Below are 57,671 nucleotides of genomic sequence, written 5' to 3'. Positions count from 1 at the left end.
CGGTTACTTTTTGATTGTTCAAGATTTTATCAGAGCCGCACGTGAGATGGATGTTTCGGTTGGTCCCGGTCGTGGTTCGGCTGCCGGTTCAGTGGTAGCATATTGTTTGTGGATTACTAATATTGATCCCCTAGAATACGATTTGCTTTTTGAGCGTTTCCTAAATCCTGATAGGGTTTCGATGCCCGATATTGATATCGATTTTGATGATGAAGGTCGTGGTCGTGTGATGCAATATGTGATTGATAAATACGGTTCCAATCAGGTGGCACAGATTATTACGTATGGTAAAATGGCAACCAAATCTTCGTTGAGAGATACTGCTCGTGTGCTGGATTTACCTCTTTTTGAAGCCGATAAATTAGCCAAATTAATCCCGGGAATGATGCCTGGAAAATGGAGTTTAGCTCGATTTTTATCCGATTCAATCGAAGAAGTAAAAAAAGCAGTTCGTTCAGATGAATTTGATAGCATCAAAGAATTAATTGCGATTGCCAACGAAGGTGATTTGGCCGGCGAAACCATTCAACAAGCAAAAGTACTCGAAGGTTCGTTGCGAAATACAGGAATTCATGCGTGCGGAGTGATCATTACGCCGAGCGATATTACCAATTTTGTTCCCGTGGCAACAGCCAAAGATTCGGAGTTATATGTCACTCAATTTGATAACTCGGTGGTAGAAAGTGCCGGCTTGTTGAAGATGGACTTTTTGGGTTTGAAAACGCTTACTTTAATTAAAGACACGGTTAAATTAGTAAAATATAGAAACGGAATTGACCTCGATCCCGATACTTTTCCTATCGATGATGTAAAAACGTATGAACTTTTTCAGCGTGGAGAAACGGTAGGAATTTTCCAATACGAATCGGTTGGTATGCAAAAATACCTTCGTGATTTAAAGCCAACGGTTTTTGGTGATTTAATTGCGATGAATGCACTTTATCGTCCGGGACCATTAGAGTATATTCCCTCTTTTGTTCGACGAAAAAATGGCGAAGAAGAAATAAAATATGATTTAGATGCTTGTGCAGAATATTTAGGTGAAACCTACGGAATTACAGTATACCAAGAGCAAGTAATGCTTTTGTCTCAATCTTTGGCCGATTTTTCAAAAGGTGATGCCGACGTTTTGCGTAAAGCAATGGGTAAAAAAGATCGAGCAACCTTGGATAAAATGAAACCAAAATTCATAGAACAAGCAGCATCTAAAGGTCACGATGCAACTGTTTTAGAAAAAATTTGGAAAGATTGGGAAGCTTTTGCAAGTTATGCCTTCAACAAATCGCATTCCACTTGCTATGCTTGGATTGGTTATCAAACGGCTTATCTTAAAGCTCATTATCCTGCGGAATATATGGCAGCGGTGCTTTCTAACAACATGAACGACATCAAACAGGTTTCGTTTTTTATGGAAGAATGCAAGCGAATGGGAATGCGGGTTTTGAGTCCTGATGTGAATGAATCATTCTATAAATTTACCGTAAATGATGATGGTGCAATCCGTTTCGGGATGGGAGCTATCAAAGGAGTAGGAGCAGGTGCGGTGGAAACCATCGTGCAAAACCGATTGAAAGACGGAAAATATAAGTCTATTTTTGATTTAGCCAAACGAATTGATTTGCGTGCAGCGAACAAAAAAGCCTTTGAGAATTTAGCTTTAGCAGGTGGATTTGATGGTTTTTCGGCAACGCATCGTGCACAATATTTCCATCACGATGGTGACAACATTACGTTTTTGGAAAAAGCCATTCGCTACGGAGCAAAATTTCAGGAAAATGAAAATTCGGCTCAAGTGAGTTTGTTTGGTGAAGCCAGCGATGTGCAAATTGCAGAACCTCAAGTTCCGCCTTGCGACGAATGGAGTACGATGGAAAAATTAGCCAAAGAAAAAGAAGTGGTTGGTATTTATATTTCCGGCCATCCGTTGGATGATTTTCGTTTTGAGATGAAATATTTCTGTAATTCTAAATTAGAATTCCTTAAAAATTTGGATCAACATGTGAATAAAAATCTGACTTTTGGAGGAATTATAACTAACGTACAACATCGAGTTTCTCAAAACGGAAAAGGTTGGGCTTCGTTTATGTTGGAAGGCTACGATGAAAGCTATGAATTTAGAATTTATGGAGAGGAATATTTGAAATTCAGGCATTTTATCATTCAAAATAATTTTACGTTTATAAAAGTGATGGTGCGTGAAGGTTGGGCAAATAAAGAAACCGGTAAAAAAGGTGATCCGCGAATTACGTTTCAATTGATTCAATATTTGCAGGACGTGTTGCCTCAATTTGCAAAAAAACTCACGATTCAGATGGATATTATGGCATTGCAACAAAATTTGATTGCCGAATTAAGTACGATTTTCAAAACTTTTCAAGGAGATAACACAGTTACGTTTGAAGTAATGGAATTAGAAAAAGTAAAAAAAGAAGTTGAGATTAAACCAATTGCAATTGCTTCGGATGATGATTTAGACATTGAGAATTTAGAGGATATTGAGGTGGAAATTGAAGCTCCAACTGAAGAAATCAGAATGGTAACGAAGTTAAGCATGCCCAGCCGAAAACTAAAAGTTCAAATTTCGAATGAATTGTTGAGCGAGTTGGAGAAAAAGCAGGTTGATTTTAGGTTGAATTAGTTATCAATTCCACCAATACATTCATAATCAAAACTAATTTCCAATTAACATGACTTTAAGTTTTAAATTTTTAAATTTGCAGTGTTAAATAATAGAACATTAACCAATAAAAATATAAAAATGGCATTAGCAATAACAGATGCTACTTTTGATGAAGTAGTTTTAAAATCAGATAAACCGGTAGTAGTAGATTTTTGGGCAGCTTGGTGCGGACCTTGTAGAATGGTTGGACCGGTTATCGATGAAATAGCAACAGAATATGAAGGAAAAGCGGTTGTTGGAAAAGTAGACGTAGATGCAAACCAAGAATTTGCTGCAAAATACGGCGTTAGAAACATTCCAACGGTTTTGGTTTTCCAAAACGGAGAAGTGGTTGGAAGACAAGTTGGTGTTGCTCCAAAGAAAAATTATACCGATGCGATTGATGCATTGTTGTAATTTTCAATTTAAAAGAATTGTGAAGGTCTGATGAAAATCAGGCCTTTTTTTGTAATATGAAATGCATAATGTTTTAATGTCATGCAATTACCAGTTTATTTTTAGAAATATAATTTCAAAAGAATTAACTATCTTTATTTCAAATTACTGAAAGTTAATTGTTTAAACAAACTTACTTCCCATGACTTTTCAAAATCACATCGTTTGGATTACCGGTGCTTCCTCCGGAATAGGTAGAGCTGTGGCAATAGAATTTGCAAAACAAGGAGCCACAGTGGCAGTAACAGCCCGAAGAATAGATGAATTAGATAAATTAGTTTCTGAAATTAAAAATTTTGGTGGAAAAGCAAAAGCGTTTTATTGTGATATTTTAGAAGAAAAGAGCATTCAGAGTTGTACACAAAAAATCATACAAGAATTCAATAAACTTGATGTTGCAGTGGCCAATGCCGGTTTCGGAGTATTTGGCAAAATGGAGGATTTGACTCAAGAGGAGTGGCGAAGACAATTAGAAGGAAATGTCATCGGGCTTGCTTTAACAGCTAAATATGCATTACCTCATTTAAAACAAACCAAAGGAAGACTTGCTCTAGTGGGAAGTGTTGGAGCGTATCTTCCAAATCCTTATGTTGGAGCCTATGGAGCTTCCAAAGCAGCCGTAAATTCAATTGGCTTAACTTTTCAAGTTGAATTACAAGGCACCGGTGTAAGTTGCACTACATTACATCCCGGTTTTGTTAAATCGGAGATAGCCCGCATCGATAACCATGGAGTTTGGCATCCGGATCGGAAAGATCCCAGACCGGCAAAAATGATGTGGCCAACAGAAAAAGCGGCACAAGTTATGGTTAAAGCCATTTGGCAACGAAAGCGAAACTACATTTTTACGGCTCATGGTAAAATATTTATCTGGATTCAACGCTTATTCCCGAGTGTTATGCGAAAATTGATGGCGAAAGCACCTAAACCATCTTAACATAAAATTAGCGGAGTCTTGTGTTATTTTCTTTTGTAGCTCAACTGGGATTTGATATCTTTGAAAGATGAACATCGAATCTCAAAAACAGATCATATCCGGTTTCAAACACCTCGAACTACTTGCCAACCAAGTAGTAGAAGGTTTTATTTCCGGAATGCATAAATCGCCTTTTCACGGATTTTCAGCTGAATTTGCGGAACATAAAGTGTATAACAAAGGCGAAAGTACTAAGCATATCGATTGGAAGTTATTTGCAAAAACTGACCGTTTATACACCAAAAAATACGAAGAAGAAACCAATCTCCGTTGTCATTTGATTATTGATAATTCTTCGTCCATGCATTTTCCGAAGTTAAAAAAGGACGAACCTTTTTATGAAAGTAAAATAGGATTTTCGGTTTTGGCGTCGGCTGTTTTGATGAATTTGCTCAAAAAACAACGTGATGCAGTGGGTTTAAGTGTTTATTCAGATACGTATGAATACTATGCTCCCGAAAAAGGAAGTGATCGTCATCATCGAATGGTACTCAATAAACTAGAAGATTTGTTAGAAAATCCAAAAACATCAAAACCAACCGAAACCGTTACATTTTTACATCAAATTGCCGAAAAAATGCACCGTCGTTCCATGATTGTTCTGTTTACCGATATGTTTCAAACAGGCGAAGAAGAAGCTCTTTTTAATGCTCTTCAACACTTAAAACACAACAAACATAAAGTTGTTTTGTTTCATGTTATAGATGAAAAGCGAGAACTAAATTTTGATTTTGATAACGCTCCTCGCAAATTTATTGACGTAGAAACGGGTGAAACAGTCAATTTATTTGCCGAAAATATTAAAGAAGCCTATGAAAAAAGCGTGGATTCCTATTTCAAAAAAGTAGCGATGACCTGTGCTCAAAACAAAATAAAATATGTTCCGGTTAATGTAGGAGCCAATTTTGAAAAAATATTAACCACATATTTAGTTGAAAAACAAATGTTTGGATAGTAGCTTTCAGGATTGTCTAAAAAAAGTAAAAAAAATCCTTGCAGATATAGAAATACGTTGTATATTTGCAACCGCAATAAAGCGATGGTTTGGTAGTTCAGTTGGTTAGAATACATGCCTGTCACGCATGGGGTCGCGGGTTCGAGTCCCGTCCAGACCGCTAAAATTGGGAAAATTTTTAAAAGCACTTTGTTACCAAAGTGCTTTTTTGCCCAAAAAAGCAAATGCTATGCATTCGCTGAACACATATAAAAATAAAAGTTCAGTGAGGCATTTAAAATAGTTGTGTTGTTTTGGACGACCGAAAGGAAGTCCTGGTTTAGTAGTTAGACCAATGAAAAGCTTTTCACCTTTTGGTGAATGGCTTTTTTGCTTTATACGATTTTCGGTTTTCTCGCTAATTTAAATTTTGCGACTTAGCGTCTCCGGGTGAGGTACTATATTTCTCGCAAAGACGCAGAGACTTTTGAACAGAAATTTTTATTTTGTGAAATTGAAGCCAAAGTCGAGAAAATCAATGTTTTATCTCTAAATCTGCCAACTGTGACTGAACACTGCGACTGCCAACTGAACACGCATAAAAACATGACAAATCACCGCCACTTCTTAATTCACAAACCCTATGGCTACCTCAGTCAGTTTATCTATGAACTGAAGCGAACCAAAAAATTATTGGGAGAATTACACGATTTTCCTCCGGGAACAATGGCAATTGGTCGTTTAGATGAAGATTCTGAAGGGTTGCTCATTCTCACCACCGACGGAATGATGAGCGAAGTCGTAAGAAGCAAAAAAGTAGAAAAAGAATATTATGCTCAAGTGGACGGAATCATCACACAAGAAGCCGTTGAGCAACTTCAAAACGGTGTGTTAATTGGTTTTAAAGGAACCAAATACAAAACCAAAAAATGCCAAGCGAAATTGATTGACGACCCAAATTTTCCTCTTCGTTCGCAAAAAATTCGTGATGAACGGCACGGACCGACCTCTTGGGTTTCCATCACATTAACAGAAGGTAAGTTTCGTCAAGTGCGAAAAATGACTTCTGCTGTAGGTTTCCCAACTTTACGTTTAATTCGTGTGCGAATTGGAAACTATCACTTAGATAACTTACCCGTTGGTAAAGTTAAAGAAATTGAGAGTGTTTTAGGGGTTTGAAATTAAACACATCAGCGAATCAGCGGCTAACTAACAAAGTTTTCACCTATTCAACCACCAAATAGCTCCATTTAGAACCATCGCAAAACTCACCCATAGTAAATAGGGAATCAGTAATTTACTCGCCAACGCATCAATCGGTTTAAACAATTTAATCGTTTCAAAAATCATCAGCCAAAGTAAAAGAATTTCGGCTAGAGCTAAAAACGGATTCTGTAGTCCAAAAAACAAAAAACTCCACAATGCGTTTAAAATTAATTGAATCACAAAAACCCAAAGTGCCTTTTTGACCAGAAGAGGAACCGATTCCATCTTACTCCAGACTAAGCCGGCACTCACACCCATCATCACAAAAAGAATGGTCCAAACCGGAGCAAATACTTCGTTAGGAGGATTAAAAAATGGTTTATTTATGGTCGGGTACCAAGTGGTTATCGATGATTGAGTCACTAAACTCGAACCATAACCAACGCCTAAACAAATGGCAACAGCAATCGCAATTTTCACAATTTTTGACATGATGGTTTTTATTCAAATGTAACAAATCTGTTGCCAAAAAAGAGCAAATCACTCAAAAAATGTATCTTTGCCAAAAAAAATTGCATGCTGTCACCTTCAGATTTTATTCCGAAAAATTATTCTAAAACGGTCGAAAATGGAAGTTTTCAATGGTCGGCTCCCAGTAATATTGCCTTGGTGAAATATTGGGGAAAAAAGGAACATCAAATTCCTGCCAATCCATCGATAAGTTTTACGTTGAAAAATTGTAAGACCATCACAAATTTGTCTTTTTCTAAAATTGAAAAAACGGACAATTTTTCATTTGATTTATTGTTTGAAGGAAAACCGAAAGAAGCATTCAGACCAAAAATTCAAAAATTTCTGGAAAGAGTCGAGGTTTATTTGCCATTTTTAAAAGATTATCATTTTACGATTGATACTCAAAATACATTTCCGCATAGTTCAGGAATTGCATCTTCAGCTTCGGGAATGGCTGCGTTGGCGGTGAATTTTATGAGTTTGGAAAAGGAATTAAATCCCGAAATGACAAAGGATTATTTCAACCAAAAAGCTTCTTTTTTAGCCCGATTGGGTTCAGGAAGTGCCTGCAGAAGTATAAAAGGCGAAGTGGTTATTTGGGGAAATCATCAGCAAACTGAAAACAGTTCCGATTTATTTGGGATTGAATTTTCTGAACTTCATCCCAATTTTAAAAATTATCAAGACACGATTTTATTGGTAGATAAAGGCGAAAAACAAGTTTCTAGTACGTTAGGTCACGATTTAATGAATGGTCACCCGTATGCCGAAAAACGATTTGAACAAGCCCATCATAATTTATCAGAAATTAAATCCATTTTAACCAAAGGTGATGTTGTTGAATTTGTAAAACTCGTGGAAAGTGAGGCGTTAACACTGCACTCGATGATGATGACCTCAATGCCCTATTTTATTCTGATGAAACCTAATACATTGGAAATTATCAACAAAATTTGGAGATTTAGACAAGAAACAGCAATTCAAGTTTGCTTCACTTTAGATGCCGGTGCAAATGTTCACGTGCTTTATCCAGCAAACGTTTGCGAAGAAGTTTTGCAATTTATTAAGAATGAATTAGTTGTGCATTGTCAAAACGAACAGTATATTTGCGATGAAATTGGAAAAGGAGCTCAATTGATAATGGATAATTAACAATTGACAATTCTTGATATGGAGAAAAAAAATGTTATTAAAGAAAAATCTTTTGAATTCGCGGTAGAAATAGTTTACCTTTATAAGGTTTTAGTAGAGAAAAAAGAATTTGTTTTGTCTAGACAGCTACTTCGTTCAGGGACTTCAATAGGTGCTAATGTTAGAGAAGCAGAACAAGCGGAAAGTAAAGCAGATTTTATTCATAAATTAGCAATTTCTTTAAAAGAAGCTAACGAAACAGAATATTGGTTAGATTTGTTATATGAAACAAAGTTTATAAACGAAATGGAATTTCATACTATAAAAGCTAAAAATATTGAAATTTTAAAATTGCTAATCAGTATTATTAATACATCAAAGTCAAAATAATTATCAATTATTAATTGTCAATTATAAATTAAATATGAAAGGACCACTTTTTTACTCAAAAATTCTTCTATTCGGAGAATACGGAATCATTAAAGATTCAAAAGGACTTTCGATTCCGTATAATTTTTATAACGGAGCATTGAAAGTGAGTGAAAATCCGTCGCCGGAAGCTGTTAAATCAAACGAAAGTTTACGACGATTTACGGCCCATCTAGAGCAATTGCAAGCCGAGCAACCGGAGTTGGTAACTTTCAATTTAGCATTACTTCAACAAGATATTGATAGAGGAATGTACTTTGATTCATCTATTCCGCAAGGTTATGGTGTTGGAAGTAGCGGTGCTTTAGTGGCTGCTATTTATGATAAATATGCCAACAATAAAATCACGGTTTTAGAGAATTTAACACGAGAAAAATTATTACAATTAAAAGCAGTTTTTTCGCAAATGGAATCTTTTTTCCACGGAAAAAGTTCTGGTTTAGATCCTTTGAACAGCTATTTAAGTTTACCAATTTTAATCAATTCGAAAGACAACATCGAGCCTACGGGAATACCGTCTCAAGTAACCAATGGCAAAGGAGCTGTATTTTTGTTAGACTCAGGAATTATTGGCGAAACGGCTCCGATGGTCAATATTTTTATGGAGAATTTAAAAGACCAAGGTTTCAGAAGAATGCTCAAAAATCAGTTTGTTAAACATACTGATGCGTGTGTAGAAAACTTTTTGCAAGGTGACATCAAATCTCTTTTCAGCAATACTAAGAAATTATCTAAAGTAGTGCTAAATAACTTCAAACCAATGATTCCTGAACAGTTTCACAACGTTTGGCAAAACGGAATCGATACCAATGATTACTACTTAAAACTTTGTGGTTCAGGAGGTGGAGGATATATTCTTGGCTTTACACAAGATTTAGAAAAAGCAAAAGAATCATTAAAAGACTATAAACTAGAAGTGGTTTATCAATTTTAAAAAACCTAATAAAAATCAAGAATTTCTCTTGATTTTTTCTTTATACTTATGGCATTATCCAGAAAAAATAAATTGATTTTGATGAAAATAATCAGTTTGTTTTCGGTGGTTCGGGGGTATAATATTCCGATTATAATTTTAGCTCAATATCTTTCAGCAATATTTATTTTATCGCCAAAAACCAGAGCGATGGATGTAATTTTAGATTTTAATTTGTTTATTATCGTTTTAGCTTCTACTTTAACCATTGCATCGGGTTATATTATTAATAGTTTTTATGATAGTCAAAAAGACTTGATCAACAAACCCAACAAAACAATGCTAGACAGGTTGGTTTCACAAAAAACAAAATTGCACGTTTATTTCGGGTTTAATTTTTTTGTGTTTCTCATTGCAACATTGGTTTCTTGGCGAGCGGTTTTCTTTTTTTCCGCTTATATTTTTTTAATATGGTTTTATTCACATAAGATAAAAAAATACCCCATCATCGGGAATATCACAGCCGCTTTGTTGGCAATTTTGCCTTTTTTCGCCATTCTTTTATATTATCAAAAAATTGATGCAATAATTTTCAACCTAAATAATGACAAATATTATGTGATCTTTGCACATGCTTCTTTCCTTTTTTTATTGATTTTAATCAGAGAAATGATAAAAGACTTAGAAAATATTATTGGTGATTTAGCACAAAATTATCGAACTATTCCGGTGATTTTGGGCGAAGGTTTCTCAAAAAAAATCATCACTTTTTTGGTTTTATGCACAGTGATTCCGGTGTATGTTTTAATTGAAATTTATGATGTTGGTTACATGGATATCTATTTTTATTCAAGTTTTGTTATTTTGATTTTCTTCTTAGCCAAATTATGGAAATCAGATTCCAAAGAAAATTACCTTCTTTTACATAACATTATTAAGTTTATTATTGTTGCTGGCGTTTTTAGTATTGTTTTAATTAAACCGTCCGTTTTGATTCACGGAAGGGACGTTTTGGACATATAAAACCGAAAAGTAAAACAACTTCCGATTCCAATTTCCAATTCCGTATCTTTGCAAAAATTTTCAAGGATGAACAAGAAAGACGGAAGCAACAGAAAATCAACTTCCAACAGAACAACAAAGGGAAAAACAACGGGTTTTAGTAAGCCAAAACCAGCGATGGACAAGCGTTCGCAAAAACCTAAGAAAGCAACACCAACTGCGGCAAAAACTACTACAGCAACTCCTGCAGCTAAACCAAAAGTAAAATCGGATGATATTCGTTTGAATAAATATATTGCTAATTCGGGTGCTTGTTCGCGTCGTGATGCGGATATTTATATTCAATCTGGAAATGTAAAAGTGAATGGACTTGTAATCACTGAAATGGGATATCAAGTTAAGCCCGGCGATGTGGTTAATTTTGATGGAGCCACGATTATTCCTGAGAAGAAAGAATATATTTTATTGAATAAACCGAAAAATTTTACCACTTCCGTGGAAGATGATCGCGATATGCGAAATGTTTTTGAGTTAATCAAAAATTCAACGCAAGCCAAAGTGCAAGCCATTGGGAGAATGGATAAAAACACAACCGGATTATTGTTGTTTACGAATGATACCGATATGATTCGTAAATTCAGTTTGCCAAATCAAAAATCGACCAAAATTTACCAAGTTACCTTAGATAAAAACCTAAAGTTTGAAGATTTAGAAAAAATCTCCGGTGGTGTTTCATTTGATGAACATAAATTGTATGTGGATGAAATCAGTTATATCGAAGATCAACCAAAGACTGAAATTGGAATTAAACTGCGTACGCCAAACGTAAAAGTGGTTCGTGCTATTTTTGAGAAATTTAAGTATGATGTATTAAAGGTAGATCGAGTTTCCTTTGCGGGATTGACCAAAAAGAATTTACCCAGAGGGAATTGGCGATTTTTAACCGAGCAGGAAATCATTAACTTGAAGAATTATTAATGAGTTCACAAGAAATTACGTCAATAGCCTACAAGTGGTTTGATGCATTTAATCAACATAATGTAGAACAATTATTATCGTTATATGATGAAAATGCTCAACATTATAGTCCGAAGTTAAAAAGTAGAAAGCCAGAAACAAACGGATTGGTTATTGGTCAAGCTGCTATGCGAGAATGGTGGAAAGACTCGTTTGAACGTTTGCCAACCTTAAAATATAAGGTAACTTCGTTAACGGCAAATACCGATCGGGTTTTTATGGAATATGTTCGTTCTGTAGAAAATGAAGACGATTTACTCGTGGCAGAAGTGCTGGAAATTAGAGATGGTAAAATAGTTCTCTCCCGAGTTTACCACGGATAAAAAGAATTAAAAAATCCCGAAATGATGATCATTCCGGGATTTTTTTTGAATTAACCTAACCTATATAATTATTTTGATTTTCTGTCTAAGCCGCGTTTTTTTAACAAAGGTTCGATACTTGGTTCAGCTCCTCTGAATTTTTTATACAATTCCATTGGCTCTTCTGTCCCACCTCTTTCTAAGATGTTTTTTCGGAATGAATTTGCTTTAGCGGCGTTAAATAAGGATGTTTTTTTGAATTGATCAAACGCATCGGTATCTAAAACGCCAGACCAAATGTAGCTGTAATATCCGGCAGAATAGCCTCCTGAAAAAACATGGCTGAAATAGGTTGCTCTGTGTCTGGGAATAATAGAATTGATTAATCCTTTATTTTTCATTGAATTCAATTCAAACTCATTAGCTGTACCAGAGATTGTTCCTTCCGAAGTATGAAAATCCATATCTAAAAAGGCAGAAGCCAAATATTCAACAGTAGCAAAGCCTTGACCATAGGTTCCTGCATTTTCTAACTTTTGAATTAATTCATCCGGGATCACTTGTCCTGTCTTGTAATGCTTTGCATACATTTTTAAAACTTCCGGATCAGAAGCCCAGTTTTCCATTACTTGTGACGGTAATTCAACAAAATCTCTTGAAACACTTGTTCCAGCTAAACTTTGGTATGTTACATCCGATAATAATCCGTGAAGGGCATGACCAAATTCATGAAAATAAGTCGTCACTTCATCAAATGTGAACAATGCAGGAGCATTTTCAGTTGGTTTTGTAAAATTACATACGATTGAAATGACCGGAGCAATTCGCTTTCCGTTTACTGTTTTTTGCGGGCGATAGGATGTCATCCAAGCACCACCACGTTTTGAATCTCTGGGGTGAAAATCCATATATAAAACGCCAACATGTTTCCCGTCTTTTTCTGTTACTTCCCAAACGGTAGCATCGTTATGATAGGTTGGAACGTCTTTTAATTCCTTGAATTTTAGTCCGTATAATTTTTCACAAACCATAAAAACACCTTGGGTCGCAGCGTCTAAACTAAAATAGGGTTTTAATTCATTTTCATCTAAATCAAATTTTTGTTTTCTGATTTTTTCGCTGTAATAACGCCAATCATAAGGTTGAACGTCCTCTTTTATTCCTTCGGAAGCCATCATTTGCTTGATTTCAGCCTCTTCCACTTTTGCTTTTTCTAAGGCTGGTTCCCAAAGTTGATTTAAAAACTCCATTACTTTTTCCGGAGTTTTTGCCATACTTTCTTCCAAACCGTAGTGAGCATGCGTTTTGTATCCTAATAATTTTGCTTTCTCGGCACGCATGGAAGCTAGGCGAATTGCAATCGTGTTGTTGTCAAATTCATTACCGTTGTTGCAACGATTTTTGTAAGCAGTCCAAACTTCTTGTCTTAATTTTCGATTAGAAGAATATTGTAGAAAGGGCATTACACTCGAATTAGACAACGTGATGACCCATTTTCCAGGTTTGCCTTTTGCTTTTGCAGTTGCAGTAGCAGCATCAATTAAGTCATCAGAAAGTCCGGCCAATTCTGCTTTTGAATTGATAACCAGTTCATAACTGTTCGTTTCTGCTAAAATATTTTGACCAAATTTCAACGTTAAAACAGCCAATTCACTGTTCAATTCACGAAGACGTTGTTTGTCTTTTTCATTCAGATTGGCTCCACTTCGAACAAATCGTTTATATGTTTTTTCTAATAATTTGCTTTGTTCCGGGTTTAATTTCAATTTGTCTTTTTGTTCCCAAACTGTTTTAACCCGTGCAAATAGTTTTTCATTTAGGTTGATGTTGTCTCCGTGAGCAGAGAGTAACGGAGCAACTTCAGTCGCAATTTTTTGAATTTCTTCGTTCGTATTTGCTGAATTCAAATTATAAAAAACAGTAGAAACATTCGACAATAACTCACCTGAATTTTCCAATGCTAAAATGGTGTTATCAAACGTAGCAACACTTTTGTTATTTGTAATGGCTTTTATTTCACCCTCTTGTTTTTTAATTCCCTCTTCAATAGCCGGTTTAAAATGTTCATTTTTAATTAAATGAAAAGGCGGAACATTATAAGGAGTGTTATACGAATTAAAAAAAGGATTAGAAGAAAATGATTTTTTGATTTCTTGTGCTTCAACTTGACTAACCGATAATCCCATAAGCATCAGTAAAATAAATTTGTTTTTCATTGGTAACAATAATTAGAACCGCCAAAGTAATGATTTTTTGACGGGAGCATTTTTAGATTAACTTATTTTTAAGACAAAAAGCCAATCAAAATTGAATTGATTGGCTTTTTAATTGAAAGAATTTTTTTTAGCGACCTTCTTCTCGCATAACATAAATCCAGCCGGTTTTTGATTCGCCACTTCTAAATTCAATTGCGAAGTAATAGGTAGCGGACGGAAGTTCTTTACCATCATCCGTTTGACCATACCATTGATTAGTATAATTATTTAGTGAGTATACTTTTCTTCCATATCGATTAAAAATGGAAAGCTTTTCGACGTCTAATAATGCTAAATCGAAAAAGTCGTTTAAATTATCACCGTTGGGTGAAATTCCTTTTTGAATCCCACAAAAAATAGTTGGAATGCTAATGGTTTCTTCAACAAAACAGTCATCAATAGAAGTGGCTCTAATTGTGAATTCGAGCGGGAAAGTTTCTGTTTCCGGAGTACTTCGAATGTATTCTGTTACATTAAATGTAGATGAATTTGAACCTACTGTTGCACCGCCCGCATTCGTCCAAGTATAATCTGTTAAAATCACGTTGGAACCATCATTAAGCTGAACGCCCAAGGTGAATTGATTGTTTTCGCAAACATCAGTAATTTCAATTGAAAATTCTGGTATTATAGCAATTGTAGTTAAAAAATTTGACGTACAAGTTGTGTTCAAAGGTGTAAATGTATAAAGTGTTTCTTGTGTTGAATTGACGATGGATGGATTCCAATTTCCTTCAATTCCGTTTTCTGAAATTGTTGGAAGAGTAAAGGATTCAGTATTGAAACAAACCGACTCCGGCAATGAGAATGTTGGAATTGTGGGTTGATTCACTGTAACTACTAAAGTAAAATTAGAGGCACATTCAGCATTATTTACTACAAAGGTATAAGTGTTTCCAGTTGTATTATCAATAGTTGAAGGGTTCCAAAAACCGTTGATTCCGTTGTTGTCAACCGCTGGTAAAACCGGAACATCATCTCCGGAACAAATTGTAATGGTATTTCCAAAATCAAAAACCGGCGTAGGAAATGAGTTTACCGTTACAGTTAAAATGAAAATATTGATACATTGTCCATCATTTGGCGTGAAAGTATAGGTGTTCCCGTCTGTATTATTAATATTTGAGGGTTCCCACACGCCTCCAACTCCATTGTTGTCAGTTAAAGGCAAAACAGGAACTGCGGCATTAGTACAAATGGCGATTGCATTTCCAAAATCAAAAGTTGGGGTAGCCGGTGATGTAACCACAACGTTTAAAGTGATACTAGTTGCACATTCATCCGTTGGTTCAAACGTATAAATTCCATCTTGTGTGTTGTTAATGAAGTTCGGAGTCCAACTTCCGCTTATCCCGTTGTTATCTGTTGTTGGTAAGTTGGGAACGACTTCTCCCGAACAAATGGCTATATTATTTTCAAAATTGAAAACCGGCGTAATTAATGGATTTACGGTTATTACTAATGTAAAATTATCGGCACATTCAGCAGTTGGCTCAAACGTATATGTTCCGTTTTGCGTGTTGTCAATCGAGTTCGGAGTCCAATTTCCACTTATCCCGTTGTTATCTGTTGTTGGTAAGTTGGGAACGACTTCTCCCGAACAAATGGTTATATCATTTTCAAAATTGAAAACCGGCGTAATTAACGGATTTACGGTTATTACTAATGTAAAATTATCGGCACATTCAGCAGTTGGCTCAAACGTATATGTTCCGTTTTGCGTGTTGTCAATCGAGTTCGGAGTCCAATTTCCACTTATCCCGTTGTTATCTGTTGTTGGTAAGTTGGGAACGGCTTCTCCCGAACAAATGGTTATATCATTTTCAAAATTGAAAATAGGCGTAATTGATGAATTTACGGTTACTACTAATGTAAAATTATCGGCACATTCAGCATTATTTGAGGTAAAAGTATAGGTATTTCCAATGGTATTATCGATTATTGAAGGATTCCAAAATCCGTTGATTCCGTTGTTATCCTGTGTAGGTAAAACCGGTACTTCATCACCCGAACAAATCGTGATGGCATTTTCAAAATCAAATGTTGGGATAACAAATTGGTTTAAAATAACCAAAACAGCCAGATATTCATTGCTTTCGCAACCATTTACAGTTTGTGTGGCATAATAGGTTGTGTTGTTTACCAAAGGTGTATCATTGTCTAATGGTAAAGTCAAATTTTCATCTGCATACCATTGAATACTAGTTCCGTTAACAACTAAATTATTTAATGTAAACACAACAGCAGCAGTGCTACAGATAGTTTGTGTGGTTTCGCCTGTCGGAGCAATAGGAGCGGGGTTGATGGTCAACGTAACCGCAGTTCGAGTGGAGCTAATACAATTTAAAGTTTCATTTTGTGCTTCAGCATAATAGGTTACACTGCCAACTGCATCCAAAATAGGGTTGACAACACTATTTCCATCTGTTTCGGCATCAAACCATACCACAATAGAGCCATTAGTACTAGTTGCTTCAGCAGTTAAGGTTTGAATTGGGCTATCTTCACAAACAGTTTGGTTTCCACCGGATGTTGGTGGGTTAACTGTGGGATCATTCAACGTTATGCTATTATTTAACGTTGTTAAACAGTTGTTGATTTCAAAGTTGTAATTGCTATAATTTCCCGCATTTAAACCCGTAATCACAAATAGACCGTTAGTGTCTGCAGAAATTAAACTTGGCCCAACTGTTGAGCCATCATCAGTATAGCTGAAAGAATAAGTGGAATTGGGATTTAAATTACCAATAGTAATACTTCCCTCTGCTCCGGAACAAGTAGTTGGGTTGGAAGGAGTAAAAATGGGATTAGCTCTAATGGAGAAAAAAGCTTTGAAATTATTTCCACTATCATTGACAAATACCGTATCATCACACTCAGAATTTGAATTGAAGTCACCCGTTGCATCGTAAAACACCTCTAATACATAATTGCCTGGTGAAAAAGAAGTTAAGTTAATCGGACTGAATGGTGTAGTAGTACCATCTGCAATGACGCGTTGCCATTTTTGATCACCCTCACCGCAAGGGCCACCCGATGGAAATTCGTTAGTAGCCGAATTACAATCGTTAAAAAAAGGGAAATCAATGGTATTGAAACTGCCTGGTGTGCCTGATTCCAAGTAAATTCGGTAATTCATACGAACACTACAAGCATTACCATTGCTGTTTTTAAATGTTTTTACTTCTCCGCCACGCAAAATAAATGTGCCGGAGTTTTGAATAAATACACCAAAGTTCGTATTGGTAAACACATTCTGAGGCGGACCAATTAGATTAGCTCCTTCTCCTGTAGTATTAAAAAAATTAGACGTGTTGCAGTCCGTTAACCAAACTGCCGAAGCAAAAGTGCCAAAATTTTGTGCGTTAAGTAAACTTGATTTGGCAGAAAATAAAAATAAGCAAAGGAGTAGAATTCGTTTCATAAAATAAGTTGGTAATAAATAAACTAAATAACTTTCTAAATTAGTTAATTTTATTAAAATCCGAATATTTTAAGAATAAAATTTTATAAAAATCAAAACGCAAACGTAATAGTTTGATAAATAAATTTTGTAAGCAATAAAAATCCATAAAAAAAGGGTAATGCATCAGATTAGGTGTTTTGATAAAATTACAATGTAACCATTTGAAAAACAGGATTAAATTAAGATTTTTGATTAAAAAGAGACGGCCAATAGGTCGTCTCTTCTATTTTTATGGTTTTAAAAAGCCTTAAAATGCTTTTATAATAACTTAATGTATCCCCCCGCTACCGCACGAATCCCTTCGTGTGGTTCTAGCAAATAAAAAAAGTTTTTACTACATTTGAAGTAAATCAAAAGTATAAGCAGGAACTATAAATTTCATAATCCAGAAGGACTTTATTTTGTAAGTTTTGCCGTAGTGGGTTGGCTTGATGTTTTTACTAGAAATGAATACAAAGATTTGGTTTTAGAAAGTTTGAAATTTTGTCAAAAAAACAAAGGAATGGAAATTCATGCTTGGTGTATCATGACCAATCATATTCATTTAATTTTTAGAAGTAGTACTAATTAAAAACCGGAATTTTTATTGGGAGATTTTAAAAGATTTACGAGTCGAAGCGTTATTAATGCTATTCAAGAAAATTCAAAAGAAAGTAGAAAAGAGTTTTTATTAGATTATTTTAAAAAAGAAGCAGAAAAAACCTCAAATATAACAAATTATCAGTTTTGGAGACATGATAATAAGTCAATTGAATTGTGGAGTAATGAAGTAATTCAACAAAAGATTGATTATATACATAACAATCCTGTTGAAGAAGGAATTGTTTTTTAGACCTGAAGATTACAAATATAGCAGTGCATCAGATTATGCCGGTGAAAAGGGTTTACTAGATGGTATTTGTGTTTTTCAGTATTTTAAATTGTAAAGCCACACGAAGGGATTCGTGCGGCAGCGGGGGGATTTGTCGCTGGTACCGTCATGACAAGAGCGAAATTTGATCGTCAAATGCAGCGTGCGGTGGAAAAAAGAGTGAAACAAGAGAAAGGAGAACAAAAAAGCGGGAATTAATATTAATATGAGATGAAAAAACAGTATATTTTTTTGACATTAACTTTGATTTTTTACTTGAAAAGTTTTGGGCAAAATGAAAGTATCTATTATAAAAAGGGAATAGAAGTAGTCTTAGATAGTTTAATAAAAGAAAGTCCAAAGGCAAAATTCATTTTGGGTAATGATTATACTAGGCTGAATAATTCAAAAGATCCATTTTATTTTTTTGATTGTAGTAGCAATTTTGATGATTTAAAGCAAGAAAGCTCAGGTATCTCAAAAATTATTATTCCAAGTAATTACAGTAACCTTCATAAAAGGAATAATTTTTTTAATAAATTAATTTACGGTGATAAATTAGTTAAGTTATATATAGATATTCTTTTTGAAGATTCTAAAAATATTATATTTATTGCAAGTTTTATTGGAAAAGAGGGAGGTATTTTAATGCTTGTAAAATTCAAAGAAAATTCTTTCGACGTAGATGAATTTTGTAAAGCATATTTTATCTATTAATATCCCCCCGCAACCGTTTGGGTAATGTTCCAAAGTTAGTGATACAACGAAATCAACAATTTAAACATTTGTAAATCAATATTTAAATAAAAATTAAAACAAAAAGACGAACTATACTGTTCGTATTTTTTTACATTTGAAGGTAGCTTAAAACGAATGTAATGAAGAAAAGTGACACCACGTGTTTCAAAGTTAGTGATACTGGAATTTGTCCTATTTGTAAATTGAACGAAACAACCTCACTCTACGCAATAACTTAAAACGGCTAAAACGGAAAACCATTTGCTATTGTAAGAGTTATTCCGTTTTACTTTCTGTTTTAAAGTTTACCTTGGTTTATTAAAATCTTAAGATAAGTCGGGGAGCATTAGGGGAATGATAAAAAACAAAAACGCTTAAAGTATTGATTTTCAATAACTTTAAGCGAATTTAAGTGCGGGTAAAAGGACTCGAACCTTCACACCTTGCGGCACCAGATCCTAAGTCTGGCGTGTCTACCAATTTCACCATACCCGCGGGAGAATAAAACAGTAGCTGTTTCAATAAGTGGGTGCAAATATAGAAATTATTTTGAACTTTAAATTACGATTGATGAATTTTTTTAGCCCTTTATTTTTTGTAATTTTGAACTTTATCATTTTTTACTTTTTACTATGAATAACATAAAAAATTACGTTCAACAAAACAAAGGACGATTCATCGACGAACTCATCGAATTACTAAAAATACCTTCTGTAAGTGCTGATTCCGCTTATTCACAAGATGTTATCAATACAGCTGAAGCCGTTAAAGCCAGCCTCGAAAAAGCCGGTTGCGATTTCGTAGAACTTTGTGAAACACCCGGATATCCAATCGTTTACGGAGAAAAAATCATAGACAAGAATTTACCAACCGTTTTGGTGTACGGCCATTACGATGTGCAACCACCGGATCCATTGGATTTATGGACATCTCCACCGTTTGAACCGGTAGTTAAAACTACCGAAATTCACCCGGAAGGTGCTATTTTCGCCCGCGGTTCATGCGACGACAAGGGTCAAATGTACATGCACGTGAAAGCGTTTGAATACATGATTGCCAACAATTGCTTGCCTTGCAACGTCAAATTTATGATTGAAGGTGAGGAGGAAGTCGGCTCAAAAAGTCTAAGCTGGTTCGTTGAACGCAACCAAGAAAAATTAGCCAACGACGTAATTTTAATTTCCGATACCGGAATGATTTCCAACCAGCAACCTTCAATTACCACAGGTTTACGCGGTTTAAGTTATGTTGAGGTAGAAGTAACTGGACCCAATCGCGATTTACATTCTGGACTTTACGGCGGTGCGGTTGCCAATCCAATCAATGTTTTGACCAAGATGATTGCTTCGTTGCACGATGAAAACAACCACATTACCATTCCCGGTTTTTACGACAGAGTAGAAGAATTATCGTTGGAGGAAAGAGCCGAAATGGCCAAAGCACCGTTTTCTTTAGAAAACTATAAAAAATCAATCGATATCAACGACGTTCACGGCGAAGCAGGATACACCACAAACGAACGCAACTCCATCCGACCCACGTTAGACGTCAACGGAATCTGGGGCGGCTACACTGGCGAAGGTGCCAAAACCGTCATTGCCAGCAAAGCGTTTGCCAAAATTTCAATGCGATTGGTGCCTAACCAAGATTGGCAAGAAATCACCGAATTGTTCAAAAACCACTTCGAAAGCATCGCACCTAAATCGGTAAAAGTAAAAGTGACGCCACACCACGGTGGTCAAGGTTACGTAACGCCAATCGACAGCATCGGCTATCAAGCGGCCAACAAAGCCTACACCGAAACCTTTGGAGTGCCTGCCATTCCAGTTCGTTCCGGCGGAAGCATTCCAATTGTCGCTCTTTTCGAAAAAGAACTAAAATCCAAAACAATATTAATGGGATTTGGTCTCGACAGCGATGCCATTCATTCACCCAACGAACATTTCGGAATTTTTAATTACCTTAAAGGAATCGAAACCATTCCGTTGTTTTACAAATATTTCGTGGAGTTGAGTAAGTAACATCACTTTTTTTTTAACAAAATAGATATTTGCGTCTTTGCGACTTCGCGAGATTATTTCACGCTAAGTCGCAAAGACGCAAAACATTAAAACCGCTTATTCATCATCTTGAGTAAGCGGATTTTTTATGGCCCCAATTCGGGCTGTTCGCTGCAAGTCCTCACAAAAAATGCCATTTTTTACAACCCAAAAAGAGCTTCCGTTGGTCGCTTTTTTGGCTTGAGAAAATTGGCATTTTTTTGTTCCGGGCTTTTCGCTACCATCCCGGGTGCAATTTGTGCTATCAAACTGTTTCAATTTTAATTATTTCCCAAAAAATTTGCACAGTAAAATTTATATTCTACATTTGTAGAGTTAATTCTAAAAACGTAGAGATGAATTTATCCAATACAGAAGAACAATTAATGGAACATTTGTGGAAACTCGAGAAAGCTTTTATGAAAGAATTGCTAGAAGTTTATCCTGAACCAAAACCAGCCACGACTACAATTGCTACTTTATTAAAAAGAATGATAGACAAAAAGTTTGTTGCCTATCAAGAATTTGGTAATTCACGACAGTATTATCCGTTAGTTAAAAAATCAGATTATTTTTCAAAACACGTCAACGGATTAATCAAAAATTTCTTTAATGATTCCGCTTCGCAGTTTGCCTCTTTCTTTACAAAAGAAACGAATCTAACTGAAAAAGAACTGGAAGAACTCAAAAAAATAATTGATGTAGAACTTCAAAAAAAGAAAAAATGATAGACTTTATTATTAAATCATCTTTCAGTTTAAGCGTGTTTTTCATTTTCTATAAATTATTTTTAGAAAACGAAAAGATGCATTTATTCAATCGGTTTTATCTTCTGACAACATTGGTGTTTTCGCTTGTAATTCCATTTATTACTATTCAAACAGCAAACGAAATTCCACTACAAAATTTTCAAACATTCATTTCTGAACCAATCGTAATTAAACAAAAGGAAAGTTCCTTTTTTCAATTCAATTGGACAGTTTTGTTTTTTGCTTGTTATGGTTTAGTTACACTAACATTTTTTATTCGGTTTACAAAAAACGTACTGAATCTATTAAAAAAAGCAAAAGCAAATCCGTTTATTTATTTCAAAAACACAAAAGTTATTTTGGTGGAAGAAGTAACTATTCCGTACACTTTTCTCAATTTTATTTTTGTAAACAAACACGATTTTCAAAACAATCAAATTCAAGAAGAACTGTTTTCGCACGAACTCGTTCACATTCATCAAAAACACACTTTAGACATACTTTTCATCGAAATGTTAAAAACAATTTTTTGGTTTAATCCGCTTTTTTATGCTTATAAAAAAGCAATTCAATTAAACCACGAATTTTTAGCCGATGAAAATATTGTAAAAAAATATAACAATGTTCCGTTTTACCAAGCTCTCTTACTCAATACAAACGGAAATAAACCGATTTACTTGGCCAGTAATTTAAACTATTTAGTAACCAAAAAACGATTAATTATGATGACAAAAAGCACATCAAAAAGAATGAATTTTATCAAAAAAACCTTTTCTTTAGCCATAATGGCTAGCTTGTTTTTATTCTTAAGTTTAAAAGTAAACGCGCAAGAAAAAGCAACAACAACTTCCAAAAAATCAATTAAAAATACTGCTCAATCAAGTAGTTATTACGACAACACCATTGTAGTTTTTAAAGATAAAAAAGGAAACCAACGAGAAGTGAAGTATGCTGATTTGGATGAAGAAAATAAAAAACGAATTCCACCACCACCTCCTGAAGCACGAAGAATGAAAGTTTCTGAAATTCAGTTCGATAAATTTAAAAACAAGACAAATTGCGCAGTTTGGATTGATGGAGTTGTCATCGAAAACGAAAAATTAAATTCACTTAGTTCAAATGATTTTGTTTTTGTAACCGAAAGTTTTGTTCATAAAAATGCACGAAGCAAACGATTTCCGCAAGAATATCAAGTTAGTTTGTATACTGAAAAAGGATTTGTCAAAGCATTTTTGAATAAAAAGGATTTTGCTCCTAATCAAACAATTTATTTAGACGGTACAAAAAAGTAACATGTTGTTTAAATCTAAAGTAAGTCCTGTAAGATTGTTCAAATCTTGCAGGATTTCTTCTAACCACCAATTTCTCAATAAATTATAACAATTTGAAACATTTGGCGTTAAATTTGTACTAATCAAGCATCAATCAATCTTGCTGAACTGGTTTCAGTAATTAAATCATCAATCATCATGCTCAAAAAATTCTTCCTGCTTTGTTCGGGTTCCGACAAAGATATTATCGAAAGTTGTTCCAACGGCGAACAAAACAAATATGCCGGAATTGGTGCCACCGTTTTCTTTACGGCAGTCATGGCTTTTATTGCCGGAAGTTATGCTCTTTACACTGTTTTTGACAACGCTTATATGGCTGTCTTTTTCGGTCTGGTTTGGGGTTTACTCATTTTTAACCTCGACCGTTTTATTGTTTCCACTATCAAAAAAAGAGACAGTTTTTTGGATGAATTCATTCAAGCTTCACCCCGAATTGTGCTGGCGGTGATCATTGCCATTGTCATTTCAAAACCATTGGAAATCAAAATTTTTGAAAAAGAAATCAATACTGTTCTATTGAAAGAAAAAAACGAAATGGCGTTGAACAATAAAAAACAGGTTGCCAATTATTTCCAAACCGATGTAGATCAAAATAAAGCTCAAATCGACAGTTTAAAATCAGACATCTTGAAAAAAGAAAAAGAAGTCAACGATTTATATTCCGTTTTTATCACCGAAGCCGAAGGAACGGCCGGCACAAAAAAACTCGGAAAAGGTCCGGTTTACAAAGAAAAGCGTGAAAAACACGATGCTGCTTTACAGGAATTAGCTGCTTTAAAAGCAACCAATCAAACCAAAATAACTGAATTGGAAGCAAAAGGTAAAACCCTTCAAACCGATTTAGATAAAAAAGTGGCCGAAACACAACCCATCATCGATGGTTTTGACGGTTTAATGGCTCGTATCAATGCATTAGGAGACTTGCCTTGGTTGCCGTCTTTTTTCATCATGCTACTTTTCTTAGCCATAGAGACTTCACCCATTATTGCCAAATTATTGTCACCACGAGGCGAATACGATTTTAAACAAGAAGAAGGCGAACTGGCAGTGCAAAACGTTTTAGCTCAAAACAAATACCAAAGCGATTTGCAAAAACAAACTGATGCTTCCATTTATGATAAAGTCTATGCCGATATTCGAGAAGACAAAGGTTTATACGATTACAAGAAAAAACGTGCCATCGAATTGTTAGAATTGCAAGCGGATGGTTTTGTAGAGAAGCAGAAGAAATCGCTTTAAACCCTTCCAGAGTTTTAAACTCTGGAAGGGTTTATTGCATCATTTTTAAGGTAAATAAGACAGCCCATTTCGGGTTTTCCAAAGAAAATATTTTTCAAATAAAACTTTATTGAAATCATATAAAACATTTGGAATCATGATGGCAAACGTTCTGGGTTTGAATAAACTGGTAGAAAGCAATAAAACTTCTTTTTTCCCGGCATCCATAATGCATAATCCCGGAATTCTTCCCCAAGCTTTTTCTTTTAAATCAGTTCTGCCATTGGTTACTCGAATGATATTTTCGGCTACAATTTTTCCGGTTTCATCAGAAGGGTAACCTGTTTTTGGTGAGGCAAAAGGCACTTTTCCGGGTGTAAAAGGAAGCGGTACATTCACGGCAATTCCCGCTGCCCAAATATTCGGATAATCAGGATGTCTATAATCATTACCCACTGTTAGATAACCAGTGGGTGTGGAATGCAGTTCAGGTGAATTAGTCACAAAATCTACCCCAATAAACGGGGGCATCAACATGGTAAAACGACTCGGTAAAATTTCATCATTAGTCAAAATGATTTTGTCTTTTTGAACTTCTTTTACGCCAACTTGTGTACGATAACGAATATTAAACATACTCATAAAGGATTTTAGCATCGTTTCGCCCATAGGCATTCCGTCGATACCAAAGTGACCCAAATAATCTTCTGGCGTAATCCAATATAAATCTACTTTTTTGCGGATGTTTTGTTCGCGAAGCCATTTTTCAATGTTGAATAAAAATTCGTAAGCAGCACCCATACATCCGGCATTTTGGGTTGCTCCAATCACAATCGAACCCGGATTTTTCTTGAACTCTTCCAATGCTTTTCGAGTTTTCATGGCTCCATGGGGTGTACCGATATAATGTGCAAATTCCTCTACTCCGGGAGCAACGTCGTATTTCACTTTTGGACCGGTTGCAATGACCAAATGGTCGTAATGGAATTCACCATGGTCGGTAAAAACAGTGCTAGTTTTAGGATCAACTTTCACAGCTTCGGCTACGATAAAATCGACGCCTTTTTTCTTTAGAATGGCTTCTTTTTTAAAGGAAATATCTTTGATTTCTCTTCTGCCTAGTGGCACCCAAATGAGTGAGGGAATAAACAGAAAAAGCGGTGATTTATCAATTAAAATGACTTTGTGTTGGTCTTTTCCCTTTCGTTTGATTTCTAGGGCGGCCGTCATTCCGGCAAAACTCCCTCCAATTACAACTGTTGTGGTCATGATGATTAATTTTGTAGTATAAAGGTACTTATCATCAACCAGTTAAAAAGTAACACTTGTTACATAACCAAAAAATTAAATTAAATCTCGAACTTTTTTGGGAAGACTATTAAACACCAATTCATACGAATGGCTTATCAATTCCCGCATCATTTTGTCATCCACATCACTGTGAAAGGCGACTGTATTCCAATGCACTTTGCTCATGTGATAGCCTGCTGTTATCGCATCATATTCCGCTCGAAGTTCCAATGCTTTTTCAGGTTCACATTTTAGGTTTAACGAAGGAGTTCCGTTTTCCCAATCTTTTAAAGAAGTGAGACAGAACATTTTTCCACCGACTTTAAAAACTAAAGTATCTTCATCGAAAGGGAAGTGTTCGGTGACGGCTGTTTTGGATAAGCAATAATCGTATAGTTGTTCAATATTCATAATCTATATTACAAAATCTGAAAAAGGATTGGTTTAGATGGTGAAGCATCATTTTCAAACGAAGCAATCTGTAAGTTCAACAAATAAGAACCATCTTTCACTTCATCATCCACAAAAATCAATTCCGTAATCGTTGCATTTTTTCGTGCATCTGTATTCAAATTATTCACATCTTTCACATTCCAAAATGCTTTGTGAGCTAATAATTTACCCTCGTCTTTTTCCTTATCCACACTTGGTAAGTCTATTAATAGATGTTGAATACCTTTTTCACGAATAAAAGTTGCCGCTTCTTCGTGCAAATAAGGAGGATTAGTATGTGAATAATTTTTAGACTTTTTTTCTTCTAAATTCGGTAGCGTTCGAATTACAATCGCTTCAGGATTTGAATTACCTACAGCTTTTTCAATTTGATTTTTCGTAATCACAAAATCATCTCCATGTTGTTCCGGTTGAACGGAAATCAGTTGAGCCGTAAAGAAAAAGGTTTTTAAAGCTTGATTAATACTAAAAAATTCCTTTGTAATATGTCCCAAACATTCCGTGTGCGTGCCGTGTCCGTGAGGATTGAAAAAAATGTTATTGAAATTAGTCGTTGCACCGCCTTTCACACTTCCCACCCAAGAACCAAAACGAACAGGTTCTATTTGTGGTTTTTCAATATACCAAGCAATCGGATTTTTTTCAGTATTGGATAAGGGCAGCGAAATATCAATGGGTTTTGATAAATTTACTTGGAAGGTTTTGTTTTGATGGGTGATGGTTGCTATCATTTATGCTAAACTTGTTTCAGCATCTTTCAAATCTGAAATTAGTTTCAAATTTCAAAAAGACACTTTTTTACAATTCCAAATATAAATCTTTTAATTCAGGATTTAAAATTTTTGCTAAATTCCACTTCCATTCTTTATGCCAATTTTTAAGTTGTTTTTCTCTTTCAAAAGCATCATGATAATTGTCAAATTCTTCAAAATATAGTAGTTTTGTCACATTATATTTTTTTGTAAAAACCGTACCTGGTCCATCTTTATGACAATCTATACGATTTTTTAAGTCTTTTGTTCCTCCAACATACAAAACAGTGAGATTCTTATTTGTTAAAATATACGTATATCCTTTTTGCATAGTATGTGATTTAATTTTCAAAAGATGCTGAAACTAGTTCAGCATGAATAAGTCTGAAGCAATCCCATCACTCAAAAACTTTCCTTTCCTAGTGGTTCGCAAAATGTTTTCATCCACAAAAAGTAAGTGATCTTCAACGTATTTAGCTGCTTGTTGGTTGAGGTAATCCAAATAAGTTTGACCAAATTCGGATTGAATTCGGTCAAGAGAAATTCCCCAAATCGTTCGCAAACCTGTCATCACATATTCATTATACCGATCGGTTTTGGATAACGTTTCGGTTTCAATTGGCAATTTTTCTTCCTGAATCGATTTGATATACAACGCATTATTTGACACATTCCAGCCTCTCTTTTCGCCATCATAACTATGAGCAGACGGACCGATGCCAATGTATTTTTTTCCCAACCAATAACTCGAATTGTTTTTGGAGAAATAGTTTTCCTTACCAAAATTGGACAGTTCGTAGTGAATAAATCCGGCCTCTTCCAGTTTTTCGACCAAAATTTCAAAATGTTCTTGAGCGACTTCGTCTTCTGGTGCAGAAATTATTCCTTTTTGAATAAATAAATACAAAGCGGTTTTCGGCTCAACCGTCAACGCATAACTCGAAATATGCGGGATGCCAAATGACAAAGCAGTTTCAATATTCTGAATCCATTTTTCGTTGCTCATGCCCGGAATGCCGTAAATCAAATCGAGGGAAATATTATCAAAATATTTTGTAGCTTCTTCCAAACATTTTTTGGCTTCTTCGGCATTATGAGCCCGATTCATGAGTTTCAAATCGTCTTCAAAAAAGGATTGAATGCCGATGGAGAGACGATTTATTCGATTGTTGGATAGTTCGATTATTCGATTATTCGATAAGTCGTCGGGATTTGCTTCTACAGTAATCTCTGGATTTTCAATGACGTTATAATTTTTAAAAACTTCCTCAATCAACAATCGTAAATCTTCAACAGCTAATACTGAAGGAGTTCCACCGCCGAAATAAATGGTTTCAACCACTTCATTTTTGAATTCTTCTTTCCGCAACTGAATTTCTTTAGCCAAAGCCAAAACCATCTCATCTTTATTTTTCATGGAAGTAGAAAAATGAAAGTCGCAGTAGTGACAAGCTTGTTTGCAAAAAGGTATGTGGATGTAGATGCCGCTCATTGATGTGTCAATTTTTCAATTAGCCAATTTGTAAATTGTGTAGTTCAATTGACAAATTGCCTCATTTTCTAATTTTATTTTCATTCTGTTTCACAAACGCATCCCATCCAGAATAGCTAGTAGTACCAACCACTTTCCCCGAATTAAAAAAATGACAAACCGCCGCCGCCAAACCATCGGTAGAATCTAAATTTTTAGGCAATTCTTTCAAACCTAATAACTGTTGCAGCATTTTAGCCACTTGTTCTTTACTTGCATTTCCGTTTCCGGTGATGGCCATTTTAATCTTTTTGGGTTCGTATTCGGTAATAGGAATTTGTCGCGATAATCCCGCTGCCATCGCTACTCCTTGAGCTCTTCCGAGTTTCAGCATCGATTGAACATTTTTACCGAAAAAAGGAGCCTCAATCGCAATTTCGTCCGGATGATGGGTTTCAATCAACTCGATGGTGCGTTCAAAAATCACTTTTAACTTGGTGTAATGATCGTCGTATTTACTCAAAATCAATTCGTTCAACTGAATGAATTCCATTTTTTTATTCACGATTTTAATTATACCAAATCCCATGATGGTGGTTCCGGGGTCGATGCCTAAGATGATGCGTTCGTTTGCCAATCTTTTTTGTTTAAAGTTTAATGTTTCAGGTTAAAGTTTGTTTCTTTGTGTTGATGAATTCAATTCCTTACAAAGCTAAACAATTCCTGCTGGTTCTCGTCAAACTTTTGATTGTGGGATCCGCTATTTATTATTTGTATGCCGAATTGAGCAAAAAAAACTTAAACGATTGGCAGCTTGTATCTACTAAATTTACATTTTTCAGTTTAGTTGGAATTGTCTTTTTAAGCGTTTTAAACTGGTTTTTTGAGATTTTGAAATGGCAAAATTTAGTCAATACTTTTTATAAAATTTCGTTGAAAGAAGCCACAGTTCAATCGTTAGGGTCGTTGACTGCTTCGATATTCACTCCTAATCGAGTGGGAGAATACGGTGCAAAAATGCTTTATTTTCCGAAATCAGAAACCAAAAAAATTATTCTTTTAAATTTTATCAGTAATAGTAGTCAAATGGCAACTACTTTATTTTTTGGCGTAGTTGGATTGATGATTACTGGATTGTTTTATGATTATTTCAGTTATAAAATTGCACTATTTCTTTTTATAATTTTGCTCCTATTTTCTCTTTTTATAATTTTTGGAAAGAAGATTATTATTTATGGTTTTTCAGTCGAAAAATTAATTCAGAAAATAAAATCGTTTCCAAGAAATTCATTAAAAACTACGCAACAATTATCAGTTATCCGCTTTCTGATTTTTTCCCATCAATTCTATTTTTTATTAGTGATTTTTGGAGTAGAAATTACCTATTCTTTAGCCTTAGCAACTATTTTTTCAATGTATTTTTTAGCCTCCATTGTTCCGAGTATTCATTTGATGGATGTAGCGATAAAAGGAAGTGTTGCCTTTATTTTATTCGGAAAATTAGGTGTTAATCAATGGACAATCGTTTCAATAACGACATTAATGTGGTTTTTGAATTTGGTAATTCCGGTTTTAATTGGAAGCCTTTTTGTACTGAAATTTAAACCAAAATTAGAACTATGATTTATCTACTAATTTTAGTCATTTCGGTTTATATTTTTTTGATGATTTTCTTTTGGATGGGATTTAAAAAAGTACAGAAAGCAAACGAAAATTCATCCATCAGAAAAATATCTTTCTCCATTGTTGTTCCATTTCGAAATGAAGCAGAAAACCTTCCAAACCTTTTAAAATCAATCGAAAAACTAAATTATCCATCAGAAAATTTTGAAGTGATTTTGATTGATGATGAATCTACTGATGGTTTTCGGGTTGCGAGTTTAGGGTTTCGGGTTTTGACCGTTGAAAATGAACGTCAATCAGATTCGCCCAAAAAAGATGCGATTCAAACTGCGATTCATCATTCACAATTCGAATGGATTATTACTACAGATGCCGATTGTGTTGTTCCTGAAAACTGGCTTTTAGATTTGAATAATTACATTCAACAAACAAATAAAGAGATGGTTTGCGGACCGGTTTTTTTCAAAAATAAAACTACTTTTCTCCATGATTTTCAACAAATTGAAATGATTACTTTGCAAGCGGTTACCATTGGAAGTTTTGATTTTGATTTGGCTTTTATGTGCAACGGAGCGAATTTTGCCTATTCCAAAAATTTCTTTCAACAATTAAATGGTTTTGATGGGAATAGCGAGATTGCCAGTGGTGATGATGTTTTTTTACTTCAAAAAGCAGTCAAACAGTTTCCTTATAAGGTCGGATTTTTGCTCAAACCAGACTTTCAAATTCAAACGAACTCAGCAGAAAGTTGGTCGGAACTTTTTCAGCAACGCGTTCGCTGGGCAGGAAAATCAAAAACCTATTCTTCCGGTTTTGGAAAATTAGTTGCATTGACTGTTTTCTTTGCTAATTTGGCTGTTGTTAGTTCTTTGTTTTTAGTTTTGTTTGGTTTTTTTGAAATGTTAATGCTACTGATTTTAAAAGTTGTTTCCGATTTATTATTAGCCAATCAAACCGCACGATTGTATAAAATAAAAATGAAAAACAGTTTGTTAACAGCTTTAGTTTATCCCTTTTTCAGTTCGGCAGTAGCCGTTTATTCGATGTTTGGAAAGTATGAGTGGAAAGGAAGAAAATTCAATGCTTAATCGGCTTTCAAAATCACCGGTAAAATAAACTGTGTTGTCACGGGAATTCCTTCTTTTTGAGCGGGTTCAATTTTAGGAAAATCGGTTAATCTTGCTCTAATTATGCTGTCAGTTTTTTGCTTATCATAAGCTAAACTATCAGAAGGGAAAAGCGGTTCAAACGTGATTTTAGAATCATGATAAACCGTTACTTTTACTTCAATCGTATCTAATATTTTGGCATTTTTCTTGAGTGAATCAGAAGCAATTTTTTGATGAATAATTTGCGAAAGGTAGTTGAAAAAGCATTCTTTTTGTAACTCTTTATCCAAAATACTATCGCATTCTGCTACCGAGGGATAAACCGTTACTTCGTTCCAATTGATTTCTTTTAATCTTTTTTGTAATAATTCTTCTTCCGAAGGCACTCGCTTTTCGAAGTATTGGCAGGAAGCCAGTAGGAGAAAGAGGAATAAATAACTAAAGTTTTTCAATTCAAACGATTATGGTCGGTTTGGTCAAAATTACAATTATTTTTAAAAATTAACCTTTCAAATGAATTTCTTTTTTAATTGCTTTGATTCTATAATCTACATAGGAAAGTTTTTCAGTGCTCATATCGGGAAATTTAGCTTTTAAATTTTCAAATGTTTTGAGTTTTATGGCCAAATCTTTTGAAGTTTCGTCCGTAATAATAGCAATTTGATAATGAGCTTCTAAATATTCCGGTTGTTCCTGAATTGTTTTTTTGTAAAACGTCAATGCTTTGTTCAAATTTCCATTTTCTTGATTAAAGAGTGCAATGGAAAAATATTCTTTTTCAAATGTAGCGGTTTTTAATTCTACAGAAAGCATAAAATGTTTCTCGGCTAATTGCAGATTTTTTAAATAGCCATAATTTAATCCGATATTGTAATGAAAATCAGGATTAGCTATCTGTTCAAACTGAATCATCATTGATTCATAAGCTTCAATAGATTTTTGATATTCGTTTAATTTCATTAAACAAAGAGCAATTTTTTCATATACAAATTGTTCTTTAAAGTTCAATTCAATCAAATATTCAAAAGTCTTTTTTGCATTTTTAAAATCAGATTTGCCATATAAACATTGAGCTTTTAAGGAGAGAAAATCAGTGTTTTGTGATTGTTGAGCAATAATTTTGTCAACAATTTTCATCGCTTTTTCCCACCGATCGGCACGCATTTCAAACAACGCCACTTTGTAATTGCTTTTTAAATGAAAATCATCCAATTCAATTACTTTTTGAAACATTTTCAACGCGTCTATAATTTTTATATCTTGTTCATAGGCTAATCCTAAATAATAAAAGTAGGTTGGATTTTCGTTTTCTTTCGTCAATTTTTCAAAAGTTGCAATGGCTTCTTTCGATTTTTTGAGTTGTAATAGCGTTTTGCCGTACATAAAATTAACCAACGTATTCAAACTATCAATGGTAATATAATTCTCTAAATTTTTCAAGGCATTCACATAATCACCATTGGCTTCGTGCACTTTGGCAATTTTAAATTCCTTTATATTCTCTTTGGAAAGCGAATAATTTGCGATGGCTTTGTTGTAAAAACCCATCGCAAATAGGCTGTCGCCAACTTTTAAATGTTGCGCTTGTAGAGTAGTAACAACAAGTAAAATAAAGACTAAAATGTAATTATTTTTTTTCGTCATTTTCTTTTGAATCAAGCATAAAAGAGACAGGCATTGATATTGACATATTAACTGTTTTCCCTTGATGAATAGCCGGTTTTAGTTTTGGTAATTTCATCATTAATTCATAAACACTTTTTTCTAAAATTTCATCCGGAGCACGAATACCTTTGATAGCAATCGCGCCGTCTTTTTTGATAATAAAATTTACAAAAACTTTACCGGAAATGTTTTTTTCAATCGCTTCTTCAGGATAATAAAAATTTTGTTTGATATGATTTTGCAATTCATTTTGAAAGCATTCTTTGGTTTTATCTTTTTCGCAATGATCAAAAAGTGGAACCTGATCAACTTCTGCAAACGGAATGGTTTCCTGATTTAAAACATCTGCCGGAACTAAGTATTGATTTGTTTTGATTGATTGAGATGTTTTACTGTTTTCTATTTCTTGTTTTTTCCATTTAACATATTCGTCGTAAGTTCTGCCGGTTTTAGTGAGGTTTGGGAATTCACTTTCTTTAATAATGCCTTTTTCGATAGATTCCTCAGCCATTAATTTCATTAACATCATAAACCGATAATATGTTTCTTTTGATTGTATTTCATTTTCGGAAATTTTTTCTTTTTCCATGTAATGTTCCAACTGTTCATAAGCAGAAACGCCTTTTGCCGATTTTAATCGTAATTCATCATAAATAAATTGTTTCATTTCCTCGTCGTTCATTTTTTCTAAATCTTGAGCTTGAGTTAGGATTGATGAAGTTAAAAACAACACAAGAAGTAAACTTGGTAAGATTGATAAATACTTTAATCCAGCCATTTTTTTTGATTTTTTGTTCAACATAATTATTCTTTTTTGTAGTAATGATTTCGAGGAAAAGGAATTGGTAAAAGAAAAATTTTCGGTTCCAAAAATTTCCTGCAATAAGGTTTCATAATTTTTAGTTTTTTCTATGTTTTGATCTGCAATGAATTCATGAATTTCAGCACTATATTTTTGATACAAATAAAGCAATGGATTAAACCAAAGAAAAATTCTAAGTAATTCAAAAAACAATAAATCATACGAATGTTTTTGTTTGATGTGCACTACTTCATGTTTTAAAATCAACGAATAGGATTCGTTTTTTACATTTTCACCAATAAAAAAGCAATTCATAAATGAAAAAGCAGAAGTTGAATTCGGAATTCTATATTCCACAAATTCGGGAGAAACAGTTCTTCCACTCTTTTGTTTTAATTGATGCAATAGATATAATTTTCGAAAAAACAAGGCGGCAAAAATCGCACACCCAATAACATAAAAATGTTCCATTGAAAATGAGAATTCTAAAGATTCTTCGGCTATAATTTGAATATCATTTCTCTTTTTGCCAGCCGAAGCATACAAAACGATTTCATTAATTGTTGACGATACATTTTCCGAAATCGGCTTTCTAAACCAATTAATTCTTAAAAAAGGAATTAGTATCGACAAAACAGTGGTTGCCAACAAATAAATTCTATTCCATTGAAAAAAAGTTTCTCTTTTTAACAACGTTTCATAAATCAACAAAAAGATAAATTGGCAAATGATAATTTTTATAAAAATTTCTATCATAATGTATCTTTTTTAGTGTTTATTTCCTTTAAAATATCTTCTAATTCTGCCAAGCTTATATCATTCTTCTTCATAAAAAAAGAAACCATACTTTTAAACGAACCCTGAAAATAGCCATCCACCAATTTGTTAATTGATGCGTTACTATAATCATTTATCTTCACAATCGGAAAATACAAATACCCTTTTCCATCTTGTTCATGGTCAACAAAACCCTTGTTTTCTAATATTCTAACAATGGTAGAAACTGTATTATAAGCTGGTTTTGGTTCCGGTAAATGTTCAATTACCTCTTTCACAGAAGTTTTTTTTAACTTCCACAAAACGTGCATAATTTCCTCTTCGGCTTTGGTCAGTGGTTTCATTTTAAACTAATTTTTTAGTTGAATAAAACAAATATACAAACTAAATATTTAGTTTCAACTAACTTTTTAGTTTTATTTTTTAAAAGCAATAAATTTATACCTTTGATGTATGGATATCACACTTTTACTCATCGCATTCATTTTAATGATAATTGGCATTCTCGGTAGTTTTTTACCGGTTTTGCCCGGACCACCGATTAGTTGGGTCGGACTTTTGTTATTGTATCTCACCAAAGCCGTGCCGATGAGCTACACCGTTTTGGGCGTAACTTTATTTGTTGCACTCCTAGTCGGCATCCTCGATTACATCATTCCCGCCAAAGGAACTAAACGATTTGGAGGCAGCAAATACGGCATCTGGGGAACAAATATTGGTTTAGTCGTGGGCATTTTGGCACCCATTCCGTTCGGGTTTATTATTGGTCCATTTGTGGGAGCATTTGTCGGAGAAATGATCAATGATTCCAAAGATTCAAAAAAAGCATTCAAAGCCGCAACGGGTTCTTTTATTGGTTTTTTGGCTTCTACGTTTATGAAATTTGTAGTTTCTGTCGTGTTTTTTGGCCTGTTTCTTTTAAAAGTTTGGGAATACCGAAACGAATTATTTTAGTTTTTCGGGCCTTATCGGGCTTTTCTCTCCAAGTCCTCGCCCCAAAACTAAAAATGCTACAAACCGGCAAGAGCTTCCGTTGGTCGCTTTGCCGCTTTAAGCATTTTAAAGTTTCGGTGCTGCGGGCTTTCCGTTTCAATCCCGGGCAGGGGCGAAGTGCTTTAAAGGAAATTTTACTACCAAAAAAACACCCATAAAAAAAGAGCAAAATTTCTTTTACTCTTTTTATTTCTGTCATTGAAAAATTTATTGTTTAATTATCTTATTGACCAATTTCTGATTAGAACTCGTCAATACTTCAACCAAATAAATTCCCTGATTAAAACTTGAAAGCTCAACAGAAGCTGAATTTAAATTCAAATTTCCAGAATAATAAATTCGTTTTCCAACCACATCATAAACTGAAATTTGTTGGATAGCATCATTTCCGTTCAATTTTATTTGAAAAGAATCGTTTGTAGGATTCGGATACAAAACTACTGTTGAAACAGAAAAATCAGCAACTGATAAATTTTCTACAAACTCAGTTTCTATTGTGTTCGTGATAATGGGCGGATTGTAATCAAAATAAATTTCTGCCGTATTTTCAATCACATCACCAATTGCAAATCCTGGTTTTGGTTTGATTTTGAAATGGATAAAACCTTGACTTAATGAGGGATCTAGAATAGTTGGTGGTAGATCAATATCAAAGAAGTGCCAAACCAGTTGATTATCAGTTCTTCTCACATTATACGGATGGCTGGCATTTAGCATTTCAAAAGTTGTTTCATCTAAACCGTTTTCTAGTGTGTCTTCAATTCTGATAAATTCTGCTGCAGCCGTTCCTGTATTTTCAAAACGAATGGTGTAATATAAATAATCGTCGGCTGTAAAATCGGCAAACACAATTTTTCCACCATGCGATTCATTTTTGTCGTTTGGATCATACGAACCAATTACAACTTGAGACAGCGTAGAAGTGTTATTGGCTAAATTAACTTCATTTTCAATCGCTTCAATAGAAACAGAATTTGTCAAAATATCACCTAAATTGACTGTTGGAATGGTTGGCACTTGCATCGTAACAGTAACATAACGAGTTTCAAACGGAGCCAAATCCGAATAACTATAGTCAAATCCCGTAGCAGTTGATACAATGCTAATTTCTGAAACTGATATAATAGTGACATCATTATCTTTTGTAAAACTTATATTTCCAAATGGAACAGTTGTATAACTATTGTTTTTAATAGCAATGGTGTTGGTGTAAGTAAATCCCGGTCTTGGTTGCGAATTGGCAAATAACGTAACACTTACATCGGCATACGGTTGAGTTATAGTAATAGGAAAATAATAGGTCGAAGTACCACTTCCTGTCGGAGCTGTTATATCCGAATAAGTTGTGGTGGATGAAAAATAAGTAGAAAAAGCCTCGTTTACTTCAAAACTAAAGTCGTAACTATTATCAGGATTTGGTTCAAAAATCGAAAAATTACCATTTCCGGAATTTCCATAAATAGTTTCGCCAGAATCATTTATTTCATAAACAAATGAACCGCTGTTAAATAGTATTTCATCATCATCTTTAATGCCATTATTATTTTCATCAACAAAAGCAATTAAATTTAATTGTTCGGGACATTGACCGTTGTTGGTGCAATCTATTAAACAGAAATCCAATGGTTCAGACCAACTGCTTGTTTCAAATCCAATTTGTCCTGGAATGCATATTGATCGTATGAAAAATGAATAACATGTATTTTCAACTAATCCGGTTATGGTAAATGGAGAAGTTTGTACTGTGATAAAATCAGTATTGCTTGGTTCATTTCCAAAAGGTAAAACTGCGATTTGCCATGAAATTGTATTTAATGTTGTAGACCAATTTAATGTTAATGAGTTTGATGTCAAGTTTGTTAAGGATAAATCTGTTGGGGGTAGACAGGTTGGTTGACAATTGTTTGTATTTAAAGTAAGTGTTGTTATTGCGAAACAACCCGTAAAATTATCTTCTACCCGTGCAAATAAAATTTGAACTGGAAATAGTATTGGAACATAATCGTTATTTACAATAGCATTAATATTAAATTGTGCATCAGCCATTGTTACAAAAAAATTTACATTTAAAGAAGATGCTCCGTTAGTAATTTGAGGAGTAGCTTGGTCTAAATTATAAATAGCTAACTCCTCAGGGTCGCACCAAAATAGTGACGCAGCCATAGGACTAGGATTTTGATTTGCAATCAAATCAAAAGAAGTAAACTCAGTCTCACTTGTTTCAATGTTTTCTACTCGAACAAATATTGTTTGCGGATTAATAATGTTCAAGAAGGAAGATGGATTCCCAATAGCAGTAGTATTATTTTCAGCATCTGATTGCGTTTCATGATAAGTAACAGTATAGTCATTTGGATTTGAAACCGTACTTAAGATGATAGGTTGATTGATCGTTAAATCAAATAATGCTCCCCCGCCTAGACCACATGCAGTTAAATCGGGAGGAGTTGTAATTTGTGCAAAAAAAGAGTTCGATACTAAAAGAAGAAAAACGAAAAGTAAAGTTTTTTTCATTGTATTGGTTTTGGTTAATCAAATATAATTGATTTTTAGACAATTATAAATATGGGAATGAGAATTCTTTGGGCTTGAATTAGAATTTATTGATACTCTCACTCACAATAAACCCGCTCGTCCATGCATTTTGAAAATTAAACCCGCCGGTTATCGCATCGATATTTACAATTTCACCTGCAAAATAGACTTTTGGAAGTAATTTACTTTCCATTGTTTTAAAATTAATTTCCTTTAAATCAATTCCTCCGGCGGTGACAAATTCTTCTTTAAACGTACTTTTTCCGTTTACTTGAAATTTCCCGTTGGTGAGTTGTAAAGCCAAATTTTGAAGTTGTTTTTTAGATAAATCTGCCCATTTGGTTTCCATTGAAATTTCAGAAGCCAAAACTAAACTTTCCCACAAACGATTTGGGAAATCAAAAGGCGATTTTTTGGTGACTACTTTTTTTGCGTGTTCCAATTTTAATTCTTTTAATTGGTTTTCGGTTTCTTCTAAAGTGGCATCATTGAGCCAATTGACTTCTAAAATAAACTGGTAGTTTTTATTAAACAATTCGCGTGCTCCCCAAGCGGAAAGTCGCAGAATCCCCGGACCGCTCATTCCCCAATGCGTAATCAAAAGCGGTCCTGAAGCCGAAAGTTTGGAATGTTGCACTTTCACAGAAGCAAAAGCGGATACACCCATTAAATCCTTAATCCGATTGTCTTTGATGTTAAAAGTAAATAGCGAAGGAACGGGAGGAACAATGGTATGACCTAATTTTTCAAGCATTTCCCAAATTTTCGGATTACTTCCGGTAGTCATCACCAAATATTCACAACGAAAAGTCTGGTGATTGGTTTCTACTTTCCAACTATCTTCTGAACGAAAAATCGATTGTACACTTTGCCCGGTTAAAATGTCAATTTTATATTTTTTGGTGGCATTCAAAAAACAATCAATGATGGTTTGCGAAGAATCGGAAACGGGAAACATTCTGCCGTCTTCTTCAATTTTTAGTTCTACACCATGCTTTTCAAACCATTCAATCGTATCGCCGGAACAAAATTGATGAAAAGGGCCACGCAATTCCTTTTCACCACGCGGATAAAATTTCACTAAATCATTAGGAACAAAACACGCATGCGTCACATTGCATCTTCCGCCACCGGAAACACGCACTTTCGTGAGCACTTCCTTCCCACGTTCAAGAATTGCAATTTTATAATTAGGATTTTTTTCTGAGAGGTTAATAGCCGTAAAAAAACCGGCTGCTCCGCCTCCCACAATAAGGGCATCATACATTAGTGTAATCTTTCGGGGAAATTACAAAAAATTCCATCCACACCCAATTCTGTAACAAATTTAATATCTGCCGGTTCGTTAACCGTGTAGGTATAAATCAGAAAACCTTCGTCGTGAATTTGTTGACTATTTTCTGGTGTTAACGTTTTCCACCATGGATTGATGGCTACTGCTTTTAATTTTTTTCCTATTGCAATTGCATCTAACGGATTTTCTTCAGTTAAAATGGCAACGGGAATTTGTTTGTCTAATTTTCTAAAAGCTTCTAATTCATCCCATAAGAAACTAGAAATGACAAAATCGTCTTTTTTCCAACCTTTTTGAAAGTATTTTTGAAGCAATTGGAAAGTAGGTTCAGCTGTGTTTTTTCCTTTTAACTCGATGTTTAAAATAACTAATCTGTCTGTAGTTTCGATTACTTCATCTAACGTAGGAATTTGATGATTTCCTTTGACCACAACTTTTTGTAATTCTTCCCACGTAAATTCTTCAATTTTTCCTGAAGTATCGGTTAAGCTATCCAATATTTCATCATGAAAAACGACCAATTCGCCACTTTTGATTAAAAATACATCAATTTCAATCATATCAACATTTAACTCCAATGCTTTTTTAATAGAAGCTATGGTGTTTTCTGTTTCGTGCCCCATTGCACCTCGATGACCTATATTCAGTGGTTTTTTCTCCATTTCCGCACAATTTTGAAAAACTAATATTAAAAAAAAGAAGCACACAAACTTTGTTTTCATTTAATTATATTTTTAACAAAATTTAAAATTATTTTTTGATTGCTGAGTAAAACTAAAAAATCTTAAGCAAAAATTAATTTTTCTTATTTCTCCAATTTTTAGAATCTGTGTTCGTTATGAAAATTTCAAATATGATTAAGGATTAAAAATTAAACTTCATCCCAAACGAAATCCGACCACCATCACTCGAATGAAAATACGAAAGTGTAGAAGAAATCATATTACTGCTGTTCAACCATAATCCAAACCCGGTAGATTGATGCCATTCGGAATTACTTTCTGAAGGAAACCAAACCCTTCCGTAATCAAATCCAACAAAAGCACCGTAATTCAGCGGAGCAAAAGGATTTTTAATTTGTCCGATTGCGTATCGTAAATCGGTTCCTTGAAAAGCCGCCGTTTTTCCAGAAAAACGATTTTCTCTAAAACCTCGCAAATCATTATCGCCTCCCAAATTGGCCGCTTGATAAAATTCGTACGTTGAACTGAAAAGTGATTTTCCTTTAATAGTTGTTTCCAAAATCCATTGAGCATCGGGAGTCAATCGGAACACGAAGTTTACAGCAGCTTCTGCCGAAGGAACTTGTCTTGAAAAATCACCTAAATTAGCATTCCATTTTCCTAAAATCTGAAAGCCCATTCCTAATGAAGGAATAAATGGATTGTCATAATTTTTAAACTGATAAGCAAATCCCACACCAGCAAAATTTTGGTAATCAAAAACGCGATTATTGACAACTCCTGTTGAAATAAATCGATCCGGAGTGTCTTCTACTTTATAGGCTTCAAAATTTACACGTCCAATAAAACTAGAGCTTTTTGTTTTTTGCCATACCAATCCGGGACTTACTTTGTAGGAAGCAATCCGAACCCGATTAAAATCAAATTCATCAACATCATTAATGGTTGCATTACCAAAACCAAAAAAATTCTGTACAAAACTTGAACTGGTTGCTTGAGCATCAATTACCAAATCAAAATGGGAAAATGCTTTTTTTACAATGCCGGAATAGTTTAGTGCATATCCTCCTGTTGCAAAATAATAGTTGGCATCGGCGGTATGTTTTTGCGAAAACGGATTTCCTAAATAGCCTTTTTTAGTAAAATCTAAACGAATACCTAAACGAATACCATCATCTGGATTAAAACCAACTAACGGAACTCCTGTAAACTCGTCAAAATTTGGTTTTTTATAGTTATACGTGTTTGTTTCATAGTCGTTAGAAAGCAATACGGTTGTTTTTTTATCTACAGTTAGAACATTTGTCGATTTAAAATCATGGATTTTCACTTTTTTACCGTTTTCAATTACATACGAATCTTGGTTTAAGCCGCCAATTAATCTGATTTTGATGGGGTTGAATTCTTTTCCTTCCATGCTAAATTCATCTTTCCCTTCCAACCCAAAAAGCCAAATTTCTTTGGTTTGCTTTTTAGTAAAAGTTTTTTCATACACAATGTTGGCGGGCAGTTTTTTCCCATTATAAACCACAACGGAAGTTCTGCCGTTTGATAAGCGATTGATGACAAAAACATCATCTTGCATTGTTCCAACAATTAATGTTTTTTTGTCCAACAACTTTTGATAATGTTGAGCGGTTTGATTTAATTTTTTGAGACGGTTTCTTAAATACAATTTGAGTTTGGAAGTTGTTTCGTCCTGCAATTCATAAGGCAATTGTAAAAATGCTTTATTGATAACGTCGTTAGTTAAATTGTCCTGAATAAATTTTGCCTGTTTTTCCCATGCTTTTTCATCAATATCCGATAAAAGAGCTAAGTCCAAAGCATATGCTTGTTTATTGAATTCTTTGGTTTTTTTATGATTGTATGAATAAGAATGCATTTGTCCCATGGCTGGAATACTTTTTAAAAGCCATAAAAAAGCTCCGTCATATTTGGCAAAAGCTTGGTCGCGATTTAAAGGAATCGGACGATAAATTGTTTTTCCTTTTTCTTGATGAACGCCCCATCGCCAGTTTTTTTCCTGTCTGTCTCCATCGCCAATGAGCATATCAAAAAGACGAGCTCGGATATAATTTTCTTGGTCTACAATATGATTTTTATCGGTTCTAATGTTGTGAAGCATTTCATCCGTATCAATAATAGAAGACGGTTTTCCGAAAGTAGGAAGACTTTTTTGAGAAGAATTTATTTTTTCTGAAACGTAATATAAATTGCCACCAAAATTTTCGTTGTAATTGCCTAAGCTATTTTGATTAGGAACGTAAAATAATTTCGGTTGAGTTGAACTTACGCCAATTGCCTTAGAAAGTCCCGAAATAACTAACGGCGTAAACGGATGAATAGTGGTAAAATAATCCCGTAAAAAATCTTCGGAAAGAGCATTTCCATCTTGATTTTTAAGTTTTTCATTTTTGTACGCTAACGATTTAAAAAACGACGAAGCATCTTTTTCAAGTGGAGTCATCACAAATTCTTTTCCGTTTTTATCCTTTAGTAAAAGAGATTTTGTGGTTCCTTCGTTGTCTAATCCGATGGGTTTTAAACCACCATAAAGCGTATCTAAACCAACGGTTCTTAATGCGATTTCTTGTTTGTAATAAGCTTTATAATGTTTTCCCCAAAGGAATTGATAAACGTCGCTTTTTCGACTAACCGGCTTTCCGAAAATAGATCTTTTAATGGTAGGTTCAAATTGTTTCGGATAATTTTGGTGTTTTATATTCAGCTCAGGTTCTCTTATTTTTTGTTTAAATAACAACACTTCTTTTCGGTTAGAAGTCGTATAAAAGGAAACAGTTGACGCTCCGTTTTCATACACATCAACCACCGCAAAGCCATATCCGCCATAGCTAAAATCTTTCGGGTTAACAGCTCTTGCCTCTGAAAAATGAGCACCGGAACCACTGATTATTTGCTGAATTCCGTCTTTGTTGACATATTGCAAATTTTGTTCATGTCCGGAAACCACCACCACATGATTGTATTTTTGAACTGTAGCTTTTATTCTATCGGCCATTTCGCGATAGGAGGCATGTTGCAAATCCTCGGTTTTATTGCCGCTTGCTTTTCGGAAAAGATTATAAAAACTTCCGACAATTGGAAGCGGAATTTTAGTGTCAAACGGAAAAAGTTGTTCGTTCAAGGAATACTGACCACCATTAATTCCATTGCTCAAAAGCGGGTGATGAATGGCTAAGAGAATAGTTTTTTGTTGATTTTCCAATAAATGACTGTCAAGTTCATCAAAAAATTGCTCACGGGTTTTGATGCTGCATCCTTTGTTGATTTCGGGGTGTTCATTCCAGTCTTCCAAAAACCATTGCGAGTCGATGGCGACCAATTCTACTTCATTGCTCAACGAAATAAACTCGATTCCACATGCATTTTGCGGAATTAGTTTGCTTTCTTTCTTCTTATATTTTGAAATAAAATTTTCTTGAGCAAGCAGGGACGAAGCTGAATTTCCCCAATCGCTTTTACCGGGAATCAAAAAAACATTTCCTTTGAATTTTTCGGTCAAACTTAATTGAGATGTGATTTTTTCTTCGGCTTTTGTTTTGTTTTGATTGAATCCGTTTAACGGAAAAATATTGTCACCTAAAAAAAGTGCGGTGCTATTTTTTGAAGCTCTTTCCAATCGTTTTTTAAAATGGGTTAGGGAAGGGGTTGCTCCGTCATTTTGCGTATTCGCCGCATTTCCGGTTAAAAAAACAGAATATACAATGGTGGTGGTATCAAGTGTTTGATTACTGTAAAAAGATGTTGCCTGACTTCCCATTTGGGTTTTGTACGTCGTGCAGCCGGTCAATAATCCAATAAAAAACAAAAGAACAATTCGATGACGAAGTGGCTTTGAAACAGAATTTATGCTGAAAAAGTTCATTAAAAAATGTTGTTTTTTATTGATGTGTTCAAAGATAGGAATAAAGCAAGTAATCTTTTAACTCTAAAAAAGATGATTTAAAAAAAGCGTTTACAATCTGTTTGATTATAAACGCTTGATGGGTGGGAAAAAGTATTTTAAATTTCATTGTTGAATGAAGTTTCTCAGTTTGCCAGAAGGTTCATAACTTATAAATTACGTATCATGCGTTTAGTTTGTCTATTTATTTAGAAATAGTTGAATTGTGAATTTTTAGTTAACTCTAATAAATTACCAAATATTATTATCAAACCTATTCATTACACTTTTCAACAACTTCTTTATCTAATACTTTTAAAATCTCCAATTTATTTTTGGATAAAATATCGATAGAAAATCTATTGCCATTTTTGAAAGTTGTAAGATAACCTTTTGGATTTATGGGTGACTGATGACTAACATCAGATTTAGGACTATATAAAATATTAAATGTAAATATTTCTACTTCCTGAGATTCATTCTTCAATTGAATCCTATCTGCTTTAACAGTTTTGATTTTTTCATTTGCAATACTGTCAAAACTTATTTCAATATTTTGTCCACTTTGACAGACTTCAAAATCATCAATCATTATTTCCAAGTTATGTGACCCAATTATTAAAACAGTTTGATTTTTTTTATTACAACAACATAAATTTACACAAACTAACATTAAAATTATTTTAATAATCTTTCTCATTTTTTTCAGGATTATACATTGCTGACGGTGTGTCAACCACGACACGCATCCTTGCATGTGGTTAAAATAAATATAAATAACCAAATCCTATACAAACTAAAGTTTAAAATTAAATTGACACAGATTTATCAAAATGGTTATTTATATGTTAGTCAAATATAAGAATTTAGTGATTGATTTTTGATTCGGAATAAAAAAACAAAAGCGTTTACAATCTGATTGATTATAAACGCTTTTGATTAAGTAAAAGTATTTTGAATTTACTTTCTCTCCAACAAAATAATTCCCATCTGACTATCAATCACAACTTTTCCATCTTTTACAGTAGTTGAAATTCCCGAAAAAGCATCGTGAACTTCTGTTCCATCTCCAAAAATGGATGGCACATTGATTTCTTTTTTACCAAAAGGTAATTCCAAACCAATTACTACTTTATCAGTATAATCGCCTTTGGTAAATGTTCTGCTGAAAGTATAAAGGGGTGCTTTAGAAATTTCTTTATGAATTCCCGCACCAACAGCAGGATGATTCTTTCTAAACTGACCAATTTTCTGAAAATGAGTCAACACGTTTTTAGTATTTGCATTGGTTTTTATATCTTCCCAATTCATAAACGAACGCAAAGTAGCATCGCCTTCGGTTCCTTCAATTTCTAACGAACGAGCGGTTTCATCACCATAATAAACCTGTGAAATTCCCGGCGTTAATAATAATTTTGTTCCGGCATCGAACGCTTTTTCCCTCTTTTTATCAAAAGGCCAACCATCGTCGTGAGAGCTTACATAGTTTGTGATGCTTACCCCTTTTAAATCCGTCTGTAAAGTTTTTGAATACGCCGCAAAAATTTCTTCATACGGTTTGTGTGCATCACCTTTAAAATCAAAATTGATGAGGTTGTCAAATCCGTGAGCAAAATAATCTACTTTTTTATCGCCAAAATCATAGTTGCGTTTGCCGTTTATTCCATAGCCATACACTTCACCAAGTAGAAAAAAGTCATTATCATCTAACACTTTTGTAGGATTATCTTTTTTATAAAGCACAAAAGCATCTTTACAAACTTTAGAAAAATCTGCCCAAACATCTTCGGTAGTGTGTTTCACAGTATCTACGCGATAACCGTCTATTCCAAAATCGGTGATGTAGTCTGCCAACCATTTCATAATGTAATATTTCGGTGCTCGTGGATAGCTTGTTCTTTTGAAAAATGCATACAATTCAGCTACTTCTTGGTCATAACGACCTTCTTTTTTCCATTTTTCAATCAAAGCTGATGGCAATTCTACATCTTCATTGCTTTCGGTTTTAATGTCCGGAAGGTTTTCAACTAAGGTACAATCAATGAAGTTTTGATAGGTGTCATACGAACATTTTGGACCGGTTCGCACCCAACTTTCCGGCCAAACGGGGTCTAATTCGGTCACTGGTCCGGTGTGATTAATCACGGCATCCAACACAATTCGGATGCCTTTGGCGTGAGCTTTTTCTACTAATTCTTTCAAATCTTCTTTTGTGCCATAACTTGGGTCGATGCTTGTCCAATCTTTCGTCCAATAGCCGTGAAAACCATAGGAGTTTCCTGTTCCTTCATCCACAGAGCCATGAATTTGTTCTACGACAGGCGTCATCCAAATGGCATTAATTCCCAAATCGGTAAAATAACCTTCTTCAATTTTTTGCGTAATTCCTTTGATATCACCACCCATAAAATTACGGAGAACTCCGGTTTCTTTATCTCTGCGAATGATTGAGTCATTTTCGGGATTTCCGTTGTTAAATCGGTCGATTAGTAGGAAGTACAAATTCGCTCCTTCCCAAACAAAAGGAGTTTCGATTTGAACGGTTTCTTTTTTGGGTGAGCATCCTAGAATCATAGAGCTGAGGAGTAAGGTAAGCAGTATTTTCTTCATTATAGTTTTATTTTTATTTCGACATCTTTTTCTGAAACTACAAAAGTAAACGTGCAATACTTTAATTTTTCGTTGTATTGCATATTTCCTTTTGTGTTTTTGAATTTTATTTTTCGAGGTTTTTTGGAGATATTTTTAACGATTAGTGTTACCGTTTCTTCCTTAGTTCCGGTAAAGTTTTCTGCAATTTCTTTTTCTATTTCAATTTCCAACCATTTGCCTTCTTTTTCTACTTCAAAATGCATGAAATAAAAGTTTCCATTATTGTCATTTAACGGAGTCTTACCATCATCAAAATAGAAAGAAAACTCTTTTTCATCAGATATTTTTTCATCAAAATAATAATGGTATTCCATTTTATCCTTTGTGAAAGCCTCGGTATTTTTAATGCGACCTACCAAAGGTACAATACTTCCTTTTCGAATAAACGTTGGAATATGACTACGTTCCGTTTGAATTTGATGTGTTGTTCCACCTTCATACGTAGTACCGTAATAAAAATCTATCCAAGTGCTTCCTTTAGGAAAATAGACTTCTTTCGTTTTTTGTCCGGCTTCAAGTATAGGATAAATCAAAAAATCGTTTCCCCACAAATAACCATCTGATTTGGTCAATAAAGCTTCATTTTCGGGTTCTTCAAAAAATAGTGGACGCATCAAAGGAATACCCGATTTTGAATTTTGATAAGCCAAATTATAATTATAATGTAAAAGTTTATACCGCATTTCAATCGCTTGTTTGGCTAAACTTTTTGCTGATTCGCTTCTAAAAACTGGTTCTGAAGCCACATCTGATTGTGCATGCGGACGAAATATCGGGTTGAAAACGCCGTATTGCAACCAACGCACATACAATTCATCATCTAAATTCGCACCCGCAAATCCGCCCAAATCAGAATGCATATAGGCTAAACCTTGCATCCCCATCTGCAATGAAATTTCCACTTGACCGGAAAGTCCCCCCCAAGTTCGATTGACATCGCCACTCCACGGAATCATTCCATAACGCTGCGAACCCGAATAACCGGAACGCATCAAAATAAAAGGTCTTTGTGTTGGAAAATCGTTCTGGTAACCTTCAAAAACCAATTTTGCCCAGTTGTGTCCGTATATGTTGTGTACTTCATCGGCTGTTCCGTCAAATGTATTTGCTGCTGCCGGCAACACTTCGGGTTCGCCCAAATCGCCCCAAACTCCGCTTACACCTTTGTTGGCCAATTCTTTATAAATATCCCAAAACCAATTTTTTCCTATTGGTTTAAAAATGTCAATGATGCCGGTATTTCCAAAGTAAAAATCATAGGTAAAAGGATTTCCGATAGAATCTGTTGCGAGAATTTTTTTCTCAACAGCTTCTTGCCATTTTTTGGAAGTCGTTAAAATAAATGGTTCCGTAATCGGAATGGTTTTGATACCCATTTTAGAAAAATCATCCACCATTTTTTCAAAAGTTGGAAAGCTGTCGCGATAAACTTCCAAATTTCCCATTGTTCCTTGCAATTCTTTTCCAAACCAATATAGATCTAAGATTATCGCATCGACCGGAATATTTTCATCCTGAAATTTTTGAATGGTTCTTCTGGCTTCGGCTTCGGAATGATAGCCAAAACGGGAGGAGAAATTGCCCAAAGCCCAACGAGGCGGCAATGGCTGTCTTCCGGTTAATTCGGTGTAATTGTAAATTAAATCTTCCCATGTATTGCCGACAATCACTTGATAGGTTTTTCTGCCGGAGATAGTTTCGTATTCCAACATATTTTCTTTTTTACTATCCAAATCCAAATAACCAATCGGAGCATTGTCAAAATGAACCATGTATTTTTGAGAAGAGATGACGATTGGAATAGTGAAATTCATCAATTCTGAACGGGTTTCGTAGCCGTAATCTGCTCGATTGTATAATGCCAAACGATTTCCACGCCTGTCCATTCCTAAAACACGAGCTCCGCCACCATATAATTTTTCGGTTGCATTGATGTTGAATTGAATCACTTCGGTTGAATCATAGATAATATTCCCTTTTACTCTTTCGAGTGGTTCGTGTTTGCGTTTGAAATAGCCTAATTTTTCGGAAAGTAATAATTCGCCTTTTTTGTAATATGAAATTTTAAAAGGTGCTTTTACAATTTGAATTTCTAATTCAGTGGTTTTAATTTCTAAATAATCCGTTGATTGTTTAAATTCAAAACCATTGTTGTCTGGTTTTAAAACAACAGCATGCGAATTTGGATTGAATTTTTCTCCTTTTGGAACGAAAGTAGTTTCAATGATTTTATCATTATAAAATTGAAGAAAATACATTCCGTCGGAAGTTTTCACTTCCAAAATGTTTTCAATTAATTGATGCGAAATGTATTTTCGATTTGCATTTTGAGCAAATCCAACTGTTGAAAGAAATAATAGTAAAAAGAGTTTTTTCATTCGTTAATTCAATTTTGTCGTAAAAAGATAGGCTCCTTTTTTGTTTAAAGTCAATTCTTTATCCCAAATAATTTCTTCTCCGGTTACAATGTTTTTCATTTTTTTACCTTCAAAACCTAATTCTTTATAAGTAGAAAGATCAACTTTTGCAGATTCGTTTTTATTTAAAAATAAAACGACAATTTCATCATTCAACATTCTAAACAAGGTATAAATTCCGTTATTGGGAGCAAAATGTTTTGTCGTTCCTTCGTGAATGGCTTTGCTACTCTTTCTGTAATTTAAAATTTTAGTCAAATAGCTTTGCATATCTTTTTGCTCCGCAGAAAGTCCTTCGCTAGTAAAAGCATTTACTTTATCACCTTTCCATCCGCCGGGGAAATCGGTTCTGATTAAGCCGTGATCGCCGGGTTTGGCTGTGTTTTGCATTAGAATTTCTGTTCCATAATATAACTGCGGAATTCTTGGTAAAAGTAAATACGTTGCCAAAGCCATTTTTGTGTTTTCAACATTTTCCTCCATTTGCGTAAAAATGCGATCCATGTCGTGGTTGTCCGGAAAAATCATAATGTCTTTTGGTGAAGCATAATGAAAATCGTTGGCTAAACCGTCATACAATTTTGCGAAACCTTTGTCCCAACTTTCTGTTTCTTTGATGGCTTGCGGAATGATGGCTTGCATGGCAAAATCCATTGTCGATCGCAAATTAGATTCGTAGCCATCTTTATTATTTGCACCTTTTTGCCAATAACCAATTAGTAAGGGATTTGAACTCCATTCTTCACCCACGATATTGAAATTAGAATATTCACTCATAATTTCACCTGCCCAATTTGACATAAAAATCTTGTCAGGGTAAGGATAAGTATCTTGACGAATTCCGCCTAAATGAAGTGTTTCAATCCACCAAATACTATTTTGAATAATGTATTTTGCCAAAAAAGGATTGCGTTGATTCAAATCGGGCATCGTGGAAACAAACCAACCGTCGGCCATTTCTTTTTTGTCTTTTTCAGAAGCGTATAAGTCTTGGTTACTTGTTCTTCGGTGATTGGAAGTAATGTATTTTTTTTCTCTCTCATACAATTCTTGATAATTTACCCAATCCGAAAAAGGTAAATCTTTCATCCACCAATGTTCGCTACCGCAATGATTAGCAACTTGATCCATGATGAGTTTCATCCCATTTTGCTGTAGCTTTTCGGATAGGTTTTTGTAATCCGTCAATGTTCCGAATCGCGGATCTACTTGATAAAAATCGGTCATGGCATAACCGTGATACGATGCATTTTTCATGTCGTTGGTCAAAACCGGAGTTGGCCAAATTGTGGTAAAACCTAGATTTTTAATATAATCGACATGATTGGTAATACCTTGAATGTCACCTCCGTGACGTTTGTAATCGTGGGTTCGGTCTAAGGTAGTTTCTAGCATGGATTTCACAACATCGTTCGCTTCATTTCCGTTGGCAAAACGATCGGGCGTGATGAGGTAAATGGCATCGGAACTATTGAAACCGATAAAATCTTCTGAAGGCTTTGATTTTGGTTTTAATTCGTACGATTGTGAGATTTTTTTGCCTTTTTCTGATTCAAAAATGATATTGAATTTTCCCGGTTTTGTGGATTTATCAATTTTCACATCGATAAATAAGTAGTTCGGACTTTTGGCCTTGTGAACTTTGATGATGGATACACCATCGTATGAAATTTTTGGGGTTTTATTTCCGATGTTCGGATGATGCACGAGCAATTGCAAATTTTCATTTTTAAATCCGGTCCACCAGTTGGGTGGTTCAATTCGATTAACTTGAGCAAATGCAGAAGTTGATAGAAGTAAAAAAATAAGTAACTTTTTCATTGTTTAAACCATTAAGGTATTAAGATTCATTAAGATTTATTCGTCATCTAACATTTGAAAATATTCATTTACAAACGGTTTTGTTGACTTAGTGATATTGGTAGTATTGAAATTAATTAATAGTCCTTGTGGTCTTTTAAGTAAATTCATATAAGTTAAAATTTTAGCCTCGTGAAGTGGATGAAAACTTTCTTCTGTTTTTAATTCTACAACTACACAATCGTTTACTAGTAAATCTAATCGTAACTGACTTTCTAATTCTAACTCATCATAATCAATTTTTATGATTAGTTGTTGTTTGACATCGTAACCATTTTTTTCAAGCTCATATTTTAAACATTCTTCATAGACACTCTCTAACAAAACTGGTCCTAATTTCTTATGGACTTTTATTGCATAGCCAACTATTTCATACGATAATTGAGTTACTTCTTTTTTTGTTAATTGAATTTTCATGATACGTAATAAAGGCATTAAGAAGATTAAGAAAACTTAATGAACCTTAATGCCTTAATGGTTTAAATTAATCGTTAAAACTAAACCGTAACCAAACTATTTGGTTCTACTAAAACTTCTTTTCCTTTAACAAAAACGGTAATTGGTTTTTCGCCTTCTAAAGAAAATTTTGTTTCATTGGATTGAACAGAAACTTTCAAAATTTGATTTCTGAAATTGATTTTAAACGAATAACCTTTCCATTGCGTTGGAATTTTTGGTTCAAAATGTAATGTTTCATTTTTGACACGCATTCCACCAAAACCTTCTACAATACTCATCCAAGTTCCGGCCATCGAAGTGATGTGCAACCCTTCGTGCACTTCTTTATTATAATCATCTAAGTCCAAACGGGAAGTTCGTAAATAGAAAGTATATGCTTGTTCCATTCTATCCAAAACAGCTGCTTGAATCGAGTGAACACAGGGCGAAAGCGAACTTTCATGAACAGTAAAAGGTTCATAAAAATCAAAATGTTTTTCTAATTGTTCTTTACTAAAATGATCTTCAAAGAAGTAAAATCCTTGTAAGGTATCGGCTTGTTTGATGTAAGGCGAACGCAAAATTCGATCCCATGACCATTTTTGGTTAATAGGTCGCTGACTTTTATCTAAATCAGAAACTTTGACTAATTCTTTATCCAAAAATCCATCTTGTTGCAAATAGACATCATGTTCTTCTGAGTAAGGAAAATACATATTATCCGCTACTTCCTTCCAATGGTTAATTTCAGCCATAGAAAGTTTTACTTTATTTAAAATTCTTGTGTAATCCGATGCATATTCTTTTTCAATTTTATTGATTTGTTCCACTGTATAATCAATACACCATTTCGCAATATAATTGGTGTAGAAATTATTGTTTACGTTGTTTTCGTATTCATTCGGACCCGTTACACCTAAAATTACGTATTGATTTCTGTAGGTAGAATAGGTGGCTCTTTGATGCCAAAAACGAGCAATTCCAATTAAAACTTCTAAACCTTTTTCAGGAATGTAGCTGTAATCTCCGGTAAAACGGTAATAATTAAAAATGGCAAAAGCAATAGCTCCGTTGCGGTGAATTTCCTCAAACGTAATTTCCCATTCGTTGTGACATTCTTCGCCGTTCATCGTCACCATCGGATACAAAGCAGCACCGTTTTTAAAGCCTAATTTTCCGGCATTTTCAATCGCTTTATCCAATTGATTGTAGCGGTAGGTCAATAGATTTCTTGCTACTTGCTGATCTTTGGTAGCCATGTAAAATGGTATGCAATACGCTTCAGTATCCCAATAAGTAGAACCACCGTATTTCTCTCCGGTAAATCCTTTTGGCCCGATATTTAAACGGGAATCTTTCCCTAAATAGGTTTGATTTAATTGAAAGATATTGAAACGAATTCCTTGTTGAGCTTTTACATCGCCATCGATGGTAATATCACTCATTTCCCAAATTTTTGCCCAAGCTTTGATTTGGTCTTTTAATAATTGGTTGTAACCGATAGAATTTGCCTCAGTTAAAACTTTTTTAGCCGCATCTTCCGTATTTTCATGATTCATTGAAACCGTGTAGCCACCAGTTTTTTGAATGGTAGTCGATTGGTTTTTGGCAATGGATACTTCATACGAAAATTCAATTTTATCTTTCGAAGATAGAACGTCAGAGGGAGAAGCATTCACATTTTTACCATCAACCAAAATCGTATTTTGCATAAAAGTGGTTGCTATAAAATGCGTTTTGAAAGTTCTAGCCGTTACAAAAGCTTCGTTTCCATTATTTTTTACATGTAATAGCTCCCAAAATTTTTCTTCCCAGTTGGCATCTTCGTTGTGAACTCCGGCATCAATATAAGGTTTGAAAACAATCTTCGCATCTTGATTTAAAGCGGTAATTTGATAATTAATCACACCTACTTCATCCAAATCAATAGAGAGAAAGCGACGCACATGTACCTCAATTTCAGTCCCGTTTTGAAGAGTTGCTACAAAAGAACGATGGTACCAACCTTCTTTCATATTCAATTCTCTACGGAAGTTTTTTACCGCCGCACAACCAGCTAAATCTAGATTTTCGCCATTGATTTCAATGTTAATTCCTATCCAATTTGGAGCATTTAATACTTTAGCAAAATATTCAGGATAACCGTTTTTCCACCAACCCACTTTTGTTTTATCGGGATAATAAATGCCGCCAATATAACTTCCTTGGAACGTTTTCCCGGAATAATATTCTTCAAAATTCGCTCGTTGTCCCATCGCACCGTTTCCAATGCTGAACAAACTTTCAGAAGACTTAACCAGGTCTTGTTCAAATCCTTCTTCAATAATCGACCAGTTATCTGGTATGATATAATCTTGGTTCATTAAATTTAGTTTAAAAGTTTCAAGTTTAACGTTTTTAAAATTCGAAAACATTAAAATTTTACTATCTATTTATAAGGTTTTGTATAAAATTCAAATCGATGTGTGTAAAATCAGGAAAAACGAATTGTGCTTCGTGCAAAATACTTTCTTCGCCAATTCCAACACTTATCATTCCGGCAAGATTTGCAGCTTGAATTCCAGCTACAGAATCTTCAAAAACGATGCATTCTTCGTTTGAAAAATTTACTTTTTTAGCTCCTTGAATAAAAACTTCAGGATCCGGTTTGGCATTTGACACATCGTTTCCGTCCACTATTGCATCGAAATATTCAATAATTTTTGCTTTTTCAAGAATAGGTCTGGCATTTTTACTGGCAGAACCCAAAACGATTTTTTGGTTATTTTCTTTTAAATAAACTAAAACAGATAAAACCCCTGGTAAAATTTCGCTTTCATCCATTGTTACCAGATAGGATAAATAGTCTTCATTTTTTTGAACGAGCCAACCATTTTTTTCTTCTTGTGTAGCTTCAATATTTCCTAAATTTAAGATAATATCGAGTGAACGAACACGGCTCACGCCTTTTAGCTCTTCGTTGTGTTCGGGTGTAAATTCGATTCCCAATTGTTGAGCAATCTTTTGCCACGCTAAATAATGATATTTGGCTGTGTCAACGATTACGCCGTCGAGGTCGAATATGAAACATTTTTGATGCATCGTAATTTAATTAGATTGAAACAGGCTTTTCTTTTACCAGATAGACAGCTAATCCAGCAAGAATCATTGAAGTTCCGGATAGCACAATAATTGCAATAGGTGAGTTGTCAAAAAAGGCAATGATACTCCCGCCAATAAGTCCGGCCGCAATTTGAGGAATAGTTATGGTGGCATTAAAAAGTCCCATATATACACCCATTTTTTCTGCCGGTAATGAACTAGAAAGCATGGCATAAGGAATTGCCAAAATTGATGCCCAAGCCATTCCCACTCCAATCATCGAAATTAATAGTAATGTTTTGTCATGCACAAAGAAAATCGAAGCTAAACCAAGTCCACCTAATATCAAGGAGAAACTGTATACATTTTTCCTGCCGAATTTTTTTGCCAATGACGGAATTAAGAAGGCAAAAACTGCCGCAACACCACTGTAAAAGGCAAACATGACGCCGGTCCAATTTCCTGCTTCATTAAAGGCAATTGATTTTGGATCTAATGCCTGATCACCCCATACTTGATTTGCGATCGCTCTTGTCGTGTAAACCCACATTAAGAATAAAGAAAACCATGAAAAGAATTGAACAATACCTAACTGCCAGAAAATAGCTGGTGCATTAGGAATTAAACTCCAAATACTTGCCTTAGGTTTTTTTTCATTGGCTTCCAAATCAATATTATTGTATTCGGCATGTTGCTTAGGAGGATATTCTTTGGTTTTGTAAACCGTCCACAAAACACTCAATAGTAGTATTGTTCCACCAATGTAGAAGGACCAAACTACTGAATCGGCTACTTTTTCACCGTCAGCAGGAATGTTTGCAACATTTAATTTTGATAGGATATACGGTAACAAAGAACCAAAAACAGCTCCAAAATTGATTAACGCACTCTGAACGGAATAACCTAAGTTTTTCTGATCATCATCAACCATGTCGCCCACTAGAGCTCTAAAAGGTTGCATCGTTACATTAAAAGAGGTGTCCATCAAAAGCAACATAATTGCACCAAATGCCAAGGCTGGAAGTAAATCAGTAAAATATTCTGCATTGGGCATGAAATACATCGCTACGGCCGAAATAATTGCTCCACCCAAAATAAACGGAACACGCCTTCCTAATCTGGTCCAAGTTTTGTCACTTGATAATCCAACGATGGGTTGAACGAATAAACCGGCTAGCGGAGCTGCAAGCCAAAAAAAACCGATGCTGTGAACATCAGCACCTAACGCTTCTAAAATTCTACTGGTATTCCCATTTTGTAGAGAGTAACCAATTTGAACTCCTAGAAACCCAAAGCTCAAATTCCAAATTTGCCAAAAACTTAATTTGGGTTTTTTCATTATCGTAATTGTTGATTAATATTACGATAAGCTATAGTGCTTATCAAAACTTATGGGTTCGAAGTAAAAATACAAGCTTTGATAATCAGTACAAATATAGTTTTTTTTTAAAGCGAAATTATTTTTTTTAAAAAATTTTAAAAGTCATTTTTTGCGTTTCAAATTCAGAAGCTGAATAAAATCAATGGTTTGAAAGAACTACAACGTTGGCGTAGATTCTCGTTCTACCAGGTGCGTTTCAATGACTTCTGTTCTGTAGTGTTCATCGTCTTCATCTTCGCTCTCTAATCTTTCGATCAGCATTTTGGCTGCTTTTCCGCCCATCTTTATTCCGTTTTGGCTTACGGTTGTAATGCTTGGAGAAGAGTACTTGGAAATAATCCCATCTGTAAAACCAATAACGGCGATATCTTCCGGAATTTTCAAACCTATTTTTAAGGCTGATTTTATTGCTGTAACAGCAAAAAGTTCGTTTACAGCAAAGATGGCATCAATTTGTTGATTTTTTATTAAATCTTCAATGGCTTCATCGCAATGTTCGATGTCTTCAATTTTAAGAATTAAATTTTCATCTATTTTAATATCATTCGATTTTAATGCTTTTAGATAACCTTCAGTTCTCAGTTTTCCGACACTAACATAATCAACTGTTGTGATGAGAGCTATTTTTTTTAATCCTTTATCAATAAGCGTTTGAACAGCTTGAATGGCGGATAAATTATCATCAATAATTACTTTGTCACATAAAATATCATTCGTAACACGATCAAACATCACAACCGGCATTCCTTGATTAATAACTTCAGAAATATGGTGAAAATCTCTTTTTTGCTGAGTTTCTTTGGATAGCGACATGATGAATCCGTCAATACTTCCATTGGCTAACATCTCCATATTGATGACTTCTTTGTCAAAGGACTCGTCTGATAAACAAACTATTACGTTGTAGCCGTGTTCGTTTGCTACATTTTCAACACCACTAATTACGGTTGCAAAAAAGTGATGAACGATTTCAGGAATGATGATTCCGATGGTTTTTGTTTTTTTATTTTTAAGGCTAAGTGCAATGTTATTAGGCTTATAGTTGTATAATTTTGCAAAAGCTTGCACTTTTTGTCGGGTATCTTCACTAATTTCCGCACTGTCTTTTAATGATTTTGAAACGGTTGAAATAGAGACATCCAATTCTTTTGCAATTTGTTTTAAAGTGACTTTTCTTTTCATGTTAATTAGAGGTAAATAGTGATTTGTGAATAAAGATAAATTTTATTTTTTAGAATCGGAATTTTTAGCTTAAAAATACTGATTATTCTAAAAGTTTTCAACACGAAAACGTTTTCGGAAGGTCTTTAACAAATGTTTATTCAAAAAGATAAAAATTTTAAGTAAATTTAACATTCGAAGTATAAATACAAGCAAAAAACACAATTTTTAACCTAAACAAACTGTATGAAAACAATTTCTAAAAAGTTGTTATTTTTATTACTCTTACTGCCGCTTAGTTTGCTGGCTCAGAGCACGTTGAGTGGTGTTGTAACTGACAAGTCGTCTGGACAACCCCTACCGGGAGTAAACGTAGTTATTAAAGGTACCACAAAGGGTACTACAACCGATTTTGATGGTAAATATATGCTGTCAAATGTCATTAGTGGAGAAGTGATTGAGTTTACTTACGTGGGATTTAATACACAAAATGTTACCTACACTTCTCAAAAAACGATTAATGTTTCTCTTGAAGAGGACATAGCAAAACTAGATGAAGTAGTTTTGGTGGGTTATGGTACTGTTAAGAGGAAAGATGCAACAGGTTCCGTTGCTCAAGTATCATCAAAAGATTTTAATAAAGGAGCCAATGTAACCGCTGAAAACTTATTGAATGGTAAGGTAGCTGGGGTAACGATTAATACCAGTGGTGCTCCGGGTTCAGGCTCTGAAATTAGAATTCGCGGGGGATCTTCTCTGTTGGCATCCAACGATCCTTTGATTATTATTGATGGATTACCAATTGACAATAATGGAACAACTGGTTCTACTTCAATTATATCATCTATCAATCCAAACGATATTGAATCTTTCTCGATTCTTAAAGACGCCTCTGCAACTGCCATTTATGGTTCTCGTGCATCAAATGGTGTAATTATAATTCAGACTAAAAGAGGTTCTAAGACTTTACAAGTAGATTATAATTTTCAATATGGTACAGGTAGTAGAGTCGGGGAGGTAGATGTGTTTTCTGCCGATAGATATAGAGAATTAATTGCCGGCACATTTGATGCTGACGGTAATCAGTTAACGCCTGGTCTTGGAAATGCTGCTCAAATAGCAAAATTAGGTACTGCGAATACA

At 34.4% G+C, this 57,671-nt stretch carries 49 protein-coding genes, 2 tRNA genes and 1 pseudogene (2 of these 52 cut by a window edge); 24 read left to right on the top strand and 28 right to left on the bottom strand.

From position 1 onward, the window contains the following. From dnaE to B0I10_RS02375, 6 genes are all read left to right on the top strand, one after another. A protein-coding gene (gene dnaE / locus B0I10_RS02400; protein ID WP_112084897.1) for a DNA polymerase III subunit alpha crosses the window boundary here: on the top strand, positions 1-2,638 show its 3' portion. Its footprint begins 1,877 nt before the window's first position; 2,638 of the gene's 4,515 nt are visible here — the last part of the coding sequence; its start codon lies off the left edge, out of view; the stop codon is at positions 2,636-2,638. A 120-nt stretch (positions 2,639-2,758) separates the two neighbouring features. After that, positions 2,759-3,076 (top strand): thioredoxin, encoded by a 318-nt coding sequence (trxA, locus tag B0I10_RS02395; protein ID WP_112085032.1) that lies wholly within the window; start codon positions 2,759-2,761, stop codon positions 3,074-3,076. Positions 3,077-3,257: 181 nt separating this feature from the next. Next, the gene (locus B0I10_RS02390) at positions 3,258-4,052 is read left to right on the top strand and encodes an SDR family NAD(P)-dependent oxidoreductase (RefSeq protein ID WP_112084896.1); all 795 of its coding nucleotides are present in this window, start codon (positions 3,258-3,260) and stop codon (positions 4,050-4,052) included. A 67-nt stretch (positions 4,053-4,119) separates the two neighbouring features. Beyond that, positions 4,120-5,046 carry a DUF58 domain-containing protein gene (locus B0I10_RS02385; protein WP_112084895.1) on the top strand — a complete coding sequence of 309 codons (927 nt, stop codon included), beginning with the start codon at positions 4,120-4,122 and terminating at the stop codon, positions 5,044-5,046. 86 nt (positions 5,047-5,132) lie between these two features. After that, positions 5,133-5,206 (top strand) — tRNA-Asp (locus B0I10_RS02380). Positions 5,207-5,631: 425 nt separating this feature from the next. Continuing rightward, complete coding sequence (locus tag B0I10_RS02375; protein ID WP_112085031.1) at positions 5,632-6,204, top strand: pseudouridine synthase; 573 nt, start codon at positions 5,632-5,634, stop codon at positions 6,202-6,204. Positions 6,205-6,246: 42 nt separating this feature from the next. Here the strand turns inward: B0I10_RS02375 and B0I10_RS02370 are convergent, their stop codons facing one another. After that, a complete protein-coding gene (locus B0I10_RS02370; protein WP_112084894.1) occupies positions 6,247-6,723 on the bottom strand; it encodes a TspO/MBR family protein in 477 nt (158 codons plus the stop codon). Positions 6,724-6,807: 84 nt separating this feature from the next. Here B0I10_RS02370 and B0I10_RS02365 point away from each other — a divergent pair, with 84 nt between their 5' ends. The 6 genes from B0I10_RS02365 to B0I10_RS02340 all read left to right on the top strand — a co-directional run bounded on the left by B0I10_RS02365 (position 6,808) and on the right by B0I10_RS02340 (position 11,559). Beyond that, positions 6,808-7,896, top strand: a complete 1,089-nt coding sequence (locus tag B0I10_RS02365) for a diphosphomevalonate/mevalonate 3,5-bisphosphate decarboxylase family protein (RefSeq protein ID WP_112084893.1) — start codon at positions 6,808-6,810, stop codon at positions 7,894-7,896. An 18-nt stretch (positions 7,897-7,914) separates the two neighbouring features. After that, on the top strand, positions 7,915-8,265 hold the full coding sequence (locus tag B0I10_RS02360) for a four helix bundle protein (protein ID WP_112084892.1): 351 nt from the start codon (positions 7,915-7,917) through the stop codon (positions 8,263-8,265). A gap of 34 nt (positions 8,266-8,299) precedes the next feature. Beyond that, positions 8,300-9,238, top strand: coding sequence for a mevalonate kinase family protein (locus B0I10_RS02355; protein WP_112084891.1), 939 nt, complete (start codon positions 8,300-8,302; stop codon positions 9,236-9,238). Positions 9,239-9,319: 81 nt separating this feature from the next. Further along, positions 9,320-10,240: a geranylgeranylglycerol-phosphate geranylgeranyltransferase gene (locus B0I10_RS02350; RefSeq protein WP_245942936.1), complete on the top strand. Its 921-nt coding sequence runs from the start codon at positions 9,320-9,322 to the stop codon at positions 10,238-10,240. Positions 10,241-10,306: 66 nt separating this feature from the next. Next, positions 10,307-11,197 carry a pseudouridine synthase gene (locus B0I10_RS02345; RefSeq protein ID WP_112084889.1) on the top strand — a complete coding sequence of 297 codons (891 nt, stop codon included), beginning with the start codon at positions 10,307-10,309 and terminating at the stop codon, positions 11,195-11,197. After that, positions 11,197-11,559: a nuclear transport factor 2 family protein gene (locus tag B0I10_RS02340; protein ID WP_112084888.1), complete on the top strand. Its 363-nt coding sequence runs from the start codon at positions 11,197-11,199 to the stop codon at positions 11,557-11,559. Before B0I10_RS02345 ends, B0I10_RS02340 begins: the two co-directional genes overlap by 1 nt. A gap of 68 nt (positions 11,560-11,627) precedes the next feature. Here B0I10_RS02340 and B0I10_RS02335 read toward each other — a convergent pair whose 3' ends face one another. Beyond that, positions 11,628-13,754: a M3 family metallopeptidase gene (locus B0I10_RS02335; protein WP_112084887.1), complete on the bottom strand. Its 2,127-nt coding sequence runs from the start codon at positions 13,752-13,754 to the stop codon at positions 11,628-11,630. Positions 13,755-13,881: 127 nt separating this feature from the next. Then, on the bottom strand, positions 13,882-17,217 hold the full coding sequence (locus tag B0I10_RS02330; protein ID WP_112084886.1) for a T9SS type B sorting domain-containing protein: 3,336 nt from the start codon (positions 17,215-17,217) through the stop codon (positions 13,882-13,884). A 460-nt stretch (positions 17,218-17,677) separates the two neighbouring features. Between B0I10_RS02330 and B0I10_RS15865 the strand changes: the two genes are divergently transcribed. The 4 genes and pseudogenes from B0I10_RS15865 to B0I10_RS15835 all read left to right on the top strand — a co-directional run. Beyond that, positions 17,678-17,830 (top strand): transposase, encoded by a 153-nt coding sequence (locus tag B0I10_RS15865; RefSeq protein WP_317047174.1) that lies wholly within the window; start codon positions 17,678-17,680, stop codon positions 17,828-17,830. 15 nt (positions 17,831-17,845) lie between these two features. Then, complete coding sequence (locus B0I10_RS15860) at positions 17,846-18,091, top strand: hypothetical protein (RefSeq protein WP_317047173.1); 246 nt, start codon at positions 17,846-17,848, stop codon at positions 18,089-18,091. A 249-nt stretch (positions 18,092-18,340) separates the two neighbouring features. Further along, positions 18,341-18,826, top strand: coding sequence for a hypothetical protein (locus B0I10_RS02320; protein WP_112084885.1), 486 nt, complete (start codon positions 18,341-18,343; stop codon positions 18,824-18,826). A 223-nt stretch (positions 18,827-19,049) separates the two neighbouring features. Then, positions 19,050-19,169, top strand: a pseudogene (locus tag B0I10_RS15835) (IS1 family transposase); the annotation flags it as partial. A gap of 91 nt (positions 19,170-19,260) precedes the next feature. Here the strand turns inward: B0I10_RS15835 and B0I10_RS02310 are convergent. After that, positions 19,261-19,342, bottom strand: a tRNA-Leu gene (locus B0I10_RS02310). A gap of 137 nt (positions 19,343-19,479) precedes the next feature. Between B0I10_RS02310 and B0I10_RS02305 the strand changes: the two genes are divergently transcribed. Continuing rightward, entirely contained in the window at positions 19,480-20,868 is a 1,389-nt protein-coding gene (locus B0I10_RS02305; RefSeq protein ID WP_112084884.1) for a dipeptidase, read from the top strand. A gap of 96 nt (positions 20,869-20,964) precedes the next feature. Here B0I10_RS02305 and B0I10_RS02300 read toward each other — a convergent pair whose 3' ends face one another. Then, complete coding sequence (locus B0I10_RS02300) at positions 20,965-21,165, bottom strand: hypothetical protein (protein WP_112084883.1); 201 nt, start codon at positions 21,163-21,165, stop codon at positions 20,965-20,967. 77 nt (positions 21,166-21,242) lie between these two features. On the opposite strand from B0I10_RS02300, the gene B0I10_RS02295 reads away from it, so the two are divergent. The 3 genes from B0I10_RS02295 to B0I10_RS02285 all read left to right on the top strand — a co-directional run bounded on the left by B0I10_RS02295 (position 21,243) and on the right by B0I10_RS02285 (position 24,205). Continuing rightward, the gene (locus B0I10_RS02295; protein ID WP_112084882.1) at positions 21,243-21,614 is read left to right on the top strand and encodes a BlaI/MecI/CopY family transcriptional regulator; all 372 of its coding nucleotides are present in this window, start codon (positions 21,243-21,245) and stop codon (positions 21,612-21,614) included. Then, the gene (locus B0I10_RS02290) at positions 21,611-22,927 is read left to right on the top strand and encodes a M56 family metallopeptidase (RefSeq protein WP_112084881.1); all 1,317 of its coding nucleotides are present in this window, start codon (positions 21,611-21,613) and stop codon (positions 22,925-22,927) included. The genes B0I10_RS02295 and B0I10_RS02290 overlap by 4 nt, the downstream gene beginning before the upstream one ends. 177 nt (positions 22,928-23,104) lie before the next feature. After that, positions 23,105-24,205, top strand: a complete 1,101-nt coding sequence (locus B0I10_RS02285; protein WP_112084880.1) for a DUF4407 domain-containing protein — start codon at positions 23,105-23,107, stop codon at positions 24,203-24,205. 45 nt (positions 24,206-24,250) lie between these two features. On the opposite strand, the gene B0I10_RS02280 is transcribed toward B0I10_RS02285, so the two are convergent. From B0I10_RS02280 to ruvC, 6 genes are all read right to left on the bottom strand, one after another. Continuing rightward, complete coding sequence (locus B0I10_RS02280; protein WP_112084879.1) at positions 24,251-25,453, bottom strand: NAD(P)/FAD-dependent oxidoreductase; 1,203 nt, start codon at positions 25,451-25,453, stop codon at positions 24,251-24,253. Positions 25,454-25,528: 75 nt separating this feature from the next. After that, a complete protein-coding gene (locus B0I10_RS02275) occupies positions 25,529-25,885 on the bottom strand; it encodes an MmcQ/YjbR family DNA-binding protein (RefSeq protein ID WP_112084878.1) in 357 nt (118 codons plus the stop codon). Positions 25,886-25,893: 8 nt separating this feature from the next. Next, positions 25,894-26,658, bottom strand: a complete 765-nt coding sequence (locus B0I10_RS02270) for a cyclase family protein (protein WP_112084877.1) — start codon at positions 26,656-26,658, stop codon at positions 25,894-25,896. A gap of 67 nt (positions 26,659-26,725) precedes the next feature. Beyond that, positions 26,726-27,010, bottom strand: coding sequence for a GIY-YIG nuclease family protein (locus tag B0I10_RS02265; RefSeq protein WP_112084876.1), 285 nt, complete (start codon positions 27,008-27,010; stop codon positions 26,726-26,728). A 33-nt stretch (positions 27,011-27,043) separates the two neighbouring features. Further along, a complete protein-coding gene (hemW, locus tag B0I10_RS02260; RefSeq protein WP_112084875.1) occupies positions 27,044-28,171 on the bottom strand; it encodes a radical SAM family heme chaperone HemW in 1,128 nt (375 codons plus the stop codon). Positions 28,172-28,232: 61 nt separating this feature from the next. Next, positions 28,233-28,787 (bottom strand): crossover junction endodeoxyribonuclease RuvC, encoded by a 555-nt coding sequence (gene ruvC, locus B0I10_RS02255; RefSeq protein WP_112084874.1) that lies wholly within the window; start codon positions 28,785-28,787, stop codon positions 28,233-28,235. Between the two features lie 20 nt (positions 28,788-28,807). Between ruvC and B0I10_RS02250 the strand changes: the two genes are divergently transcribed. Then, on the top strand, positions 28,808-29,773 hold the full coding sequence (locus tag B0I10_RS02250) for a lysylphosphatidylglycerol synthase domain-containing protein (RefSeq protein ID WP_394336152.1): 966 nt from the start codon (positions 28,808-28,810) through the stop codon (positions 29,771-29,773). Further along, entirely contained in the window at positions 29,770-30,861 is a 1,092-nt protein-coding gene (locus B0I10_RS02245) for a glycosyltransferase family 2 protein (RefSeq protein WP_112084873.1), read from the top strand. The genes B0I10_RS02250 and B0I10_RS02245 overlap by 4 nt, the downstream gene beginning before the upstream one ends. On the opposite strand, the gene B0I10_RS02240 is transcribed toward B0I10_RS02245, so the two are convergent. The 4 genes from B0I10_RS02240 to B0I10_RS02225 are packed head-to-tail and all read right to left on the bottom strand — an operon-like array spanning position 30,858 to position 34,470. After that, entirely contained in the window at positions 30,858-31,334 is a 477-nt protein-coding gene (locus tag B0I10_RS02240; RefSeq protein WP_112084872.1) for a hypothetical protein, read from the bottom strand. The genes B0I10_RS02245 and B0I10_RS02240 overlap by 4 nt on opposite strands. 49 nt (positions 31,335-31,383) lie before the next feature. Next, positions 31,384-32,526, bottom strand: a complete 1,143-nt coding sequence (locus tag B0I10_RS02235) for a tetratricopeptide repeat protein (protein WP_112084871.1) — start codon at positions 32,524-32,526, stop codon at positions 31,384-31,386. Beyond that, a complete protein-coding gene (locus tag B0I10_RS02230) occupies positions 32,510-34,105 on the bottom strand; it encodes a M56 family metallopeptidase (RefSeq protein WP_112084870.1) in 1,596 nt (531 codons plus the stop codon). The genes B0I10_RS02235 and B0I10_RS02230 overlap by 17 nt, the downstream gene beginning before the upstream one ends. After that, entirely contained in the window at positions 34,102-34,470 is a 369-nt protein-coding gene (locus tag B0I10_RS02225) for a BlaI/MecI/CopY family transcriptional regulator (RefSeq protein ID WP_112084869.1), read from the bottom strand. The genes B0I10_RS02230 and B0I10_RS02225 overlap by 4 nt, the downstream gene beginning before the upstream one ends. A gap of 109 nt (positions 34,471-34,579) precedes the next feature. On the opposite strand from B0I10_RS02225, the gene B0I10_RS02220 reads away from it, so the two are divergent. Beyond that, a complete protein-coding gene (locus tag B0I10_RS02220) occupies positions 34,580-35,080 on the top strand; it encodes a DUF456 domain-containing protein (RefSeq protein ID WP_112084868.1) in 501 nt (166 codons plus the stop codon). A 246-nt stretch (positions 35,081-35,326) separates the two neighbouring features. Here the strand turns inward: B0I10_RS02220 and B0I10_RS02215 are convergent, their stop codons facing one another. The 13 genes from B0I10_RS02215 to B0I10_RS02155 all read right to left on the bottom strand — a co-directional run bounded on the left by B0I10_RS02215 (position 35,327) and on the right by B0I10_RS02155 (position 56,549). Next, the gene (locus tag B0I10_RS02215; protein WP_112084867.1) at positions 35,327-37,633 is read right to left on the bottom strand and encodes a DUF7619 domain-containing protein; all 2,307 of its coding nucleotides are present in this window, start codon (positions 37,631-37,633) and stop codon (positions 35,327-35,329) included. 79 nt (positions 37,634-37,712) lie between these two features. After that, entirely contained in the window at positions 37,713-38,921 is a 1,209-nt protein-coding gene (locus B0I10_RS02210; RefSeq protein ID WP_394336151.1) for a BaiN/RdsA family NAD(P)/FAD-dependent oxidoreductase, read from the bottom strand. Beyond that, positions 38,921-39,610: a glycerophosphodiester phosphodiesterase gene (locus B0I10_RS02205; RefSeq protein ID WP_245942934.1), complete on the bottom strand. Its 690-nt coding sequence runs from the start codon at positions 39,608-39,610 to the stop codon at positions 38,921-38,923. The genes B0I10_RS02210 and B0I10_RS02205 overlap by 1 nt, the downstream gene beginning before the upstream one ends. Before the next feature lie 202 nt (positions 39,611-39,812). Continuing rightward, positions 39,813-43,520 carry a metallophosphoesterase family protein gene (locus tag B0I10_RS02200; protein ID WP_112084864.1) on the bottom strand — a complete coding sequence of 1,236 codons (3,708 nt, stop codon included), beginning with the start codon at positions 43,518-43,520 and terminating at the stop codon, positions 39,813-39,815. 292 nt (positions 43,521-43,812) lie between these two features. Next, complete coding sequence (locus B0I10_RS02195; RefSeq protein WP_146740296.1) at positions 43,813-44,238, bottom strand: hypothetical protein; 426 nt, start codon at positions 44,236-44,238, stop codon at positions 43,813-43,815. 260 nt (positions 44,239-44,498) lie between these two features. After that, a complete protein-coding gene (locus B0I10_RS02190) occupies positions 44,499-46,148 on the bottom strand; it encodes an alpha-amylase family glycosyl hydrolase (protein WP_112084862.1) in 1,650 nt (549 codons plus the stop codon). Beyond that, a complete protein-coding gene (locus B0I10_RS02185; RefSeq protein ID WP_112084861.1) occupies positions 46,148-48,568 on the bottom strand; it encodes a glycoside hydrolase family 31 protein in 2,421 nt (806 codons plus the stop codon). The genes B0I10_RS02190 and B0I10_RS02185 overlap by 1 nt, the downstream gene beginning before the upstream one ends. A gap of 3 nt (positions 48,569-48,571) precedes the next feature. Continuing rightward, complete coding sequence (locus B0I10_RS02180; RefSeq protein WP_112084860.1) at positions 48,572-50,428, bottom strand: glycoside hydrolase family 13 protein; 1,857 nt, start codon at positions 50,426-50,428, stop codon at positions 48,572-48,574. A 36-nt stretch (positions 50,429-50,464) separates the two neighbouring features. Continuing rightward, positions 50,465-50,884: a GxxExxY protein gene (locus B0I10_RS02175; RefSeq protein WP_112084859.1), complete on the bottom strand. Its 420-nt coding sequence runs from the start codon at positions 50,882-50,884 to the stop codon at positions 50,465-50,467. 80 nt (positions 50,885-50,964) lie between these two features. Further along, positions 50,965-53,268 carry a glycoside hydrolase family 65 protein gene (locus tag B0I10_RS02170; protein ID WP_112085028.1) on the bottom strand — a complete coding sequence of 768 codons (2,304 nt, stop codon included), beginning with the start codon at positions 53,266-53,268 and terminating at the stop codon, positions 50,965-50,967. Between the two features lie 61 nt (positions 53,269-53,329). Further along, on the bottom strand, positions 53,330-53,986 hold the full coding sequence (gene pgmB, locus B0I10_RS02165; RefSeq protein WP_112084858.1) for a beta-phosphoglucomutase: 657 nt from the start codon (positions 53,984-53,986) through the stop codon (positions 53,330-53,332). Between the two features lie 10 nt (positions 53,987-53,996). Beyond that, positions 53,997-55,325, bottom strand: coding sequence for an SLC45 family MFS transporter (locus B0I10_RS02160; RefSeq protein WP_181456872.1), 1,329 nt, complete (start codon positions 55,323-55,325; stop codon positions 53,997-53,999). A gap of 198 nt (positions 55,326-55,523) precedes the next feature. Then, positions 55,524-56,549, bottom strand: coding sequence for a LacI family DNA-binding transcriptional regulator (locus B0I10_RS02155; protein WP_112084856.1), 1,026 nt, complete (start codon positions 56,547-56,549; stop codon positions 55,524-55,526). 225 nt (positions 56,550-56,774) lie between these two features. Here B0I10_RS02155 and B0I10_RS02150 point away from each other — a divergent pair, with 225 nt between their 5' ends. Next, positions 56,775-57,671, top strand: partial view of a SusC/RagA family TonB-linked outer membrane protein gene (locus B0I10_RS02150; protein ID WP_112084855.1) — the 5' portion only. It continues 2,070 nt past the right edge of the window; 897 of the gene's 2,967 nt are visible here — the first part of the coding sequence; its start codon is at positions 56,775-56,777; its stop codon lies off the right edge, out of view.

The sequence above is a fragment of the Flavobacterium lacus genome (genome assembly GCF_003268815.1).
In the GTDB taxonomy this organism is placed as follows: Bacteria; Bacteroidota; Bacteroidia; order Flavobacteriales; family Flavobacteriaceae; genus Flavobacterium; species Flavobacterium lacus.
Note: the sequence above shows the minus strand (reverse complement) of the source record. Positions and strands in the feature narration are given on the sequence as shown.

Excerpts from the sequence above, each read along its gene's own strand:
- B0I10_RS02155 (WP_112084856.1), bottom strand. The coding sequence starts at position 56,549 with ATGAAAAGAAAAGTCACTTTAAAACAAATTGCAAAAGAATTGGATGTC.
- B0I10_RS02210 (WP_394336151.1), bottom strand. The coding sequence starts at position 38,921 with ATGTATGATGCCCTTATTGTGGGAGGCGGAGCAGCCGGTTTTTTTACG.
- B0I10_RS02190 (WP_112084862.1), bottom strand. The coding sequence starts at position 46,148 with ATGAAGAAAATACTGCTTACCTTACTCCTCAGCTCTATGATTCTAGGA.
- B0I10_RS02345 (WP_112084889.1), top strand. The coding sequence starts at position 10,307 with ATGAACAAGAAAGACGGAAGCAACAGAAAATCAACTTCCAACAGAACA.
- B0I10_RS02235 (WP_112084871.1), bottom strand. The coding sequence starts at position 32,526 with ATGACGAAAAAAAATAATTACATTTTAGTCTTTATTTTACTTGTTGTT.
- B0I10_RS02390 (WP_112084896.1), top strand. The coding sequence starts at position 3,258 with ATGACTTTTCAAAATCACATCGTTTGGATTACCGGTGCTTCCTCCGGA.
- B0I10_RS02205 (WP_245942934.1), bottom strand. The coding sequence starts at position 39,610 with ATGGAGAAAAAACCACTGAATATAGGTCATCGAGGTGCAATGGGGCAC.
- pgmB (WP_112084858.1), bottom strand. The coding sequence starts at position 53,986 with ATGCATCAAAAATGTTTCATATTCGACCTCGACGGCGTAATCGTTGAC.
- B0I10_RS02375 (WP_112085031.1), top strand. The coding sequence starts at position 5,632 with ATGACAAATCACCGCCACTTCTTAATTCACAAACCCTATGGCTACCTC.
- B0I10_RS02330 (WP_112084886.1), bottom strand. The coding sequence starts at position 17,217 with ATGAAACGAATTCTACTCCTTTGCTTATTTTTATTTTCTGCCAAATCA.
- B0I10_RS02195 (WP_146740296.1), bottom strand. The coding sequence starts at position 44,238 with ATGAGAAAGATTATTAAAATAATTTTAATGTTAGTTTGTGTAAATTTA.
- B0I10_RS02295 (WP_112084882.1), top strand. The coding sequence starts at position 21,243 with ATGAATTTATCCAATACAGAAGAACAATTAATGGAACATTTGTGGAAA.
- B0I10_RS02350 (WP_245942936.1), top strand. The coding sequence starts at position 9,320 with ATGAAAATAATCAGTTTGTTTTCGGTGGTTCGGGGGTATAATATTCCG.
- B0I10_RS02175 (WP_112084859.1), bottom strand. The coding sequence starts at position 50,884 with ATGAAAATTCAATTAACAAAAAAAGAAGTAACTCAATTATCGTATGAA.
- hemW (WP_112084875.1), bottom strand. The coding sequence starts at position 28,171 with ATGAGCGGCATCTACATCCACATACCTTTTTGCAAACAAGCTTGTCAC.
- B0I10_RS02340 (WP_112084888.1), top strand. The coding sequence starts at position 11,197 with ATGAGTTCACAAGAAATTACGTCAATAGCCTACAAGTGGTTTGATGCA.
- B0I10_RS02290 (WP_112084881.1), top strand. The coding sequence starts at position 21,611 with ATGATAGACTTTATTATTAAATCATCTTTCAGTTTAAGCGTGTTTTTC.
- B0I10_RS02370 (WP_112084894.1), bottom strand. The coding sequence starts at position 6,723 with ATGTCAAAAATTGTGAAAATTGCGATTGCTGTTGCCATTTGTTTAGGC.
- B0I10_RS02270 (WP_112084877.1), bottom strand. The coding sequence starts at position 26,658 with ATGATAGCAACCATCACCCATCAAAACAAAACCTTCCAAGTAAATTTA.
- B0I10_RS02335 (WP_112084887.1), bottom strand. The coding sequence starts at position 13,754 with ATGAAAAACAAATTTATTTTACTGATGCTTATGGGATTATCGGTTAGT.
- B0I10_RS02355 (WP_112084891.1), top strand. The coding sequence starts at position 8,300 with ATGAAAGGACCACTTTTTTACTCAAAAATTCTTCTATTCGGAGAATAC.
- B0I10_RS02275 (WP_112084878.1), bottom strand. The coding sequence starts at position 25,885 with ATGAATATTGAACAACTATACGATTATTGCTTATCCAAAACAGCCGTC.
- B0I10_RS02220 (WP_112084868.1), top strand. The coding sequence starts at position 34,580 with ATGGATATCACACTTTTACTCATCGCATTCATTTTAATGATAATTGGC.
- B0I10_RS02280 (WP_112084879.1), bottom strand. The coding sequence starts at position 25,453 with ATGACCACAACAGTTGTAATTGGAGGGAGTTTTGCCGGAATGACGGCC.
- B0I10_RS02320 (WP_112084885.1), top strand. The coding sequence starts at position 18,341 with ATGAAAAAACAGTATATTTTTTTGACATTAACTTTGATTTTTTACTTG.
- B0I10_RS02180 (WP_112084860.1), bottom strand. The coding sequence starts at position 50,428 with ATGAAAAAGTTACTTATTTTTTTACTTCTATCAACTTCTGCATTTGCT.
- B0I10_RS02365 (WP_112084893.1), top strand. The coding sequence starts at position 6,808 with ATGCTGTCACCTTCAGATTTTATTCCGAAAAATTATTCTAAAACGGTC.
- B0I10_RS02160 (WP_181456872.1), bottom strand. The coding sequence starts at position 55,325 with ATGAAAAAACCCAAATTAAGTTTTTGGCAAATTTGGAATTTGAGCTTT.
- B0I10_RS02265 (WP_112084876.1), bottom strand. The coding sequence starts at position 27,010 with ATGCAAAAAGGATATACGTATATTTTAACAAATAAGAATCTCACTGTT.
- B0I10_RS02250 (WP_394336152.1), top strand. The coding sequence starts at position 28,808 with ATGTTTCAGGTTAAAGTTTGTTTCTTTGTGTTGATGAATTCAATTCCT.
- B0I10_RS02285 (WP_112084880.1), top strand. The coding sequence starts at position 23,105 with ATGCTCAAAAAATTCTTCCTGCTTTGTTCGGGTTCCGACAAAGATATT.
- trxA (WP_112085032.1), top strand. The coding sequence starts at position 2,759 with ATGGCATTAGCAATAACAGATGCTACTTTTGATGAAGTAGTTTTAAAA.
- B0I10_RS02245 (WP_112084873.1), top strand. The coding sequence starts at position 29,770 with ATGATTTATCTACTAATTTTAGTCATTTCGGTTTATATTTTTTTGATG.
- B0I10_RS02360 (WP_112084892.1), top strand. The coding sequence starts at position 7,915 with ATGGAGAAAAAAAATGTTATTAAAGAAAAATCTTTTGAATTCGCGGTA.
- B0I10_RS02225 (WP_112084869.1), bottom strand. The coding sequence starts at position 34,470 with ATGAAACCACTGACCAAAGCCGAAGAGGAAATTATGCACGTTTTGTGG.
- B0I10_RS02305 (WP_112084884.1), top strand. The coding sequence starts at position 19,480 with ATGAATAACATAAAAAATTACGTTCAACAAAACAAAGGACGATTCATC.
- B0I10_RS02185 (WP_112084861.1), bottom strand. The coding sequence starts at position 48,568 with ATGAAAAAACTCTTTTTACTATTATTTCTTTCAACAGTTGGATTTGCT.
- B0I10_RS02215 (WP_112084867.1), bottom strand. The coding sequence starts at position 37,633 with ATGAAAAAAACTTTACTTTTCGTTTTTCTTCTTTTAGTATCGAACTCT.
- B0I10_RS02385 (WP_112084895.1), top strand. The coding sequence starts at position 4,120 with ATGAACATCGAATCTCAAAAACAGATCATATCCGGTTTCAAACACCTC.
- B0I10_RS02200 (WP_112084864.1), bottom strand. The coding sequence starts at position 43,520 with ATGAACTTTTTCAGCATAAATTCTGTTTCAAAGCCACTTCGTCATCGA.
- B0I10_RS02170 (WP_112085028.1), bottom strand. The coding sequence starts at position 53,268 with ATGAACCAAGATTATATCATACCAGATAACTGGTCGATTATTGAAGAA.
- B0I10_RS02230 (WP_112084870.1), bottom strand. The coding sequence starts at position 34,105 with ATGATAGAAATTTTTATAAAAATTATCATTTGCCAATTTATCTTTTTG.